This window comes from Colwellia sp. 1_MG-2023 (genome assembly GCF_030546755.1).
GTDB lineage: Bacteria > Pseudomonadota > Gammaproteobacteria > Enterobacterales > Alteromonadaceae > Thalassotalea_H.
Map to the genome: position 1 here is coordinate 230,686 of NZ_JAUOPE010000001.1, position 57,671 is coordinate 288,356.

The window sequence follows — 57,671 nt, forward strand, 5'->3', positions numbered from 1 at the left end:
AATACAACATTAAAAATAAGACTGTTTATTTTAATGCTATCGAGTTTATTAAAAATTATTGTTATTTTTAACGGTGCTGACATCACATTATTAATAAAAGTTCATGGTGGAGCATATGCATTTATTGCCCTCAGTTACTTATGGTTTTACCGAGTAAAAAATGCGCATTTAATACTAAAAAAGCAAGTGAATTCGCATGCTATTTTTGCACTTTTTCATCGAGGAAAATGGTTACTATTATCTGGTATTGCCGCAGTGATATATTTGAAAATAGATCAGGTCATGCTTGGTCAATATTATAATAATAAAGAAGTTGGAATTTATGCTGCAGCGGCAAGGTTATCTGAATTTTGGTATGTATTTCCCGTATTAATTGCCAATGCATTTAATCGACAATTACACGATAAATTTAAACAGAGCCATAAAGACTTCACTCTATTTTTACAATCAATATTAGCGGTACTAATTGTCAGTGCAGTTATTATTAGCATACTCACATACGTACTTTCTCCAATTGTCTTACTCTGGATTTATGGCGAAGAGTTTATTAAGAGTGCTGCTATTTTAAATATTCATATTTTCGCCACACTTTTTATTTTTCAAAGAGCTATTTTCAGCAAATGGTTAATTATAAAAGGACTGTATAAATACAGTTTGCTCACCCATGGTGTTGGCGCAATTAGTAATGTCATACTCAATATATACTTTATTCCTAAATGGGGAGGCATTGGTGCTGCATGGGCAACGTTAATTTCATATGTCTTTGCGAGTTTTATTAGTTTGTTTTTTTCAAAAGCGACACGCCCTTTTGCTTTTATAATGTTACAAGCAACATTTGTTCAAACTTTTAAGTTAAGATCTTCCATTAAACTAATTAAAAACTCGCAAAAACCGAGCCAGTTAATATGAGTGAAAAACTGAAACGAATATTATATAGACAGTTACCAACCATATTTAAATTGTGGCTTCAAAGACTCCAGTTATTTTTAAAAGCTCCCAAATTGGCATTGTTATTTTCAAATAAAAATATAAATATTGAACGTACAATAATCGTTATTTCTTTCCCTCGAAGCGGCTCAAGTTGGATAGGCTCTATACTTGGCGCAGCTGATGAAACCTTATATTTACGTGAACCTGTAACGACGCCTTATTTATTAGAAAAACGTGTTAGAGTGTCGGTTTTTGATCCTGAAATAACAACAGATCATAACCAATATTATTGTCACATAAATAATGCTTTAAAAGGGAATGCACCAAAACTATCTTCTATTTATGCTTATCCCAAAAAATGGAAGAAAAGCAACAAAGGAAAAACATTAATAATCAAAGAAGTGAACCCTTTGGTGATTAATGAATTCCAAAAAACTGAAAACAAAATCATTTATTTACTTCGCCACCCTTATTCAATCGCGAAAAGCTACAGTGCTTTGCATTGGAAAAAAACTGATTTATTTACCAGCAAATTTCAAATGTCGGAGTTGCAGTTAATACAAACCTTGTGTCCTACGATACTCAATGAAAACTTTTATTTTCAAATGGGTTATTTACAGGGTTGGATAGAAGCAAAAAGTAAGGTAACACTCGACTTACAAAGCATAATAATTAGATATGAAGATTTATGTAAAGCACCACAGAATAGTTTTGAACAACTCTTCAAACAGTTAAATATTCATTATAATGAAACGATAAAAAACAAAATAACACAAAGTTTATCTGCTGATTCAAATGCTGCAGTTGGAGAATTTAGCTTACAAAGAAATAAAGAGTCAGTCGCTTATGTTAAAGTTAAAAAAGCAGATGAAGATAATTACATTGAAGTAATGAAGGCATATTCGCAAGCAATAGCTGATACCAATAAACAAAATAATACAGATATAACGAGTGCATATGTGGTCAATTGCTCACTCATAAAATGGATAGATTAGGTAACGTCACCCCATGAAAAAAACGCTTTCAACGATGATAAATTATCTCACACAACGGCTTGGTTATGAATTTTCTATCCACCGTATTAATCCAAATAATACGTCACAAAAACCTGTGGTATTTGTTCATATTCCTAAGTGCGGTGGAGTGTCAGTAGATAGAGCATTAAGAGAGCAATTAGCCTTACCTGGCGAAAGAAAAATAAAACGTACACCGTTAATTGACACCAGTTTATTTAATTTTGAAAAAGAAATTGTCACTTTAGCAGACAAGTGCGATTTCAGTGAATTTCATGCTAAGCAAATCCAAGATATTTTGATTTATCATTTAAACTTGAATTGGCAGTATGTTAGCGGACATTTCAATGTCACAGGTAAAATTCTTGAAGAATTCTCCGATAGTTACCATTTTGTAACGATATTGCGTGATCCCGTTGACCGTTTAATATCCAACTATATTTTCAACAAGCTCACCAATACTTTCGCCATCATGCCACCTAGTATTGCTACTAAGCCTATGACTAAAGATGAATTATGGCTAGAGGCAGATCAAATATTAAATAGCCGTAGAGGCTGGCATATGGCGAATACCATGACCATGTTTTTAACGGGTCGTTATCCAAAAGATGAAAAAGATGCTAAATCTATGCAAAATGAAGTGCTTGAGAATTTATCTAAGTTTAGTGTGGTTGGCACACTAGATGATATGCCAAGCTTTGAGCAACGACTTAACAGAGTAGCAGATAAGTCTTTTCAAATAGGCAAGCACAACACCACTAAAGGGTTAGAAAATAGTGATGCTGAATTTACACGAAAGAGCCTAGTCGAATATTTTGCACAAGAGAAAGTAACAAAAATATTAAATAAGCTCTGTTCTGAAGAACTTGATACATATCAAAAAGCTAAAAAGGCTTATAATCAATAAGTTTCAATTTCAAGGCGTTAAAATAGTTACTTAGTAGTGTTAAAATCCATTGAATTCACTAGTCGTTTATATTCACTCAATATTTCTTTTTCCGCTGCAATATTTCCACTCACCGAAAGTGTAAACAAACTTTGCTTATTTTCAGACATTACCGCTATGTTATATATGACTTGTTCATTACCATCTTTATCACCGTGAAATATATATTCTTTAGATATATTTCTTCCTTTAAATACTGCATCATCATTTCCAACCAAAGTGAATTTAATTTCTTTATATTTTTCTTTTAACAAACCATTTAAAGCTGAGTCAAAGAATTTTTGCCACTCGTCTATTTTCCCTGTGTATTTAGTACCGGATAATTTTTGGCAAATAACGTTTGTTGCAATCCGGTAAATATCAAAGTTGCCGTATGATAGGAATTGCTCTAAATCTAAAGAGACTTGTGACGATAAGTTAATGTTCTGCACTTTTTTAATGATTGGCTCTTTTAACGCTAATTTAATATTACAGTTATTAGCTTTCGCTGTTGAGATGTTAACCCACGATAATAAAATAAGTATTATTAATATACTGCTTTTCAAAACTTAATACCTTTAATGATTACTTGAATAATTTTATATCAAATTTTAGACACAAAAAAGCCTAGCAAATGCTAGGCTTTTACAAGGTTAAGATAATCTAAAGATTATTTAATACCTTTTTGAGCTGTGTTAGAAATCTCAGTACGACCTGAATCATCAGTAGTAAATGCATAAGCAGTTACATCTTTATTATCAGCATCAACATTGAATGTAACACTTAACTTAGCAGAACCTTCGATGCCAAATAAAGTTTTTAGCATACCTTGAGAAACTTTAGTAACAGAGTTAGCTGGTAAATCCATACCTAAATCCATTGCTGGATAAGTAACTGAAGCACCTTCAGAATCTACAGTAGTTACTGCTGAAACAATTACATCAACCGCTGAAGACGAAGTGTTTGAGAAGTGAACAGAAGATGAAGTACCTTCATAACCAACAGGTAAATAAGGAATAGTGATGATTGTTGCATCAACTTCCCACTCACCAGCTGCATCAGTATCCATAGCTAATTGCTTAGTATTGGTTGCTGAACCAGTATCAGCATCAACAGAAACAGATGCAGTAAATTCTGAAGCTTTAATAACACCAGCATCGTTATCTAACACTAAAGTCAGCTCACCAGCAATACCATCAGCAACAGCAGTATCCGTTACTGTAAAGCTAATAGATTTTTTGTCAGCTGCAACAGCAACGGCACCAATTACATCATCAGCTGAATCAGATGTTAATACTGGAGCAGTACCACCAGTCAACGTTGCTGCTGAGAAGTCACCAGCTACTGTAACTGTAGCTTGAACTAAAGTATCATTTGCAGCAGAAGCTAAAGTTTGATCATCACCAAGAGTAATAACTAAAGAATCATCATCACTGTTTGCTGCATTACCACCAGAGATAAATGTTTTTTGAGCTTCACGCTCAATAACACCATTTAACTTAGTTTTAACCGATGCAGTGTATTGATCAGCTGTAACAATTAACAAACCTGTGTTATCACCAGTTGTATCTTTAGCATCACCAGTTAAACCTGATTTAGCTGAGTAAGTAACAGTCGTTTCTGATGCTTTAGTTTTATCAAAGTCTGCACCACGAACTTGAACTTCAAATGAAGAGTCTTTAGTTACCGGGTCACCAGTCGCAACTTCAACTATAACAGTTGTTACACCTGAAGTGGTAGTTACTGAAACTGGACGTAATTTATATGTACCAGAACCATAAACCAAACCTAACTGAGTATCAGCACCAGTTGTGGTTGCATCACCATTACCATCTACAGCAACAGAAGCTATACCAGTAACACCTTTACCAAATACTAAAGTAATTTGATCGCCTGCTTCTAGTTGCTCACGTACAATAACACGTAAAGAACTAGTTGCTGCAGCACCAGCTGCAACTTCAAGGCCTTGTGCAGAATGCTTAGTTACTGCATCTGTCAAATCAGCGGCTTGTGAAGTAGCACATACAGCAGTAATTGCTGAAGCTACCAAAGCTTTTTTGAATAAATTCATTATTTTCTTTCTCCTAGTTTCATGAAACCAGCACACCAATAATGAGTCAATGTGCCAATATTTTTTCTTGCTTGGCTAGGCGCCTAGCCAAACCAATGCAAATTTAATGATAAAGCTCACCTGATGTCAAGTAAATAGGTTTTATTTTACTATATTTGTTGATTTTACAACCAATTAATACATCAACAAGGCTATTTACTACTCTTTTGAGCTTTATTTAACTTATTTGAAGCTTATTTTATATCAAAAAATAATTAGAGTCTTATAAAAACTTTATAAGAATTCATTTATTATTGTTTTTCTTGGGTAACACCCAAAAAATATAACTGTAAAAATAAACTTGGCTAAAACTAACCTGTATTTTTTTGATTTTCAAGTACTAATAATTGTTTTATTTAAATAATTTATCAAAGATCATTACTTTTTAAATAAATTAAAATGTAATGTGTTTTAAACCTTCTTTAAAGCTTTCTTGAATTCTACTCCAATCATCAATATTTGAAACTATTTTTGGGGTTACTAAAATAACTAATTCCGTTTTATCAGTACTGTCAGAATCAGACCTAAATAAATGACCTAATAAAGGTAAAGAACCAAAAAATGGAATAGAAGTAGCACTAGTACTTTTATTTTCACTTATCAAACCACCAAGCATGACTGTTTGTCCATCACCAGCAACCACTTCAGTAGATAATTTGCGTTCAAAAATAGAAGGAGAGCCACTGATATCAATACCGTCTGGAGATACATTCGAAATATTTTGTTCAATAGACATGATAACAGTGCCTTGTGCATTCACCGTTGGTGTTACAACTAAATCAATGCCTGTTTTACGGTATTGAATAGTTGTGGTTTGACGTTCACCATTGATAGGATCCGAAGTTGTGCTGCCGACCGTTGGAATATCATCACCAACGCTAATTGAAGCTGGCACACCGTCACGCACTAATATAGTAGGTCGTGACAATACGTTAATTAAACCATTACTTTGTTTTAAATTAACACTAATATTACTATCTAACCCTACAATTGAGTAACTAAAGCCATTTTTGCTACTAAAATTAAAGTTTTCAGTGTTACTACTGTTATCACCACTTGATATTGCATACTCAACCCCTTTTGCAAAAGAGCCAGTTAATTTAACTTCAGCAATAACCACCTCTAACATAACTTGCTTAGGCATTACATCTAATTTACGAATAATCGGTTGCAATTCTTTATAATGTTTTCCTGTAGAATAAAAAATTAAGGCATTAGCTCTTTCATCAACGACTAAACGTAAATGATCACCTTCTATTGTTTCTACAGTGTTGGCATTAGTAGCAGCTTGGTTATTATTAGCAGTGCTGTTAGTTCCTTGTGTAGCGTTAGTGCTTTTTCGGTTAGGCACATAATCACTTTTTAATAACGGCGCTAAGCTTTGTCCTAAATCAGAAGCTCTAGCGTACTTAGGGTGGTAAAGATAAAAGCTTTGCTCTGACCCTGTTGCTGGTTTATCAAGTTGCTTTGTCCAGTATTCTACTCTATCAATAATTTCATCAGCTGAGGCAAACACAACAACTTTACCTAAATGCTCTAACTGAATAAAGTCAACACTAGAGGAAATTCCTCGAGCACCACCTACAGAAACTCCTTCTTTAGCTAATAATTGAGTAATTTTTTCAACAAATGTGTCTGAGTCAATATATTCAAAACCTAATAATGCCATTGCTTTATTATGAATTGACTGGCTATCGAGGAGTTCGATTAATGATAAAGCACGTAATATTTGTTCTCTCTTTCCATTTAAGGTCACTAAACCTTGTGCTGGGTCTATTGCAACATTGGCATTAACTAATGAAGCAATAGTGCTTCTTAATCCTGTAGATGTACCATATTTAACAGGTACTAGTTGAATAATGTCACTTGATACATTAGGAACATCTTTTGCTTTAGCTCCAAAACCAAACGCCATATTTGATTTATCATTCTGAGGGCTTAACGAATGTATAAAAAATATGTCATCATTTAAAGCAACCCCTGTTTTATGCTGTTCAAGTACTTGTTGAACAAGTTGAAAAAGGCGACGTGCTGAGACTTTTTCTTTTAGAGCTAATGTAATTGGAGTTTTATTATCTTTAATTTTAGACTCAAGAATATAGGATACATTTAATAAATCACCGAAAACATAATGTAAAAAATCAGCCAGCGGTAGTTCATTTACTGATACTTGGAAATTTTCTTTGTTATCAAACTGGTTTGACAAATCGATATTTAGTTGTAATTGTTGCCTTTGTTCATCTAACTTATTGATTCTTGTAAACTCTGAAGACTCATTCAAGCTTGTTACAACTTGCTCATCTTGGGTGTTGTTTTTTCTTTCTTTATTATTGAGATAAGAATTTTTTAATGAAACCTTTTTAGCTTCGACAGTACTGTTCGGTGACATAACTGTATTACTACAACCTACAATTAGTATAGGAATAATTACTGATAAAAAAGTCCGCTTGACTATACGTTTATTTATGAAAAATTGTTGCTTATTATTAATTATCATCATTTTTTCTTTCAAATAGGTTAAATTCAATATTATTATTATTTAAGATAAAGTTAATTTTAGTTACATCGATAGAAAGCAATTCAGCACCATTAGCTAACTTATCCCCTGCATACATTTGCTTTATATTACCATTTTCCAACTTTAATAATACGAAAGGTTTTGTTGAATCAAAAAACACCCCATGGAAATAAATCTTTTCATTCCCAACTGTGAGCTCGTTAGCACTATTTTTTTGAATTTTTACTGAAGGTTGGTTAACCTTTTTATTATCAATAGCTATCTGTTGCCAATACTTTTCAGCTTCGGTTAATTCATCATTCAAACCTTTTGGTTGATATAATTCATTAATAACTGTTCCTAGTTTAGGATTGGTACTTTTATCTTTTTGAGAAAAAGAGAAAAAAAACATTAATGATAGAGAAATACTACTTAAAATAACTATTAGCTTTGTCACTGTTCAGTCCCTCCTTCATTACTTATATATTGAAAAAAGTTAATGGATAATTTGGCGTTAATTGGTGCAAGTGTATTATCATTCAACGCTGAAGAATTATATGAATACTTTTTAATAATAATTAAAGGAGAGTTACTTTCAATTTCACGGGTAACTGACATCAGGCAATTTAAATCTCCTTTGTACCTTAATTCAACAGCCCAAATAGATAATTTATCACTTAATTTTTCATTTCCCCGAAATATAATCCGTTCGAAATCACAACCAGATTGCGTAATAATACTTTTAATTATTTTTTGAATGGATAATTTAATAGTATCTACATTGTTATCAAGATAGGCATATTTAGGAATTAAAGATTCATTTTCTGCTAATATTTCATTTGCCCCTGTAATATTATCTTTATTTTTAATTAACCTTTCAGTTTTCTCTAACCTTCTCTCTAATAGCCTCAAGTTTTCTAATTGTTCATCTTGCAAAGAAAACAAAGGAACAACAATAAAATTCAAAACCAATAACGCAGCTAGCAATAATATATAATGTTTATAACGAGATAAGTCTTCCATTACATATCACCTTTTATATCAATATTTAAAACAAAGACATCATTACCGAGTGATTTACGAACCCCACCTTGAAGACCAACAGTATTTACAAATTTATATTTCCCTATTTCATCTAGTATGTATATCGCATCTTCTGCTGTCCCTCTGATAACAGCAATATTATCTTTATTATAAAATTGATTAACCTTCATACCGAGCTTCAGTAAGTGATGTAATACCTCCCAGTCATGGTGCGTTTTTCTAACACCACTTAGTTCATTTGAAAATAAATCAAATTCCTTGGTCAACATATCTTGCTTTTGTTTCTGAGCAATAATAGATAACACACTTTCATCACCTTGTTCTATCATTGAGACAGTGGTACTTTTACTCAGCCAAAGATATGAATTATTGATGATTAAAAATACCAATACAGATAGAATTGGAACCCAATACAAAACGTGCAACTTACTATAATCAAACCAATTTTTAAAACTAAATAAGCAAGTATCCCTAAAACTACTTAAGTTTTTATTTAAGAGGTTAGAAATTATAAATTTTGGAAACTCTACTTCAGAAATGCTTAATGAAGTTATAGATTGAGGAAAACCTACACTCAACTTGTATGTACCTATTGAGTTTACTATGCCTTTTGCATAGGTAGATTTTTGACGGTCATTTATATTACTAAAAAATAACTTACCAGCCAAGGTGTCTATATCAAGTAATTGTTCACAAGCATCTTGTGCAAATAACTCAGATTCTGGAATAAAAATTTTACTTTCACCTAACCTCTCAAATAATTTTTTTTGGAAAATAATTTCTTTTACATCAAAGCCATCTATATCTTTATTTACAAAAACTTGAAAAATTCTATCTGAACTTTTATTAGTTTCTTTTTTTAAAGCTAATATTTTATCTAATTCTTTTTTAGTAACGGAAGCATAAGATTGCCATTTTTCACTATAGTGGCATTTAGCAATAATAATAACTTTAGGGACTGACTTTGAGAAATCTTTAAGTTTATCACCTTCAATTTTATATAGTTTATTAGAGTAATAACCTAACTGACCGATAATCCAGCTTTTTAATGATGGATATTTATTGATAAAATTCAAATTCACTATTTATTCCATTCTATATTCGAAAGTGTTATTGGTCTTTTATTGGCATTAGGACGCAATATTACCTGAAAATTTTTGTTAAGTTGATTACTTTCTGATTCAATCAAAATTTTTACCCTGATCACTCGACCAGTTGATAAAGTAATGTTATCTCCTGCATCAATACCTGTTATACGATAAAAGCTATGAGCATTTAACTGATTTTCTTCTCTTAAAGTTTTTAGCTGACTGAAAGCAAGTTCATTATTAACAAATGCTTCTAATAACTTTAGTGGTGAATTTAATGGATTAAATTGTGAAAGAAGCTCGAGTGAGTAATATTTATTCCATTGCTCTTTTGATAAAACCTTCGCTTCTTTGATGTTATTAACTTCATCCATGCTTTGTAAGTAACTGTTTCTAGGTTCAGGCAGATTGAGTTTATTATAATAATCACTTTCAGCACCATTCAAATGCTTTAAATCGTCTTTGTCTTTCCAGTCTTTTAATGAATCCAAAAATGTGCGCACGCTATCATCTTTATTACCAAGTAGCTCAAATAAACGGGTCGACAATTTATTATTCATGTAGTTCAAACTTAATAAACCATTCAAGTCTTGCAATGTAATACTCACTTGCTCATTTAATTTGAAGGTTTCACCATGAAAATTCCATTTTTTGACTAATTCATTATCGCTCTCAATGTTTTTGTAGCGCTTATGAGTAAGTAAAGTATGCAAAAGTTCAGCTTCTACAGATTCGAGAATTAAATCTAGTTTTTGGTTATTTTGAATTAGTTGAGCTACTTTAACTTGGTTACGTACAGACTGATTAATAAAAATACCTAACATTGATAATATAATGGCAATAATCAGCACTTGTATAAGCGCAATACCTTTTTGCTTATTAATAAATAAGTTAAGCATTAAGCGTCATTCCTGAAATTAGCAATTAAGGTATAAATGGTATTATTAGGTAAGTCGATATTAAATGAGCTTTGACTGTTTTCTTTTGCTAAATTTAAATGAATACTAATGGGAAGTACTCTAATTTTTTCTAATTCATGCAACTTATATTGTTTACGTAATTCTCGTTTAACGACATTTTCAGCAATATTAGCTTGCTCAAGTGCATCAGCAAATGATGTCCACCCATAGAAAGACCATTCAATAGCATTATACTCTTCAAATAATACAGTCTCTTTTTGCCAGTCGATTATATTTTCAAGTTCTGATAAATGAAAAAGAGGTTGATTCAACAAATTATTTTCTCGATAAATTAATCGATCTTTTTCTGCTTCTCTGATCACTTCAAGTTCAACCAAAGCAGTACCAGATGAAAACAATGGGGAGTTTGAAATAAAACGAATTGTTGATTTAGTTCCAACAAAATAGATACTTTCTTTATTGTTATTATTTTTAACAACATAACTTACTGCAGAAATAAAAAGTTTATTTAAAGCATCTATGCCAATACCTTGTTCAGTGCCCTGCCAAAAAATATCCACGCGTTTCTGCCATTTTTGACTATAAAGGCTGTAAGCATAATAACCAGAAAAGAGCACCATCATTAACAGTGACGTAGCAAGCATTAACTCAATTAATGTAAAGCCTTTATTTTTTTTAAGTGATGTCAATACCGTTACCATGTAACCACCTTAAAACTGAATGGTTGTCGTGGGCTTTGTTTTGATTGAACATTAACACTTACATTAAATAAACTAAACTGGTTACGAGGAGGCTCTGCGTCGGATAATTCCATTGCTCTTGAGTTAAACTTTTCTCGAGTTGCTTGCCATTGAAAATAAATACCATTGATGGTTAGCTCACCAACATGTTCAGATAATTTTCTGTTTTCAGCGAGCTTTCTAAGGTCAGATTTAATGGCTTGTACTGCAACGATACTAGCTTGAGAAACCCTTGCATTTTCAGTAATTTTATTCGCCGATAAACTGGAAGAATTATATAGCTCTGCCGTCAATGCAAGCGCAGTAAATAATATAACTGATGCTATCAATACTTCTATTAATGTAAAACCGTTACTTTGCTTTAATTTCATCGAATACTGCTTTCAAAGGAAATTGTTTAATGTTGCCATTGAAAAACACGCCAAAAGAATCAGGCGAAATGATTCCTTTACTAGAAATTACATAATCTTGTGCAACAAAAGTAAGTTGTTCAAAGAGTAAAACTGAGTTTTCAATTGTTGTGTTATCTAATTCAGCATCGATTTGTTCATTGATCATTAATTTATTTTCTTGTAAGCGAAGATAAATTGGGCCTTGGCCATAATATGATTGATAGGAGAGTTTTTTAAAGAGTTGAGACACCTTTTCTAACTCAACTATTCTTTCTTGCTGTGCGATATTTTTTTGAACAACACCACCAGTTAAAGTTAACAAGGTTGCAACTATGGCCATTACGACCATAAGTTCTATTAATGAAAAACCTCCATTATTTTCCGGTTTTTTTTTAAAACGGAACATCATTAATAGACACCATGCTCATCAACATAGAAATAACTATACCACCGACAAATCCGCCCATAAAAACTAACATAAGCGGTTCTAACAAGGTTGTTAGCTTTTTAATAACCGCATCTAAATCAGTCCGGCTTCTGCTTGCAACTTCATTAAACACACGTGGTAATGTGCCCGTTTCTTCTCCAACTTTTATAATAGATAAGAAAAACTCTGGGAATATTTGTGTTTTAGATAAAACAAAACTTAACTGTTTACCTGACTTTAACTGACCAAGCGCTTGTTTTGCTTCTCGCTTTAAGTCTTCATGCTTCAAGGTGTTAGAAGTAAGATCAAAGGTAGTATCGAGTTGAAGGCCTGCTTCTAGCATCATCGCCATTGAAGATGCAAAGCGTATTCTTTCAGAAGTCAGAATGATTTTTCCAATCCCAGGAATTTTTGCCGCTGTTACATAGCACCAATTTCTAAATCCAGCTTGTTTATACGCGTAACTTACAGCAAAAATAGCCGCGATAATTCCACCGATTATAAAGTGTTCATAAGCAACAAAAAAGTTACTCACCCCAATAATCATCTGTGTATACCAAGGAGCCAAGGTGATATCAGTGAAAATTCCTGACATTTTCGGAACAATAAACGTTAAGACAAAGTATACTGCCGCTAAACATACAAACATAATTACGCTTGGATACGTAAGTGCTTGTGAAATTTGAGCCTTAAGTTCTTTACGAAACTTTAAATCATCCGCTAATTTTTTTAATACTTCAGGTAAGTTTCCTGATGTTTCACCAATTTCTAATAAACTTATATAAAGTGGATCGAATAGTTCTTCATGTTCGCTAAATGCGGCACTTAATGAAGATCCTTTTTTTAGAGAAGCAGATATTTTAAATAAGAGTTTATTTAATGCTGGTTGGGAATTAGTTTGTTGTATTATTTCAATACCTTTATCAACTCGCACACCGCTTTCAAGTAACAAAGATAATTGCGAAGTAAAAAACTCTAGCTCATCTAAACTGATACCTCGTTGAAAGTAATCTTTTAAAGATTTTTTATTCGATAATTCTATTAACTCAATAACATGAATGCCATCAGCTTGCAGTTTTTTTTGCGCATCAGCATTATTCAACGCTGTGATATTACCCTGATGCCGACTACCTTCAGTATCAATGCCTTTAAATTGAAAGTCCATTAGCCAGCAACTCGCAACACTTCATCAATAGTTGTTACGCCTAGTAAAGCTTTATAAAACCCATCTTCTAAGAGGTTTCTTCGCTGTAAGGCATCATTATGAGCTTGCGCTTGACGAATAAATTGATCATTTTTTGGGATTTGTTTGATCTCGTCATCGCAACGCAAATATTCATTGATCGCTATTCTACCTTTATAACCAGAATGATTACATTGATCACAACCAACCGCTTCTAGTAAAGTTATAGAATCAAGTGACGCTTTCTCTTTTACTTTTTGTAAAGGATAATTGATAAATAATTCATCTATATTTTCTGCAGGTTTAGCACAATGTGTACAAACTTTACGCGCTAAACGCTGAGCCACTATAGATACAAGCGCTGCATTTAATAAAAACTCATCCACTCCTAAATCAAGTAAACGAGTATAAGCACTTGCGGCATCATTAGTATGAACAGTTGAAAAAACTAAATGCCCTGTTAACGCTGATTGTAATGCAATTCGCGCAGTTTCTGCATCCCTAATTTCACCCACCATGATGATATCAGGATCTTGTCGAACAATAGAACGAAGACCTGCAGCAAAATCGAAACCAATTTCAGGATTAACATGAACTTGGTTAATTCCTTCTAGTTGGTATTCCACAGGGTCTTCAAGCGTAATAATTTTAACATTTTCACTATTGAGTTCATTCAAAAATGTATAAAGAGTCGTTGTTTTACCTGAACCAGTAGGCCCTGTTAAAAGAATAACACCGGTGGTTTTTGCTAAATCTTGCTGAATTAGTAATTGAGTGTCGCTTGCTAACCCTAATACAGACATGTCGTATCGAATAGCGTCTTTTTTCAAAAAACGTAAAACGATACTTTCGCTTTCATTTAATGGTAATGCCGAAACACGTATATCGAGTTCTTGATTCGCAATGCGCATTTCAATTTTACCATCTTGCGGGCGTCTCTTTTCAGCGATATCCATACCCGATAAAATTTTCAATCGAGTGATAATTGGCATTTGCATTTTAGTGGCAAGATTTTCTACCGTATGTAAAACACCATCAATACGATATCTCACTCGATATTTGTTGCTATATGGTTCAAGGTGCATGTCTGATGCACCGCGAGCAAGCGCTTTGGTGATCAAAGTATTTAATAAGTTAACAGTAGGAGCCTCCACTGCTAATTCCCTTAATCTAGCTTCCTCGTCACCACTTAGTTCATCTTCATCAGGTAAGTTATCTGTTAAGGCTTGTATTTGGTAAAAATATGCCTGTAAATCTGATTCTTTTGCCAATTCAAATTCAACATCCAAATTATTATTTTGGATGTATTCAGTTAACTCTAAATCTAATGGATCTTTGGCAGCTATGTATCTTTTATTCCCTTCTTTAGTAGAAAGCAATAATGCATTTTTAGCCTTAAAAAAGCTTAACTCTTCAGAAGGCAATTCTTCCACCTTCCAACCTTGCCATTGGCTTGCATCAAAAATAGGTAAGCCTAATACTTTTGAAAATAAAGGGATTAGGTCATCTTCAGTAAGGCAGCCCATATTTACTAATATCTGCTCTAAACGGCCGCCATTCCGACTCTGGAATCTTTTTCCTTTATCTAAATCTGACTGAGTAACCTGAAATTCAGTTAGTAATTCATTTTCTAATGAAATCATTGATGGATAATATCTTCATTTTCGTCAGTACCACCAACTTTACCATCAAGACCGTAGGACATTATTGAAAATGGCATGCCATTTTCTCCTGGTGTTTGGTAAACATATGGCTGACCCCACGGATCTAGAGGAATGGCTTTTGGTAAATATGGTCCGTCCCAATTGGGGTTTGTACTAGCTCTTAATTCTTCTAATGAGTTTGGAACTGTACCAATATCTAAGCGATATGTGTCAATAGCCGTTTCAAACATTTGCATCTGTGCAACAGCTGTTTTCTTTTTTGATGAACTTACTTTAGAGAATAATTTTGGTGCAACTAATGAGCCGAGAAGTCCAAGAATGATCAAAACGATCATTAACTCCATTAAGCTAAAGCCTTTATATTTTTTCATAATTATTTGGTTTACTATCTAATTAATATACGAGTTGAAAGTATATTAACGTTTGGCGCCTAGATTAGGCAATGAAAAACTTATAAATCAATTGTTATAAATTATTTTATTGCTCGGATAAACTTCCAAGCATGTTGTATAGCATATGAATAAGCGATAAAAGCAAGTAGATAAAGCGATAATAGTATCCATTCAGCTATCATAAATACTTCCCCTAAAATGCCCACTATCGCAAAAGAAATCGCTAAAGCACTTATCGCCCATAATGACTGACGAGATGACAAGCCTAAACGCATACAAATATGATGAAGGTGTCCGTTATCAGCTTTAAAAGGAGAATCCCCTTTACGTATACGACGAATCATGATGGCAAACATATCCATTAATGGAATGGCAATTATCCATAGTGCGGTTACAGGTCTAAATGATGCTTCGGATATGTCGGTGTTTTGTGTACTTAACGCAAGCAACCAAATAACGGTTAATCCCATAAACATACTACCCGCATCGCCCATAAATATTTTTTTACCGCGTGGATTACGCGTACTAACGTTATAAAATAAGTAAGGAATAATAGCGACTACTAAAATAAGTGGTAGCAAAATATCGGCTGTTTGATCATTTATCAGTGTTAAAATTGCTACAGATGAAATAGTAACAATACTCATCGACCCTGCTAAACCATCTATACCATCAATCATATTAAAGGCATTAATAGCGGCAACACAAGCAAGCATAGTAAAGATCATACCAAAATTACCTAGCTCTATTTGCCCTGTAGCAAAAAGGTTACCAAAATCATGAATATAGATACCAGCACCAAACACCATGATAGTGGCAACAATGCCTTGGAAAATCATCCGTGGCGCAACTTTTAAATCGTAAATATCATCCATCGTCCCTATAAACACTAATAGAGCTGATGAAATAAAATATAAATTGAGTAGTTTACTTTGGTCAATGAAAAGAGTTGAGGCAATTAATACCCCAGTATATATCGAGATCCCACCAATTAACGGTATTGCACCATCATGCTTTTTCCTTGCATTTGGTAAATCCACTAAACCAATCTGAGGTGCAAGTGGTAATAAAATTTTAATAGTAGAAATTGAAACAACAAAAGCGACTAACAGTGCACTTAGAGTAAATAGCATTAGATAACCCTGTTTATTAGCCATAAAATTCCTTTTCTGGCTAATGTTTTATATTTTTTTAATATAACAAATAAAAAGCGCGCTAATTATAGTATTCAATGAGCCGCTAATCTAGACTTTTACGAAAATATTACTAATTAAATAGGCATAAATGTAAATTATTATGCCTTTACCCGTTATTGTTATCATTCGAGTGTAATATTTACTCAAGTTTAGCTTACTTAATAATGCAAGCGTTATAAACCTGAGATTGCTGCTACGGCCACGGCTGCTTGATAAACAATTTGTGTTGCTGCCTGCCATAATGACAAGTCTTCCATGTAATAAGAATCTAATGGAACAACAACCGTATCACCTGGTTTTAAGCTATTGTCATTAGATTCAAACCAATTACTATCATTAGGAATTTCTACTGCACCATTAGCTTTTATGACATAAATCCGGTCTTCATCAGCTTGTTTTTTATTGCCACCACTTAAATCTACGTAATCAAAAGCGGTTAATCCTGGCTTATATATATGAGAAGAGGCAACTTGTACTTGCCCTACAACGTTAATTGAATTCTGTTTAGAAGGGATATACAACACATCTCCATCTTCCAAAGTGACATCAACATCAGCATTTGAAGTAATTAGCGGTAAGTCAACGACCAATCTACCAATAGGTTTTATGTTTGTTAGATCAGCAAGTAATTGACTAGTTTGTTTATAATCAAAGTTAGCAGAGCCTTCACGTTGCGATAAGTTTTTCGAGGCAATTTCCATTCTTAAACTTTCAGAGACTTTTACCAGGTTTTTTAATTCAAGCTGTTTTAATTTTTCACGAGTAAATAAAGACGCTTCTATATAGGCAAACTCAGTAAAACCACCAACTCGCTCAATTAATTGCCCTAATGTTTCGCCACGTTTAATGGTGTATTTTCCAGGGAATTTAAATTCACCTTTTAGTTCTACATTATGGTTTTCCTGCCAAGAAGGAATGTGATGTACATTAATACGGTCTTTACTTTCTAATAAATGATTATCATGTTCACTACCATTTAACGCGGCTGATAATTTAAAATTTATCGACGTTTTATCAGCTTTATCATCAACAATAATGTTTCGTGTAATCTCAGACTTCATTAGATAAGCTGATTCTTTCAGGCCACCTGAAGCTTTTATTAAATCACTCACTCGGCCATTTTTAGATAATGGATAAAGCCCAGGATATTTTACCGCACCATCAACTTCGACTAACTGTATCGGTTGCCCTGAAGCCGCTTGACGTTTTAATTGTTCGATAATAGGCGCTAATAATCGTTTACGTGAGAAAAAACCTAGCTCTCGAATTTCTAATTCTTTATTGGTATCTCCAGCAAATTCTTCAATTGATTGATAAGTCTGTTTTAACGTTTCTTGTGCTTGACCAACTTCATCTAGAACTTTAACCGAAGTGCTTGAATCTTCATCACTGTAATGCTCCCAAAATTTTCTAGATTCATATTGCTCTTGAGCATTTTCTTTTTCTAAATCAAAGAGTTCAGTTTTTGTTAAGGCAAAATCATCTAATGAATCAATATTTGAGGCAATAGTTTCAATATTTGAAAAGACAACAATTTTATCTCTTGGCTGCAATTCCAGGTTTTCTTTTGATTCAATATCACTCAAAGCATCGAACAAGCTAAATTGCAGCACCTCAATATTTCTGCCAATGTCTTTCTCACGAATAACTAAACTGTATGTTAAATCAGCATCATCTTCTAAATATGCATGTATATTTGGGATCAGATCAGAAATTTTTTGATTCTCTTTCCATTGATAACGACCTGGACGGGCAACCGCTCCAATAACCGTTATAGAATCTTCATAGAGATCTGATGTTTTCATCACTCGGATCACATCTCCCGATTTTACAGTGCCATTTAGCGAGTTTTTGTCAGTTAAATCAACACTTTGAACAACTCTTTGATTTTCTTCATTAAATCTTTCTACGATGGTAGAAGCGGGATATGCCGATGGTAATAATCCACCTGCCATAGATAAGGCAGATTTAAACGTATCATGATCTGAAAGTTCATAGATTGCTGGACGAGTAACTTCACCTTCAATGGTGATTCTATCTCCTACAGGGTTAATAAAAACAACATCACCTGACTTTAAAGTTAAATCGTTGGATGAATCGCCTTTAATTAATAAGTCATATAAGTCTAATGTTGTGATTAATTTTCCTGCTCTTTTTAATTGAATGTTTCTTAAAGAACCAATGTCATTGATGCCACCTGCAGCAAAGATTGCGTGAGTAATACTCGACAATGAGTTCATCACATAAGGGCCAGGTTTAAATGCTTCCCCTAATACAAAAACTCTAATTGAGCGTAAATCACTCAAGGTAATTATCGTATCTACCCCTAATATCTTATTATTTATTTGACTTGCTAAGTATTTTTTAACTTCTAAGAAAGACATTCCCATAACCGAATAGGCACCCAATTCAGGTATGATAATTTGTCCCTCTCGATTGATTTCTAATTCGTAATTGTTATTTTCTTTACCAAAAACTTGTACCGTTAATACGTCACCAGGACCAATAAGATAAGACTCTGGCACTGCGATATCAATTGTTGGTGCAAAGGTTAAAGGCGCATTGGCAAAAACATCGTAGCCGAAAGGTTGAGGCCCCTTTTCTTCATCTTCCTCGGTATCAGGTGAAAATTGGTTATCAAAAATTGGATTGCCAAATTCATCGAATTGAGTGCCTCTTGGATAATATTGCTGCAATGTCGCTTCTTGTTCAGTGTTGTTATTTTGATTGGTCGACATTTGACTTTGTAGAGCAGAAAAATTAATCCCCATGCTTTGTGCTAATGATTTTTGCTGGGCTGGTGATAATTTTTTAAATTGCTCAAGCTGCTGAGGTGTAATATTGCTTGGCATTTGTGCCGCGTGCATTTTACCAACCAACATAACACTCAAACAAAGAGCTAAAAACAAACTAAAAATCTTATTTACTTTAATCATTTATCACGCCAAAAGTTACTTAACTTATAAAAGGTACTATTTATTACTAAATTAATTTAATAACAAAATATTAATCAATTTCTTCAAACTCATCCATGAAAGCTTCTAAATCTTCTTCGCTTTCATCAACTTCAATAGGTGGGTTACCATCATACACTTTATACTTCATATTTTGAAAGTAAGCGTTTTTAACAAACTCATATGAGTCAACAGAATCGTTTATCAATTGCTCTTGGTCTGCTAATGCAGCTCTTTGCTCAAGGCCAATAACACCGACTCTTAATAAATTAGGCCAAAAATCGATAATTGCTAGTGGCCAGTAATATCGGTCGACGTAATCACCCACTTCTTCTCTAACTGATGTGGGTCCCATTGCAGGTACCACTAAATAAGGTCCATCTCCAACGCCATACACACCAAGCACTTCACCAAACTCTTCTTGTTCTCTTGTCCAGCCAAAATCACTTGCAGGATCAAAAATCCCCAATAAGCCGATTGTTGAGTTTAAAACGAATCGCCCGGTATTTTTCGCCGCTGCTGAAAATTTCCCTTGCAATAGATTATTAATGATTGACGAGGGTTCATTTAAGTTCATTGCCATATTAAATAAACCTGTACGAACATCTTCATTGACGTATTCTACATAAGCTTGCGAGGTTGGTTTTAAAACGTATTTATCAGCATAGTCCCAGGTAAAGTCCCAAAATGGTCTATTAATTGATTCAAGCGGATCTAAAGGCGCCGTAGAGCTGTTTTCAACCTTTGGAGTCGATGAACACCCCGTTAGTACGAGTAAAAACAAAGCAGCAAAAAGCTTGAGTGTAGTTGATATATTTTTTAAAAAGGCAAAAGACAAAACAATCTTTCCTTGCTTCAATATTGTACGTCTAAAATTTGGAGTGGAGTTTATCATGCAAGTACGCTATTCGGTACTTTTTGATGTTTAAAAATCGTGAAAATGTTGATAAAAATTGTAAAATTATTTATTTTTTCGTTTGTGCATCGCGATTAAGATTTCGGCTTCTGCATGTGGTAAATCACATTCACGAACAAGTTCATCGACATCAGCACCCAATTTCACCATTTTTTGTGCACGACTATAAAGTTTATCTTCTGGTTGTTGTTGCTGAATTTGCTCTATAACGTCATTCGTTTGGGAAAGTTTTTCTTGCAGTACTTTTATACGATGTTCAAGTTGTTGACTGATCTGCTGATGCTCTAACTGCCATGCTTGCAAGGCTGAATCTTTTTCCTCCCGTTTTATTTGCTGCTGTTCACTTGCTGCTTTTAGCTCGCTAATAATAAATTCATAGCTCTCAATTTGCACTTCAAGTGCGTTAAAACGGGCATCGTTTTTTTTATTATTGAATAAAATGAGTATGTATAAAATTAGTGCTATTGCAATAAACACAAGACTATAAGTCATTAAAACATCCATAGAAGCAACTTCTTTCAACATACTCATTTCGAAGGCTTTGCACTGAAAAGTACAAAACCTAATCAGTTAGAATTGTTTTAATTCATCCCATTCGTCATCAGATAATAATTTATTCAAATCAACTAAGATGAGTAGTTCACCTTCCCTGTTTGATACACCTTGAATGAATTTTGCGCTTTCATCATTACCAACATTCGGCGCGATATCAATTTCTGATGCTCTTAGATAAACCACTTCTGCAACGCTGTCTACCAGTATGCCTATAACTTGCTTTTCTGCTTCAATAATAACTATACGGGTATTATCGGTAACTTCTGAAGATTCGAGACCAAATCGAGAACGGGTATCAATTACAGTAACAACATTACCACGTAAATTAATGATCCCTAATACATACAATGGCGCCCCCGGAACAGGAGCTATTTCGGTATAACGCAATACTTCTTGTACCTGCATTACATTAATACCATATGTTTCACTGTCTAATTTAAATGTTACCCATTGTAATACTTCATCATTGGTATCAACATTATCATTTGCACTGCGTCTTTCGTCAGACATACCGCTTGCCTCTTAAAGTTATTCACTTTTATACTAGATTATTATTAATATAGTCTATCGTTCAACTTTTTAATATTAATTCTATAAATATTAATGTGTTGACTGATTTATATTTGCACCTTCTTCGAGCATATGGATTAATGCGTCAACATCTAACAAGGCGCACATCCGCTCTTTCACTAAACCGGCTAGCCAAGGCCTCTTCGTTGCCCCCTCTAACCACTTTACATCCTCGTGTTCTAAAGTAACCGTATCAATTAAATTTTCGGCCATCAATCCCCAATGACTATTATTTAACATGATAATATATTGATAGTTTAGCGAATCTTTTAGCGTTTGGTTACATTTTTCCGGCATTACCCATAATGCGGTATCTACCACATTGATTTTTTCTTCACGATGAAGCATAACCCCTTTAAACCAATCAGGTTTGCCCATTAAGCTGTTAATTTTATCAACGTTATGAATGCCGCCAAGTTCAATAAGCGGTACTGCAACTATTAGCCCCGCAACATCAAAAAACATCGCCTGAAAACTACCTTTTCGATAGTTTTTATCAGGGTCAATTTTAAATTCTGCCAAACTCTTTTTCGTTTGGATCTGAGTTTCTGCTTCAACTTCCGCTTTAACTTCAACCTCTGGTACCACTTTATCTGCTATTTTTGCCTGTGGTGGTTCAATCACTTTATTTTCAGATTTAACCGAGGTGATCACATCAAGTTTCGAGTTATCTATGGTTTTAGCTACACTAGCTTGTTGCAATAATTTATCGAGCTTTTCTTTTTCTAGCGATTGAGTAATCGCTTCACTTTCAGGCTTGATAGAAAGCTCTTCATCCTCTGTCATTAATTCTGACAGATAGTTTTGCATTAATTTTTGGCTCGCAGCTAATGACTTCTTCATAAATAATTAGCTCATTCTTTTTTGAAGTTTAATTAAATAGTCTAGCAGATTTTTATACGCTAATACGCCACGACTTGACGGTGAAAAATCTGAAGGAACGCGTTGAATATTGCTTGCGTTTCTAAAGTTGGTGTCTATTGGCACAACGCCATTCCAAACAGCTTCGCCATATAAATCTTGTAATTTTTTATAAGCAAGTAAAGATGCTTTAGTTCTTTTGTCAAACATGGTTGGAATAATGGTATATATAAAGGGTTTTTGTTGCTCACCTTGCATTATTTCCATAGTTTTCATCATTCTATCTAGGCCTTTCAGAGCAAGAAATTCCGTTTGCACTGGAACAATTATTCTATCGGATGCAACCAGTGCATTTACCATCAAAACCCCTAAAACAGGCGGACAATCCATTAATACATAATCGTATTCATCTGATAATTTTTGAATGGCTTTTTTAAGAACTAGTCCCATGCCCCCTTTCGCACCTAAAGATCTATCTAACGTTGCTAACCCCATAGTAGCTGGCAAGATATCAATATTTTTGTATGCGGTTGGGCAAAGCGTTTGCATGATTTGTTCTTTCGTCGACACTTGTACAAATAAATCATAAACACTTAGTTCAAGATCTTCTGATTCAATACCAAAATAATAACTAAGGGATGCATGTGGATCAGTATCAACTAATAAAACTTTTTTGCCACGTTCGGCTAATAAACCACCTAACGAGATCGTTGAAGTAGTCTTACCGACACCACCTTTTTGATTTGCTACTGTCCAAACAACCAAAAGTTCACCTATTAAGTTATTAAATTAAAAATCAAAGCTATCGATAATTTATTTCTTTTAAAATAGCTTTAGAAAACTCAAGTAAAGGTAATTCAAGCGATGAAATCCCTGCATTTGCTACAGCTTGTGGCATGCCATATACAACACATGTTTCTTCATTCTGAGACCAAATAACAGATCCTTTGCTTTTTAACATTCTTGAGCCATCTCGGCCATCAGAACCCATGCCCGTTAATATTATAGCTAAAACATTATCGGAAAATATTTTTGAAGTAGAACCAAAAGTTATATCAACACTTGGTTTAAAAGCTATTCGAGCAGAATCATCTTCTAAAATTTTAATTCTAGGATTCGTCTCTTTTCCCTCAAGTACCATCTGCTTACCACCTGGTGCTAAGTATGCGCAACCGGCTTTAAGGATATCTCCATCTTCAGCTTCTTTTACCGTGATTTTACATAAAGAGTTCAACCGAGTAGCAAACGCTTTGGTAAAAGCGGCTGGCATATGTTGAACCATAATAATTGGCAAAGGAAAATCACTCGGCAATTGAGTTAATATTTTTTGTAAAGCGACAGGACCGCCAGTTGAAGTACCTATCGCTAGTAACTTATAAGCTTTACCCGAAGCTTTACTAAAAGAACTTGTTCGACTTATAGGTTTTTTAATGTCATTTATCGTATTAGTTGAGGTTGCACTTCTAATACTTTTAACCGGTGGTGTTTCTTTTTTGAAAGAAGAACGTGTTGCCCTCCCACCTTTCTTGCTCGCTAACTCTAAAACTCTTTGCTTTAATACGCTGCCAGCATCTCCCGATGTTTTAGCAATTTCATTAAACTTTTTAGGTAAAAAGTCTAATGCTCCGGCGTCTAACGCTTCTAGAGTCGCTTTAGCTCCTTGATGTGTTAAAGATGAAAACATTAAAATAGCGGTAGGCGAATTTGCCATAATTTGCTTAACGGCTTCAATACCATTAAGCAAAGGCATTTCAATGTCCATGGTAATGACATCAGGCTTTAACTCTTTTGCTTTTTTAACCGCTTCCAAGCCATTCACTGCAACATCAATGACCGTTAAGTTTCTGTCACTATTGAGAATATCACTTACTCGACGGCGGAAAAAACTGGAGTCGTCAACAACCAAAACCTTATAGGCCATTTATCATCTCTTTAAACGTGCTTTATTAGCAATTATGAACGCAATTTTTTATTTACGATGGATTTTTTTGCGTAATACTTCAGCATGCTTGGAACATCGATAATGAGCGCGATACCACCATCACTTGTAATCGTTGCCCCTGCCATACCAGGAGTGCCATGTAAAAGTCTATCTAAAGGTTTAATTACAACCTCTTCTTGGCCAATTAAACTGTCTACAACAAAACCAATCTGCTGTGCGCCTAATTGAACAATAACAACATGACCTTTATCTTTAGGTTTATCATCACAGCCTTTAACTAACCATTGATCTAAATAAAATAAAGGAATCGCTTTCTCTCGAACAATGATAGTTAATTGACCATCAACCAAATTGGTATTGGTTAAGTCTAAATGGAATATTTCATTTACGCCGGCTAACGGCAAGGCAAACGTTTGCTCACCAACAATCACCATTAAAGTTGGTAAAATAGCCAATGTTAATGGTACTTTTATTTCTAAAACGGTACCAACACCCATCTCAGAATCAATATTTACCGTGCCATTGAGTTGGGTGATTTTAGTTTTCACCACATCCATACCAACACCACGTCCAGATACTTCTGAAATTTCTGTTTTCGTAGAAAAACCTGGGGCAAAAATTAAATTAAACGCATCAGAGTCAGACATGCGATTCGCAGCATCAGCATCTAAAACGCCTCTTTCAATAGCTATTTCTTTTAACTTCTCGGCATTCATACCTGCGCCGTCATCTCTTATCGTTAATAAGATATGATCACCTTCTTGAGAAGCAGACAAGACCACAGTACCTTCTCTTGGTTTACCCGTGGCTTCCCTTTTATCAGGTTCTTCAATACCATGATCAACTGAGTTTCTAACTAAATGCACAAGCGGATCAGCTAAAGCCTCAACGAGGTTTTTATCTAAATCTGTTTCTTCACCTTCAAGAATTAATTTAATTTCTTTATTTAAACTTCTCGCTAAGTCACGTACAACTCGAGGGAAACGACCAAAAACTTTCTTAATTGGCTGCATACGAGTTTTCATTACAGCACCTTGCAGGTCTGTAGTGACAGCATCTAAATTAGACACTGCTTTAGTTAATTCTTCATCTTCTTTCGTCATGCCCAAACTAGTTAAGCGATTTCTCACTAATACTAACTCACCAACCATATTCATAATTTGATCTAAACGTTGTGTATCAACACGAACGGTTGTTTCGCCTTGTGATGCTGTTGGCGCCGGTTTTTTATCTGTTGCTTTTTTGGCTGGTGCTTTTGGAGCAGCGGGTTTTGCTGCAGGAGTTGGAGCAGGTTTTGCTGCAGCTACTGGTTTCTCAACTGGCTTGGGAGCTGGAGCTTTAGTCGTATTTTGTGGTGCTTTTCCTTGACCATGTAATTCATCAAGTAAACTTTCAAATTCATCATCATCAATTTCATTTGATGACTTCGTAGCATTAGACGACGTTGAAGCCGCATTACTCTCAATATCTGGAGAAAAAGCGCCTTGACCATGAAGTTCATCAAGTAAACTTTCAAATTCATCATCTGAAATTTCATTGCTATCGCTTGACGTTACAACGGGTTTTGCCGGAGTAGAACCACCATGTAATTCATCCAACAAACGTTCAAATTCATCTTCACTCATTTCATCATTTGAGGAAGATTCCGCAGCGGTTGGAGTTTCAACGTCAACAACTGGCTCTGGTTCACTAGCTACTTCAGGTTCGGCTCCTTCAGGAGTACTTAAACGGTGTAATTCAGCAAGTAATTCTGCTTCAGCTGCAACTAAAGGTTCTCTCGCTTGAACTAAAGCAAACATATCGTTAATCGTATCTAATGCTTGTAAAATAACATCCATTAGTTCCGAGCTTACTGAGCGTTGACCGTTACGCAGCAAATCGAAAATATTCTCAGCACCATGACAAACATCAACAAGTTCTGTTAACGCTAAAAACCCTGCACCACCTTTAACTGTGTGAAATCCTCTAAAAATCGCATTCAGTAAATCGGCATTGTCTGGATCATTTTCTAGTTCTACAAGTTGCTCAGATAAACTTTCAAGTATTTCACCAGCTTCGATTAAAAAATCCTGAAGAATTTCTTCATCTGCTTCATAAGACATCCAGCAACTCCTATTAAAAACCTAAACTAGATAAAAGATCATCAACGTCGTCTTGGTCTGCGACAACATCATCTCGTTCTTTTGTATTAACAATTGGGCCTTCCACTAAGTTTTCACCTACTTTAGGCTTCGCGATTTCGCCAGCCTGATCAGAAGTAATACCAAATGCTGTTAACATATTAATTAAACTATCTTCAACTTCTCTTACTAAGTCGATTACTTTACGTATCACTTGCCCAGTTAAATCTTGGAAATCTTGAGCCATGAGTACGTCAGTCATTAAAGCGTGCATATGTGCTGTATCACGGTCGGTAGTCTTTAGTAAGCCATCTATATCTTTACATAAGACTTTAAACTCTGTTACCGACAAATCATTATTCATTAATTTATCCCAGAGAGGATTAACCGCTTTCACTTGCGCTTGAATATTATCAACAACAGGGAATATTGACTCTACAGCATCCATGGTTTTGTTTGCTGCTTCTTCTGTGCGAGTTATAACATAATTAAGTCGTTCTTTCGCATCAGGAATATCAGCATTAGCAAGGTCATTCAAACGAGAATCAACTTGAAAGTTCATGAGTGAATCATGAAGTTGACGTGTTAACTTACCTATTTCAGCAAATAATTCTGTATTAATAGGATTCTGAATTTCAGCTATTAAATCATCAGCTTTATCTTGCTGCTCTGTTTCTAAGTATTCAACAAGCAGCTTAGCTTGTTCCAAAGAAACATGGACACCATTATCTTTACTCATGCAACATCCTTACCTGACAGAGAGTGCCATTTATCCTAAGCGTTCAAAAATTTTATCAAGCTTAGTTTTTAACGTTGCTGCAGTAAATGGTTTAACAATATAGCCATTTACACCCGCTTGGGCTGCCATAACTATCTGTTCTTTTTTAGCTTCTGCAGTTACCATTAATACGGGAATGTGCAATAACTTCTCATCAGCTCGAATCGCTTTAAGTAGGTCAATGCCTTGCATACCTGGCATATTCCAGTCGGTTACCACAAAATCAAATTCACCTTCTTTAAGCATAGGTAATGCAGTACTACCATCATCAGCTTCTTGAATGTTAGTGAACCCTAAATCACGTAATAAATTTTTAACTATACGTCTCATTGTTGAAAAGTCGTCAACAACAAGAACTTTCATATTTTTATCCAAGGCACCCTCCAGGGAGATCATTCAAAATTTTTAAAACCTAAAACTATAAGTATACATTGTACTTAACTTTGCCAAGATTGCATACGTGCTTTTAATCGATGCAATGCTTGACTATGAATTTGACTTACTCTTGATTCACTTACATCGAGAACTTGGCCAATTTCGCGTAAATTCAATTCTTCATCGTAGTATAGTGACAGTACTAAAGCTTCTCGCTCGGGTAAAGTAGTAATGCATTCGGCTAACGCTTTTTTAAAGATAATTTGTTCAATGTCCTCATAAGGGTCATTACTGTTTTTATCTTCAAAAGATTGAATAACATCTTCACTTACACCAAGGTCATCAATACCTATTATTTTACCTGAACTGACCTCACTAAGAATATGATGGTACTCATTTAGCGAAATATCAAGTTTTTCAGCAACTTCAATATCAGTAACATCACGTCCAAGTTCAGCTTCTAATGCTTTAATTGCCTCACTGACCATACGACTATTTTTATGTACTGAGCGTGGAGTCCAATCACCACGGCGTATTTCATCTAACATGGCGCCACGAATTCGAATGCCAGCAAATGTTTCAAAGCTCGCACCTTTAGTAGCATCAAAATTATTTGCAGCTTCAAGTAAACCAATCATACCAGATTGAATAAGGTCATCGACAATGACACTTGCGGGGAGTCTTGCCAATAAATGATAGGCAATACGTTTGACTAAAACGGTGTGCTGTTCAAGCAACGCGCTTTTATCTATTTGAACATTATAAGTATTAGCTTTTACCAAAATAGTCCGCTCTTTTGACTAAGTTCTGAAAAATATTAACTTTCTAATAACTGCTCGATGAAAAACTCCAGATGGCCTGATGGATGGTGAGGGATTGGCCATTTGATAATTTTACTTGCTAATGCTTTAAAAGCTCTAGCTGCAGGAGAGTCTGGGAACGCTTCAACAATTGCTTGCTGTTTTCTTACTGATTTACGAATATTTTCATCGAAAGGGATAACGCCTACTAAATCTAATGCTACATCTAAAAATCTGTCAGACACTTTAGATAGTTTTGCAAAAAGCTGTTGTCCTTCTTTTGAACTTCTAACCATATTGGCGACAACTTTGAATTTAAATACATCGTGGTCACGGCTTAGTAATTTCATTAACGCGTAACAATCAGTAATAGAGGTTGGCTCATCACACACCACTAACAAGACGTCTTGGGCCGCGCGAGTAAAACTTAACACCATATCAGATATACCCGCAGCGGTATCAACGACAAGTACGTCAAATTGTGTGCGCATATCACTAAAGGCACGAATTAAACCCGCATGCTCAGATGGCGTTAAATCGACCATTGATTGAGTACCCGACGTAGCAGGAATTATATTGATGCCAGCAGGGCCTTTAATAATAATATCATCAAGTTCACATTCACCTGATAACACATGAGAGAGGTTACGTTGAACTCTTAAACCAAGCATAACATCAACATTGGCAAGGCCTAAATCGGCATCTAAAACTAAAACTCGTTTCCCCAATTGCGCCATTGCAATTGAAGTATTTAATGAGACATTGGTTTTGCCTACGCCACCTTTACCACCAGAAACTGCTATGACTTTTATTTGATTATTTTCTTGCATTTTTCGTAAGCCACTCGCCTGATCTATCATTAATTTTTATCTCTAATTGCTCAATATATTCTTCGATAATATTTACATACTAACCGCATGACTTGCTGGCATAGGCCGCCAGGTATTTTGGCAGTTTACTTTTGTTGCTAGTCTATCTGCAAGCGTAACTAATTTTTCAGCATTTGCAACTTTAATATCTTCAGGAACTCTTTGTCCATCAGTAAGATAACCTATTGCTAAACCATTTTGAATAGAAGTTGCAATGATTTCGCCAATACTAAGACTTTCATCAAGTTTAGTATAAATTGCCCCCGCTAATGGTACTTTTTTAAACCGTTCAACATTTTCTTGCATCACACGTTGCTGAGTATTTGCGGCAAGCACTAAATAATTACGAATTCTAACACGAGAATTTGCCATTAGCGTGGTTAAATGTTCAGAAAGACGCATATCTCGTTGCCCCATTCCTGCGGTATCAATTAATACTAATTTTTTATCTGAATATTGCTCTAACAGAGTATCTAACGCTTTTGCATCTTTAGCTAGCTTTACTTGACAACCAATGATACGTCCATAAGTTGAAAGCTGCTCAAAACCTGCAATTCGATAGCTATCTGTAGAGATCATTGCCACTTTATCCGCACCATGAATTTGAGCAAAGCGTGCCGCTAATTTCGCAATGGTTGTGGTTTTTCCAACACCGGTAGGCCCAACAAGCGAAACCACTCCACCACGATGAATAATATCATTATTGGTGGTATTTAATTGTTGAGATAATAATTGTTTAGCAGTTTCCCAAGCTTGTTCTTCATTATTGTGAACAGGAATGGCACTTGCGATTTGATCGGCTACTTGTTCGTTCAGACCAATATTCAATAGTCGGTTCACCATTAATGCTTTGCATGGATCTTTCTTTGCCATGTCTTGCCACATTAAGCCAGAAACTTGATGCTCAAGCAGCTCTCTAATTGACGCCATCTCTTTGCGCATCTTTTCCACTTCATCTGAAACACCACTCGCAGCACTATGATTATTAGCTGAAGGACTAATACCCGACGCTTGATGATTTTCTAAGGGTACGCTAGTCGCTTGTTGATCATTTTGAGTAATAGGTTGCTGATTATTTGACATTGCAGACGCCGCAGGTTGATCTGCTTTATGCGATGTGTAAAGCGAACCTTGCTCTAATCTATCAGTGAAGCTTTTTAACTGCTGCTCAATGTCTTGTTGATCTAAATTCGTTTGTTCATTCGCTTGTTGACTAGCTTGCTCACGTTGCACTTTACGTTGTAGCAAGGCAGATAAACTATCACCCCCAGCTGCTGGTGGTTGTTCGTTAGACAAAGGTTGTTTTAAATTGTTACTGGTAGAAAGAGAAACCACGTCATTTTCAATATCTCTTGATTGCACTGATGCCTGAGCAGGAGAACTTTCTTGAGTATTAGTATTTTCGCTCGTTGCTGTAGGGGCTTGCTGACCATAGTCAACCGCCGCCATTAATTCGACACCTTCAGGAATTTTTTTATTTGACATGATAACAGCATCCACACCTAGTTCGTGCTTAATTTGCTCTAAAGCCGTTCTCATATCTTTTGCTACAAAACGTCTAATCTTCACGGAAAACCCCTTACCGAATACTTAACGGCTATTACCTAACTTCGTTATACAGATGATTACTGGCCAATTGAGCTAACAATTTTAATTTGTTTGTCATCCGGTATTTCTTGATACGAAATAACTCTCAAACCAGGGATGGTATATTTTACAAACTTAGCGAGTACCGTTCTTAAAATTCCTGAGGTCAACAATATTGGAGTATCTCCTGCCAATTCTTGTTGCTGTGCTCCATCAGTTAAAGACGTTTGTAATCGTTCTGCTAAGCCTGGTTCAATACCTGCGCCATCGTCACCTGCCATTTGCATTGACTGGTGCAACATCTGTTCCAACTCTGGTGACAAAGTTATGACAGGCACTTCAACTTCAGGCCCAACTAATTCTTGAACAATAAACTTGCGTAGAGTGATCCGCACTGCCGCGGTTAAGACTTCAGGATCTTGACTCTTAGGTCCGTACTCCACTAACGTTTGAATAATGCTGCGCATATCACGAATAGCAACGCCTTCGTTCATTAAGTTTTGTAAAACTTTAACGATAGTACCTAAAGTTAAAATATCTGGGATCAATCCTTCAATTAATTTAGGGTAGTTTTTGCCTAAAATATCTAAGATGTTCTGTACTTCTTCGTGTCCTAATAATTGCGATGCATTATTAGTAAGAATTTGACTTAAATGTGTTGCCAGAACCGTTGCAGAATCTACGACGGTATAACCTAGTGCTTGAGCCTGGTCGCGCTGAGCATGTGTGATCCAAACAGCGTCTAAACCAAACGCGGGATCTTTCGTCGCAATCCCCTCTAGTTTGCCATAAACCTGACCTGGGTTAATTGCTAAATCATGATCATGCCTAATTTCCGCTTCACCAACCGTAACTCCCATTAAGGATATTTGATAAGTATTTGGGTCAAGATCTAAATTATCGCGAATATGTACAGCAGGCACCAGAAAACCAAACTCTTGCGATAGCTTTTTACGTACCCCTTTAATACGGTTTAGTAACTCGCCACCTTGTGATTTATCAACCAGTGGAATTAAGCGATAACCTATCTCTAAACCGACAATATCAACATGATTAACGTCATCCCAGCCTAAGTCTTTTACTTCGGCTTCTTGCTGTTTCGTTTCAATTTGAGCGGCTTCTTTTTGTTTTGCGATATCGATAGCTTTCGCCGCTTTAAATTTACTACTGAAGAAAGCACCACCGGCAATCAATGCAGCAAACATTAAAAACGCTACATGAGGCATACCAGGAACAATCCCCATAATAAACATAACGCTAGCGGCAATATATAACGACTTTTCTTGCCCTAATTGACCACTGACTTGTGATCCCATATCTTCGCTTGTATTTTGACGGGTCACAACAATAGCTGTACCAACAGAAAGCAGTAAGCCGGGTATTTGTGCAACTAAGCCATCCCCAATCGTCAATAACGTATAAATTTCTACGGCACTATCAAAATCTAAATCATGTTGGATCATGCCAATAACTAAACCACCAACAATATTGATAAATAAGATTAAAATACCAGCAATGGCATCCCCTTTAACAAATTTACTCGCACCATCCATTGAACCGTAAAAGTCAGCTTCACTGGTAATTTCAATCCGTCGCTCTCTTGCTTGATCAGCATTAATGAATCCCGCATTTAAATCGGCATCAATGGCCATTTGCTTACCTGGCATCGCATCTAGGGTAAATCGAGCTGTAACTTCTGCAATTCTGCCGGCACCTTTAGTAACTACAACAAAGTTGATGATAATTAATATGATGAAAACCACTAAACCAACGGCGTAATTACCACCAATAACAACTGAACCAAAGGCTTGAATGACCTTACCTGCCGCATCAGGACCTTCATGACCTTCCAGTAACACTACTCGTGTACTAGCGACGTTTAATGCCAATCGTAAAATGGTTGCGATCAATAACACTGCCGGAAAAGAACCGAATTCTAAAGGTTTTAATGTATATACAGTGATCAACAAGACCACCAAAGAAAGTGCAATATTAAAGGAAAAAAGAATATCGAGTAAAAAAGCAGGCATTGGCAATATCACCATACCCAAAGCTGCCATGACTAGTATCGGTGTGCCGAGTCCAGAGAGGAAACTAAACTTTTTTTGTTTTAATTGATTTAAATGAGCGACTAGTTGCATTTAATTTACATGATAATTTTTTGACACATACCATGGCAGAGCAATAGTTATACCAAAAGTCGCTGCAAATTATAATTGCTTATATCGACACTCAAACTTAATACTTAAAATCATCGGGAATGGGTAGGTTTTTCGCTAATGGAATGGGACGCTTAGCTTTGCCACTTTTATGAGCATTTAATTGAAAAATAAACGCCAGCACTTGTGCTACTGCACCAAATAACTCTTCGGGGATATCTTCATTGACTTCCGCGGTGTAATAAAGTGAGCGAGCGAGGGCAGGAGAAGCAATAATTTCAACACCATGTTCTTTGGCAATGGTGCGAATATGTATTGCCATTTCGTCAACCCCTTTTGCGATCAGTTGAGGCGCGCCACCTTGGGCGGCATCATATTTTAATGCGACTGAAAAATGGGTAGGATTTGTGATCACCACATCAGAATTTGGTACTTCTGCCATCATACGACGCTGCGACATTTCATATTGCGTTCGCTTAATTCGTCCTTTATTTTCCGGGCTACCTTCTGAGCTTTTATGTTCATCTTTAATTTCTTGTTTGGTCATTTTAAGTTCTTTATTGTGAGACCATTTTTGATAAGGGGCATCAACAATAACAATGATAATCAAAGATAAACCCAGAGTAAGAAACATCCATAGCAATAGATCAACGGCATGAGAAAAATTAGAAGGGATAGCTTCAATACTGAGTGATAAAATTTGCTCAAATAAGCCTGTTAATAATAAATAGGCCGAGAAAAAAACCACAAAAAATTTCAATAATGACTTAAATAACTCAACATAAGCTTTTAAGCCAAACATTCTTTTAAAACCAGCTATAGGAGACATTCTGCTTGCTTTTGGCATCATAGCTTCCCATGACCAGCTGATCCCACCTAACATAGTATTGCCTACAAATGCGGCAACAATAACAATGGCAAAAATCCAAAGTAAAGGACTAAAAATTAATGCGACATTTTTTCTGACTTCGCCAAATAAAGCATTAACATCCATGATTTCTTCGCGCGATAAACTAAATTGATTTTTCATAATATGCGAAAGGCTTTCTACTAACGCATCACCCATAATCATTAAAGCAATAGCACTACTGACCAACACAAACATAGTCCCTAAATCTTTAGAACGGGCTATTTGACCTTTGCTTCGCGCATCCGCCATTTTTTTTGCGGTTGGTTCTTCGGTTTTTTCACCACTATCTGACTCAGCCATTAAGGCACCTCACAATCAATAAGATAACAGCTAAAATCGAGTGCTCGTTGCCATTGTGCTTCAAAATGCGTTAAAAAATTACCCATAGTCAACCACATAATTAACAAGCCTGAACACATAGTGATTGGAAAGCCGATAGCAAAAATGTTCAGCTGAGGTGCTGCTCTGGTCATAATACCAAAAGAAAAATTAATGAGTAACATTGCAGTTAAAGGTGCCATTGATAAAGAAAGTGCTGTGGCAAACATCCAACCGCCCCATTCAACCACTTCTTTAAATTTCATAGAATTAAATGATTCCATCGGAATAGGCATGGTTTCAAAACTTGCGACCACAAATTGCAAATAAGCTAAATGTCCGTCCATTATCCAAAAAAGCAATGTTGAGAGGATTAAGAAAAACTGCCCTACCGCAGGCACATTCATACCACTTGCCGGATCAACCAAAGAGGCAAAACCTAAACCGGTTTGCATAGCAATAATTTGTCCTGCCATGGTAAAAGTATTCACCACCATAATTGTCACTAAACCAAGCATCACACCGATAATGGTTTGCTCAGCAACTAAGAGCGCCGTTTGCAAAGAAAATAAGGTGCCAATATTTGTTGGCGGGATCGCCGGCATAATTGCAACAGTAATGGCGATTGAAAGATATACCTTAATATTACGTGGGATGGATTTAGCACCAAAGCCCATCATAGACATAATTAACGCAGACACGCGAGATAAAGGAAGTAGAAAATCTGCGAGATACTGATTAATAACTGCTTCTGAAAATTCCATCAGCTATTATCTCTGATCAACTAACAACACTAGGAATGCTAGTGATTAATCGAATAGAGTAATCCATTAACTTTTGTACCAACCAATGCCCACCAATAATGAGTGCTAATAATGTGACAATCAGTCGAGGTAAAAAACTTAATGTTTGTTCGTTAATTGAGGTTGCAGCTTGAAAAACAGCAACAATTAAACCAACAATTAAACTTGGTACTATTACCGCACTAACCAGAACAATCACAAGAAAAAGTGCATCACGAAGAATATCAACAAAGACCTCTGGACTCATTACGTGACTCCCATACCATAACTAGTGGCGAGAGTACCTATCACCAAGTTCCACCCATCAATTAGCACAAACAGCATTAGTTTAAAAGGTAATGAAACTATCATTGGAGATAACATCATCATACCCATCGCCATTAAAATACTGGCTACGACTAAATCGATGATTAAAAAAGGAATAAATAGCATAAACCCGATTTGAAATGCCGTTTTTAACTCACTGATAACAAAAGCAGGAATAATAACGGTCATCGGTAAATCAGTTGGCTTATCAACACTCGTAATTCCTGCCATTTGCGCTAAGGTATCTAAGTCTTTCAAACGAGTTTGTTCAAGCATAAATGCGCGAAGTGGCACTTTGGCTGAATCTAATGCTTGAACGGAAGTCATTTGCTCAGCTAAATAAGGCTGAATAGCCGTTTCATTAATTTTATTATAAACAGGTGTCATAATAAAAAGCGTCATAAATAACGTTAGGCCAATAATAACTTGATTTGAAGGTGTTTGTTGTAAACCAAATGCTTGACGTAAAATTGACATCACGACAATAATACGAGTGAAAGATGTCATCATAATTACAGCCGCGGGAATAAACCCCAAAGCTGTCATAAAAATAAGTATTTGTAGGGTAACCGAATATTCTTGTGAACCGTCAGGATTCGTCGTTAATTTCAATGCTGACATAGATAAATCATCGGCTGCAAATGCAGATGAAGCAAACATAAAACAAGCAATAACAATAAAGTAAACCAGATAGATAGGCGTAATTTTTTTGCCGGTAACGCTTCTTGGTAAAACTTTATTTAACATAATGATGATTAGCCTTAATTTCTAGACATTCGACGATGAATTATTTTCTGCTGGTTTATTTGTCACACTTTCATTTGTGGCGGATGCATCAACAGCGGAAACATTTGATTTTTTAGCCATAAAACGATCAAACGTTCGGCTTAAATGAGGGGAAAGTGGACGACTAACTTCTAGTGGTTTGTCTAATGTTTTAATTAAACTAATTTGTTGACCACTGACACCTAATAATAATTGGTCATCAGCAATTTGAACCACCACTAATTTCTCTTTATGCCCTAACGGTAGGCTTGAAATAACCTGCATGCCAGATACAGATTTATTGGCAAGATTAAACTTCTTTAATATCCAAGCGCTAACAATAATGACCGCCAAAACCATGAGCAAAGAAGCAATCATACTCATGGCATCTAAATTTGGATTAGCGTGTTTACCCACTTCAACGGTTTCTTCTTGAGCAAAAATATTTATCGAAGTAACCATCAATAATGAGCACATTAAGTTGATATTAAAACCTTTAATCACATTCCCCTTTACAAATAACCGCATAAGATAATTGGATAAATCACATCTATTTAAGCTTTTTAATTCGCTCAATTTGGCTAATAACATCCGTTAACCGAATACCAAATTTATCATTCACTACAACCACTTCACCATGAGCGATTAACGTACCATTAACCATGACGTCTAATGCTTCACCCGCGACTCGATCTAACTCAACCACAGAGCCTTGATTTAATTGTAATAAATTACGAATGCTAATATGACTTCTACCTACTTCCATCGAAATAGTAACAGGAATATCGAGTATCGCATCTAATTTACGTTTCTCGTCGCCGGTAATAGGAACATCTTCGTCCTGAAGTTCATCCAGTTCAACTGGCTCAGCTTCAGCATCGGCTTGTTCATCCATCGCTTCATCCCACATGCTTAGATCTTCGTTTTCTTCATCACTCATGCTTTTGCCTCTTTCTAATACTCTAAATCATCTTCTAACAGATGTAATTCGGCGTCACTGTCTAATCGTTTACCACCTTTCGTTAAGATAGTAAGTTCATTTTTAACCGACTCAGGACGTTTAATTTTTTCTTTGATTTGTAATGCAACATTGTCACGGCTTCTGCCAAGTTTCGCTCTAAAGCTTGGTAGGTCTTCTATTAAGACAGTAATATGTTCTGGCATTTCAATTGGAATAATATCACCAGCTTCAAGACTCATCACTTTAGTAAGCGGGATATCCACTTCTAAGAATTTTGTTGAAAGTTGAACTGGCACATCTAAAATTTCATCACGTAGCGCTTTAGACCAACGCATATCCGTGTCTTCTTTATCACTTTGCACACCAGCATCAAGTAATTCACGTATCGGCTCTAACATTGAATATGGCAAAGCCACATGGAAATCACCGCCACCACCATCTAGTTCAATATGAAATGAGCTGATCACCACCACTTCAGTTGGGCTGACAATATTTGCCATTGAAGGGTTTACCTCAGAATCAAGGTACTCAAAAGAAACGTCCATTACAGGCGACCATGCTTCTTTATAGTCCTCAAAAATAAGTTTTAATAACATTTGAATAATACGACGTTCTGTTGGTGTAAATTCACGGCCTTCAATTTTGGCATGATAACGACCGTCACCACCAAAAAAGTTATCCACTAATATAAACACTAACCGAGCTTCCATCGTGATAAGACCTGTGCCTTTTAGCGGTCTAAATCGCACCATATTCAAACTGGTAGGTACAAATAAGGTGTGAACATATTCACCGAATTTGATCATTTGAATACCATTGATAGAAACTTCTGCCGTTCTGCGCATCATATTAAATAAACTAATTCGCATATGACGAGCAAAACGCTCATTAACCATTTCAAGCGTAGGCATTCGACCGCGCACAATACGATCTTGTGAAGAAAAGTCATAGTCACTGGTACCTTGCTCTTCAGCAAAGTCCTCTACTACTTCTTCTTCTTCAACTTCATCAACACCATGTAAAAGCGCGTCAATTTCGTCTTGCGATAATAAGTCACTCACTTGATAGTCTCTTTATTAGCTCATATAAAACGATTAAGCACTTGTTACGTGCCGTTACTCAATAGGATTTTTGCACTACTGCATTACAAAACCAGTAAATAATACTTTTTCAACAATGTTGCTTCCCGCAACGTCCGTCATAATTTTGTGCACTTCAGCTAAAGACTTTTGTTTTAACGATGTTTTACCAGCACTTGTCGCTAAATCATCAGCATTTGATTGAGAAAATACAGCCAATAAAGTACTTTCAATTAATGGCACATGTTTTTTCGCGGCTTCCTCATTATCAGCGCCGCGCACTAACAATTGCACTCTAATTTCAACAAATCTGTCTCGTGCCGCGCCGGGAACATTAAACCTAAAAGGTCTTGGCATTGGCACATACAAAGCAGTACCGGCACTCGCACCTGTTGTCGGCGCTGCACTACTGCCATCCGCTGATGCTTCAGCGCCACCAGAGTTGAGTGCTGCGTCTAATTCAGCTTGACTCACTTCAGGCTCACCACCTAAAAACATAAAGGCTCCGCCGCCAATGGCTAAAATAGCAACGACGGCACCAATAATAATTATTTTTTTCTTTTTGCCAGAATTGTCTAATTCTAAATCTTTTTCTTTTGCTTCATCTGCCATGAACAATCCTTAACGTTTTAACAGTTTATATACTCAACTATATCCTTGATTAAGCTAAGTGAAAACGCTTTTCTGTAATTATGCATAGTAATCTACGCCACTTGCTGAAGCTTTATACAAATTAGCCCCAGATAAGACTATTTGATCATTCTCCGACTCTTGACTGTCAAGTCCATGCTGGCTGTTTTGTTGAGCAGCATCGCCGCCTTCATCTGCTTGTTGGTTTCGTTGCTCAATATTCGCATCGCCTACATCAACACCACTTTGCGCTAACATATCTTTAAGTTTATCAATATTTTGTTCTAAAGCTTCTTTAGCTTGTTGATTTTGTACAACAAAATTTACCGCTGCTTGCTCATTTTGCAAGTTTAATTTCACGTGCATACTGCCAAGTTCAGGTGGATCGAGTCTGATCTCAAATTGTTTAATCTTTTGATTAATCATCACCATTACTTTTTCTTTTACAGCATCAACAAAATCTTTCCGGTTAATTGAAATCGTTTCTGCTTGAATATTGATCGCAGTTTTAGCCGATTGAACAGAAATAGAATCAGCCGCCGCTTTTACAAGGTTACTTTGTATGGCTTGCTCTTCGGCATAATTCAAGCTTTGTTGATTTAATACCTGATGACTTGCTGCTTCAGAAACTGTTGTTTGCAAAGCGCTTTTTTCTGTGGCATTTATCACTAATTTTTCACTAAACTCAATCTCTTGCTCAGTATTAGCCGATACTTTTTGATGCTCTTTGAGTAAGTCAGCTTCACCTTTACCTAAATTTTGCTCTTGATTTTGTTGGCCTTGTTGCTGACCTTGTGAATAATTTAATTGAGAATTATCTGATGATAAACGGCTATTAACGGTGGCTTGATGGATAACCCGTTCTGTAGATTGTTCATTTTTAGCGGTATTTTTTATTTCTTCAGCACTCATTTCCACGACTTTCGGATCAATGGCGCTCATTGTTTGTGTCTGTTTTTTCGCTATTTCAGCGCTTTCAGCATTTAATTTTATCGATTGGGTGTTTTCTTTCGACAAGCTAGCTAAGATCGAGTTTTTATCTGTTGGTGAATCAATATCTGTTTCATTTGTCAGGTTTTCTTCATCAACAATACCAACAAGATTGTTTGTCACAGTCGACGATGAAACCGCAACATGTGTCTCTTTGGCTTTTAATTTTTCATCAACAGTAATTTCAATAGCGTCTGAATCAAGTGGTTTATCAACTAAAATAGCTGCTTTCACTGATTTCGCCGTAGCGGTTAAATCAGTGATAAGTTTTTCGTTGATATTCCCTTCTGCTGCTAGTGACTTTATCTTTTTAAGCGGATCGTTTATGTCAACGGCTTGTTTAGTGACTTCATCATTACCAACCTCAGATTGAGTTGTCGCAATTTTATCACTGTCTTTGACATCTTTAGTTGCTAATTCTGCTGTTTGTTGTGCGATGTTTTCTTGTGCTTTACTTGATTGTTTAGCAGCTTGGCTATTAATGGCAACCACTTTTTCAGCAAGGATACTTTCTTTATTTTCACCCTTTACTTTGACGTCAACATGTTCTGTTGACACTTCATCAGAAGCCAAAATAAATGAGAGTAACTTTTGAGCAACATCATCATTAGATGCTAGTTGAACCTTTTCGCTGCTTTCAACTGTAGACTGATTACTCTCAGTTTCTGCATCACTGTGCTCCTGCTTGCTATTCGCGTTAACAGCGTTATCAGTGTCTTGTGTTTTACCCGCTTCATGCGCAACCGTAGCATCATTTTCATCTAATAATTCTTTATCAGCATCCGTCTCCGTGTTTTTCATTTCCGGTTTACTTCTGCCGGCCTTTTCATGATGAGATTCAAGCTGTTCCGCTTTGCCACTGCGCTGCGAACTATTGCCGCTTTCATGATTTTGCTGTTTAGCCATAACATCAGAAAAGCGTGCTGAACTGGCTTCATCATTCGATGAGCTTTTTGCTGAAACTGCTGATGTATCAACACTTTTAGCTAAATCAATTGCTAACATATTAACCTGTGACATAAATCAACCTTTGAAAAGTTATCGGAAAAATTATTTAATTTTTGTCTGCTCTGGTAGTTTAAAGCAAAACTTGTTCCAACTTACTTTCGAACCATTAAGGACGCTTTCTAATAAATTGTTGTAATGCGATTTCATCAAACATTTGCTGCTCTTGTTTATTCGCTTTCACTTGCATAACTTTTAATTTTTTTGCTTTTAAATGTTCAACCGCTTGTACTTTTTGCCGTTGAGCTAACCACTGTGTTTTTCTTTGAGCAACTAACGACTTTGCTTGTGCTATAGCAATTTCAACTTGTTCAGCGGCATTATCAAGCTTGGCAACAAAGGCATGAAAATGTCGATAAGTCGCACTGTCTATACCTTCCATAGAACGTTGGTTTAGGCGTTTCATATATTCCAAACGATAATCACCGACACTCTGCAAACGCATTAAGTTATCTTGATAATCATGTTCAGCAAGTTGTAATTGCTGCGCTGCTTTTTTTTCTTTGTCACTTTCAAATTTATACAAAGTATCAAGCTGCTTCATTGACATAGTTAACCTAACCTTTTTATATCGTTAATAACCGAATGCACAATCCACTATATTGGTCTATTGATTCGGTACTTGTTGATTATTTGCATGAGCTTGTGCTGCAGACAGTATTTCTTGTAACTGCGTTAAACTTTGATCATAAGGGATCACATCAGTCATCTTTTGTTGTAAGAAAAAACGTATTACTGGCAATAGTTGAATGGCCTGATCAATACGAGGATCGCTACCTTTACTATAAGCACCAATTGCAATCAAATCTTTATTCTGCTGATAAAGCGAGTACACTTGCTTTAATTGCTGAGCAAGCTCTTGATGTTCAGGACTAGTGACCATTGGCATAACACGACTAATTGACCCTTCAATATCAACCGCAGGGTAATGTCCTGAATCGGCTAATTCACGCGATAAAACGATATGTCCGTCTAAAATTGCACGAGCTGCATCCGCGATAGGATCTTGTAGATCATCACCTTCAGTTAACACAGTAAAAAAAGCCGTTATTGCACCTTGGCCTTCACCACCATTTCCTGCCCGCTCAACTAATTGCGGTAACTTTGAAAAAACTGATGGCGGATAGCCTTTAGTTGCTGGTGGCTCGCCAACGGCTAATGCAATTTCACGTTGCGCTTGAGCATAACGAGTAATTGAGTCTATCAAAAGTAAAACATTGAGCCCTTGATCACGAAAATATTCACTAATTTGTACGGCTGTTTCACAACCTTTTAGGCGCATTAGCGGTGAGTTATCCGCAGGGGCAGCAACAACGACAGAGCGTGATCGGCCCTCTTCACCTAAAATTTCTTCAATGAACTCTTTCACTTCTCGGCCACGTTCTCCAACTAGTCCAACAACAATCACATCGGCCGTTGTTCCGCGCGTCATCATGCCAAGTAAAACACTTTTACCAACCCCAGAGCCTGCAAACAATCCCATACGTTGACCTTGGCCAACGGTAATAAAACTATTGATTGCTCTTACGCCAACATCGAGTGGCTCTGTTATCGCTCGACGAGAAAGCGGGTTAATCGGTGCATTGCTTTGTTGATAATTATCAGCGGCTTTAATAGGCCCTTTACCATCTAGTGGCTTACCAACGCCGTCGATGACTCGACCTAATAAATCCATGGATAAAGGTAAACGAGTTTTCTTAGATAAAGGCACAACCCTAGCCCCAGGTAAAACACCTTGAAGACTTTGCTCGGGCATTAAATAGGTAATGTCATTAGCAAAACCAACAATTTCTGCGATTAAATCACCTTGGGCAGTTTCTACTAAACATTGACTACCAACAGCCGCTTTAACACCGACAGCTTCAAGCGTTAATCCAACAACACGAACTAATCGCCCTGCCACTGATACTTTATGCGGATGGATAAATTTCTGGCTATTTTCTAGCCGTTGATTGAGCCGTTGAACATCTATCATGAATAGTTTTTTGACACTTTAAGGCTAATTTACTGATGTAATGCTTCTTGCAAAAACGATTCCAATACTTCTTTTATGCGAGATTTAATCGACAGGTCAATATTTGAGGTGCTGTTTTCTATTTGACAACTGCCTTGAGATAATTGTGGCGCCGCCACTAAACGCCAACCTTGTTTCTCAATATGTTCAGGGGTAAATTCTTGTTCAATAAGGGTTATATCATCTGGATGAAGTAGTATTTGTGTTTGCGCATCTTGACTCGGTAATGCTTTCATACCTTCTCCAAGCGCAGATAAAATAATAGCAGGATTAGTTTTAGCTTCTTGTAATGTTATCGCTTCAGTAAGCTGTACCACTAACTGTAGTAATTGTTGTTCGACATTTTTTTCTACAACCGTTAATGGTTGATGTAGTTGTTCAGTCAATAACGACCATTTCTCAGTCAATGCTTTAATTACAGCTTGGCCCTCTTCTAAACCATTAGCCATACCTTCTTCATGACCTTGAGTTAAGCCTTCTTCATGACCCGATTTTTTTCCTTCATCAAAGCCGGTTGAGAAGCCTTCTTCTTTACCTTGATTAAAGCCTTCTTCATAGGCTGCTTGTCTAATTTCTTCAATTTCTTCAGCCGTTAGTGGCTGTATTTCTTCTTCAGTTTCTTCTGGTGGTTCATAACGCCATGCCGGCTTTTTTCCTAAAGCATTGGTTTTGATCGACGATTCATCGATTTCTACTTCAACAGACGGCAGTGGCCAAACATCAAGATCATCACCACCTTCTACTTTTAGCAGTTCATCAGCACTTTGGTTATTAGAAAAATTTTTCATTAATTATTTAACTACCTATAAGAATTCATCACCGCCGCCAGCACCGCCTAGCATAATTTCACCTGCGTCAGATAATCGACGTGCTACCGATAAAATTTCTTTCTGTGCCGCTTCAACTTCACTAATACGCACAGGTCCCATAGCTTCTAAATCATCCGCCATCATTTCAGCAGCACGTTTAGACATATTCGACATAATCTTATCTTTCAAGGCATCGTCAGCACCTTTAATTGCTTTCATTAACGCATCTTGTTGAACATCACGTAAGATAGCTTGAATTCCACGGTCATCAACATCTGCAAGGTTTTCAAAGACAAACATTAAGTCTTGAATTTGTTGACTCATTTCTTCGTCATGCTCGCGAATAGAATCCATTAACATACCTTCAACATTGGTATCTAAGTAGTTCATAATATCTGCAGCAGCTTTTAAGCCACCCATTTTCGCAGCTTGTGCACCCGCTTGACCCGCGAATTGTTTCTCCATAATTTCGTTCAATTCTTGTAGTGCAGCCGGTTGTACTTCTTCTAAATTAGCAATTCGCATCATTAAATCTAAACGTGTTTTTTCAGCAAATTGACTCATAATTTCCGCTGATTGCTCAGGCTCTAAGTAAGACAACACAATGGTTTGAATTTGAGGATGCTCATTTCGAATGATATTGGCAACTTGTTTAGAATCCATCCATTTCAAGGAATCTAGACCTTTTGCACCACCACCCATAACAATTTGATCAATTAAATTACCCGCTTTGTCTTCACCAAGTGCCGCGGTTAATGCTTTACGAACAAAGTCATCGCTATTAAAACCTATGGTACTGAAGTTTTGAATTTCATTGATAAAGAGTTTATGTACCGCGGTAATTTTTTCTTGGGTAAAATCTTCCATCGCCGCCATAACAGTACCCACTTGCTGTACTTGTTTAGGCTCAAGATGTTTTAAGATTTGCGCGGCATCTTCCTCTGAAAGACTCAATAATAAAATTGCAGCCTTTTCAGAGCCTTCTAATTTATCAACATCAAAACCAGCCGGTATTGGTGCTAATTCTTGGGTTTCATCACTCATCTTCCATCAACCAACTTTTAACTACTTGAGAGGATAATTCAGGCTCATTTGCTACTAAAGCTCGAACTGCTTTTAATACATCTTCATCACGATGTAAATCAGGTAATTGTAGGCTACCGTCTGGGGCAAATCCAACCGCGCCTGCATCGAAATCTGTTGTTAACATATCCATGGTTTCATCACCTAAATCAATATGTGAATCAAGTGATTTATCACCATAGTCTGACGGCGTTTGGTCAGGGTAAATTAAACGTTTCAACATAGGACGAACTACCGCTAATATCAAAATGATAATAACTAAAGCACCCATGCCTAATTTTAACATTTTAAAGAACCAAGGTTCTTGATAAAACGGAATGACCTCTGGCGCGTCAATATCTGCACGAGAGAAAGGTAACGTGACAACTTCTAGCGCATCACCGCGTTGTAAATCAAAGCCAATACTTCCTTGAAGTAAACGTCGAATGTTAGCAAGTTCTTGTACTGAACGCGGTACTTGCGTTGTAGTCGGTTGAGCATCTTCAACACCTTCTGCTGGAGGTACGGTTGATGTTAAATAATCAAGAGCAACTGAGACACTAATGCGGCGAATAATACCGGTTTGTTGTTTGGTATAGCTGACCGCTTCATCGAGTTCATAATTTTTTGTCGATTCTAAATGCTTACGACTTGGCATCGCTTTTTGTGCATTACCACCCGAAGCATTTTCAGGAATATTTGAGTCAAGTGGCGGCTGATTGGTTAATGCCCCAGGAATGCCACCTAAAACGCCACCTAAGGTATTATCTTCAACTTTCATTTCACTGCGCAGCGCAGGTAAATCAGAGTTATAACGTCTTTGGGTTTCTTCGGTGTTGGTAAAGTCCATGGCAACGTCAACTTGTGCAGTATAATTACCTAAGCCAACCACTGGGATAAGAATACTGTCAATTTTGTCCATGTATTCTTTTTCACGTTTTTGTTCGATTTCAAATTCTTTTCTTGAACGTGAAGACACTGAATCTTGTGAGCCTGAATTTAATAGTCGACCATTTTGGTCTGTCACTGTTACGCGATTAGGATCTAAGCTTTGTACTGCAGACGCTACAATATCAACAACTGAGTCAACTTCTTCTTCTGATAATAAACGGCCTTTTCGTAAGGTAAGTACGACAGTCGCCGATGGGTTTTTCTCACGTTTTGCAAAAACATTGTCACGTGGTATCGCTAATAACACTCGTGCTCGACTAACTGTTTGTAGCTCTTCAATCGTTCTGGCAAGTTGTTGCTCGCGTGAATGTTTTAATCTTTCTCGTTCTAGGCGTTGACTGACGCCAAATCCCATATCTTGCATCAAGATATCACTGCCTTCATCAGGCTCGTCAGTAAGGCCTTCCCGCGCTAATAATAAACGAATATTTTGGTATTCTTCTGCAGGAACAGAGATAGTGTTACTTTCTTGACGGTATTCAACTTCATTAGCATCAAGAAAGTCCATGGTTTTAATCAGTTGTTCAGTGGGTAATTTGGTTAAGTAACGATATTCCGGTTGATTCGCCCACATGATGACAAATACAGCAATAGCTAAACAAATCGCTAACGCCATAATGAGGGTTAATTGACGTAAAATATCAACATTGCCCATTGCTGAAGCAAAGCCTGACTTTTGCTCATCAATGCTGTTATCTGCATTATCGGCAGCGACTAAATCTGAACCAGAATCAGGTGCTGCTAATGCTGTATTGCTAATATCTGCCACTTCACTTCTCCGCTAACTAAAACTGCGTTACTACGTTGTATTTATTATTTAATATTTTGAAAAATGTCTTAAAACACTATACTTGCATCGACATAATTTCTTTATATGCTTCTACAAATTTATTGCGTATTTGCACGGTAGCATCAAACGCTATACCCGCTTTGGATGCTGTGATCATCGTATCCGCTAACGTAACGCTTCTATCACCCATTTCAAATGCATTGCGTTTTTCTTTAGCTTCTTGTTGTACATCATTGACGGCATTAACGGCTTGTTTAAGCATGCTGCCAAAGTCGCTCGTTGATTGATTAACGGGCGTGATATTGTTTTCAAGATTTGACATACGATTGCCCGTCGCTTCAAGCTGCATACTTTGCATTTGGGCATAAAGTGAATTCGTTTTGATATCCATGTTTTTCTCGCTTGTGTCAATATTTTGTATATTTAACGCTATAACGGGTTACTGCAAACAAGGTGCCAAGAATTTCAAGGAAGGTTATGAGGGATAGAGCAAACAGATAATACTATAACAATCAAAAGGTTAAAATAAAAAAACAAAAATCAACATAGAAGATGAAGTTGACTTAATGTGGATAAGTTTTGTTTGGCATACTCAAAAAACTAACCAGCTGAGAGCTTTCTTAGACGATAAATCGCGCAAAAATCTTACATATTAAACATGCAAAAAACACCAACAACTAAGCGCTGTTGATGTTCATATCATTAGGGCGTGTTATGCCGGTATTTGTATGCCTGAATCTCGCATGCGCGCAATTTTATAACGCAAGGTACGAGGGCTAATACCCAGTCGTTCTGCGACATCTTTTCGACTACCTTGGCAGGCTTGTAAAGTATCAAGAATAATTTGGTGCTCTTGTAACTTTAATTCATTACCTAACTTATCTTCACTGATGGTTTCTGATGGGGTTTCAATCAATACCGGTGTATCAAAATTTTCAATGAGTAAATCACTTGAATCAATTTTTTGCTCACTATGTAAAATTAAGGCTCGTTGTACAACATTGTCGAGTTCTCGCACATTACCAGGCCAATGATAGGCAAGTAATTTACTACGCGCAGCCGAGGTGAAATCAGGGATCGCATCACCATTTTTTTGACATAAACGTTCAACTAAATGTTTAGCAAGCGGAATGATATCGTCTCTTCGATCAGCTAGCGCTAACCAAGTTAATGGAAATACATTTAATCGATAATATAAATCTTCACGAAAAACACCTGCTTTAACCGCTTCTTTTAAATCGCGATTACTGGTAGCGATCACACGCACATCTAAATTGATGGTTTTTCTACCCGCTAAGCGTTCAACTTCGCGCTCTTGCAGTACTCGAAGAATTTTAGCTTGTAGGGCTAAATCCATTTCGGTTATTTCATCCAGTAAAATCGTACCACCTTGGGCTTGTTCAAATTTACCAGGGCACGCTTGTACTGCGCCTGTAAACGCCCCTTTCTCATAACCAAATAAGGTAGCTTCTAGCATATTCTCTGGAATTGCAGCACAATTTATCGCGACAAAAGGTTGCTCATGTCTGGCTGAATTATAATGAACATATTGAGCAAGTACTTCCTTACCTGAGCCACTAGGACCAAGCACCATAACGGAAGCGTCCGTAGTCGCCACTTTTTTAGCTAAAGTTAATAATTCAATGCTTTTTTTATCAGCAACCACAGGTTCAAAAACATCTTGCGTTTGCAGTGGCACATATTGATTGACCATATTTAGCAACACTTCAGGCGCAAAAGGTTTTGCCATGTAGTTACTTGCACCATCTTTAATTGCTTGAACCGCATCATCGATAGTGCCATACGCTGTCATGATCAGCATTGGCATTTTAGGGTATGCAGATTTTATGCTCTTAAGTAAAGATAAACCTGACATTCCGCCCATTTGCACGTCACTAACGACTAGATCAACTGATTGATTCTTCAGTAATAACAATGCGGTTTCACCTGAGTCTGCTTCCACACATTGATAGCCCGCTAAATGTAGTGTATCAACTAATGCTTCGCGCAAACCTTCGTCATCTTCTACCACTAATATTTTACTCTGAGTCATGCGCATTCTCCTGTGGTAAGTTAAATTCACTTTCAGTACTTGCACTGGTTTCCGACAAGTTTTTATTGACTAATAAAGGTAACTTAAGACAAAAATGTGCACCTTCATTAGGTTTACTTAATAAATGAACCGTACCTTGGTGAGCTTGAGCAACCGATTTCACCACGGCTAAGCCTAAACCTGTGCCTTGTACCCTTGAGGTATAAAAAGGCTCAAAAATTTTATCCGCCAATTCGGCACTAATACCCTTGCCATTATCTTTCACACTGATGTAAGCATACTGGTCGTGGCAATAAGACGATATTTGCACTTCTGCATTCGTTTTAATGACTTCTAAGCTATTGTGGATAAGGTTTTGAATCGCACCGGTTAAGGCACTTTTATTACCTAGAATATGACAATCATCAGGGCAAGGTTGAAAAGTAATGTTCGCCTGAGCTTTTTCAATCAAAGCTTCTAATCCTGAAGTAGAATCACTGACTAACTCGTTAATGGATAACGGCTCTACAACTTGTTGTTGACCGCTTTTGGCAAAGAGCAACATATCATTGACTTGTTGCTCTAAGTCTTGCAAACGTGACATAAGCTTATCTTGAAAATTATCACGGTCTTGGTCTTGTAATTTTTTGTTCTTAAGGTTAGCGCCATATAACATTGCTGCCGATAATGGCGTACGAATTTGATGCGCTAATTTAGACACCATTTGTCCTAACGAAGATAAACGTTGTAATTGACTTAACTTATCTTGTAGTAAACGAGTTTCCGTTAAATCAGTGATCATGATCAATTGACCCGGCTGATCTTCTAAAGCAGAAATTTCTAACTTGACACGTCTTCCGTCATTTAATGACACTTCATGCCAATCATCAGCACGTGGTTTAAAAGAACGACGAATAACGTCGAACCACGGGTAACCTAAAATAGGTTCATTTAATAATTTACTGGCAATTTTATTGATTTTAACCACAACGCCATCGCCATCAAGCATGATCATACCGGTAGGCATTGCATCAATAATTTTCTCTAATTGGCTAGACTGTTTTCTAAGATGAGGTAATTCACCTTTATAAGATTCTTTTTGTAAACCTGAAGTAGCGTGCAGGTGCGACTGTTCAATAAACGGAAAGACCGTTTGATGATGCGAACTGCTAGTACCACTGTTTGTAGTTTGATTTGAATAGGCAACGACCATAATGCTTCACTCGGTTTACTAATATCAACCTGATAAAGCAGCTTTCGTGCCACCTAATAATAATCAATTATTTCAATGCGTTATGTGGATATTCTTGAGGGTCAAGAATTTGGCTTTGAGAATTCACTGGCTTGTGCAGCCAGTGAAATTTGAAATTAAATGTCTGTTTTTTGTAACGCATATTTACGCATTTTTTCTACTAAAGTAGTTCTGCGCATGCCTAATAATTCTGCCGAACGTGCCACTACCCAGTCATTTTTATCTAGTGCTTGGGTGATTAATGACACTTCTAAATCCGCTAAGTACTCTTTTAAGTTTAAGCCTTCATTTGGTAAAACATCTACCGTATTACCACGACTTTCTTCGTCATTAAAATCATCCGTGAAGCTATTTTCATCGTCTTCGTCATAATCAAAGCCAGCAAAAAGCTCATTAATCGCTTCTTTTTCTTGCAACTCTTCTGGGTACTCCGGCGTATATTCTTCTACATCAATATGACGATATTTATTGGGTAGTTCACTGACATTCACCACTTGCTCTGCGTACATAATGATCATACGTTCGATTAAATTTGATAGCTCTCGGACATTACCAGACCAGGCGTGCTCTTGCAGCGAAGCTATTGCTTGCTCAGTGAAACGAACGGTTTGACCTTGGTCATGTTCAAAACGCGTAATTAACTCTTTCAGTAATAACGGAATATCTTCTTTGCGATCGCGAAGTGCAGGCGTTTCTATTGGAAAAACATTTAAACGATAATACAAGTCTTCTCTAAATCCACCTTCTTTGATCATTTGTTCAAGGTTTTGATGAGTTGCAGCAATAACCCGAACATCGGCTTTGATACTCTTAGCGCCGCCCACTCTTTCAAAAGTACGCTCTTGCAAAACACGCAATAATTTTACTTGCATCGGCTGCGGCATATCACCTATTTCATCAAGAAATAATGTGCCACCCTCTGCCAGTTCAAAACGGCCTTTTCTGGTAGAAATGGCGCCAGTAAATGCCCCTTTTTCATGGCCAAATAATTCACTTTCTAATAAATCAGGTGGAATAGCACCACAGTTTACGGGCACAAATGGCGCTTTATTGCGATTTGAAAGGTTATGAATATTACGCGCAACAACCTCTTTTCCTGTACCTGACTCACCTAAAATTAACACATTGGCATGAGTTTCCGCGACCTGCTCGATTAAAAATCGTACTTGTTGCATTGGCTCACTTGAACCCACTAATGAGCGAAATAACGGGCTATTACCTGAGTTTTTACCGTGTTTATGAGGCAGTTTATTATGGTATTGATGGCAATGGTGAACCATTTCAGTGAGCTGTGCATAATTTAATGGGGTTGTTAATTCACCAATAATATTTACACAACCTTTAACGTCGCCTTGATCAATAACATCATGAGTAATAAATGGGCAAGTTGGGTTATTTTTTACAAAATCAGCTAGTGTACTCGCAGCCGCTCCACAAAGAATAACCATTAACGTATTACTTTGCTGCTGATAAATATCAACAACTTCATCTTCTGCGCAAGTTTTATAATGCTCGCCAACAAAAGATAACACCGTTGCTATTTGCTGACGTCTCGCGACATCATTATCAACGACAATAATATGTTTTTGTCCATGCATAATGCTTTGATAACCAATTAGTTTTAACTTAATACTTAGATTGTAACGAGCCATTTAAATTTATCAACAAACTTTTGACGCTTTTCCTTTTTAAAGTCATTAAATTGACTTATCGCTCTTTACAATGACAAGGGTATTAATAATGTTTGAGACTACCATCACTTAACCATTATTTTATTTACTCGTGCAAGCTTTTAAATAATTGGTTCGAATTATGCTTTAAAGCTCTTTATATACACATGCATGACAATTAATTGTCATGCTTAGATCAGATATAAAGCGAGTTCGATATGTTTGTAATGACAGGTTATGCAAAATGTACCCTTGAAAATCATGAAAAATTTGAAAAAGGTAATAGGCACAATATCGGCCTTTTTACGCTTGACAATGATCACCAAAACAACATCAGTCAAATAAAACAATTTATTCAAAATTTAGGCTGGGACTCAGTAGAGTTTTTTCTCACAGAAGAAATTAAAGATAGCACAAGCATTAAACACGAAGTTGTGAAACAAGGAATGGCAAGAGCATATAAAAATGGTCAGTCATTAATTGTCGATGATACACCTATACATTTACACTAAGTTTCACTGAATAATGGATAGTTGAATACCAATATTCATGTTAATTAAACATTAAGCTTAACAATAATATACAGTTAGCTAAAAAACGGTTGTCTCTATTTAAAGATAAGCACATAATTTACTTAATACTATGTGGCTAACACTTCATACACTTGATAATGTAATTTAAAAAGTGATGCTTAACTAGATAACCAATCGTTTCATGAAAATGAATGAGGTAATAATGACCAAATCAATGTTCGATAATAAAAGTATTTTAATCACAGGTGGCACTGGCTCATTTGGGAAAAAATACGTAGAAACGTTACTGAAAAGTCATAACCCTAAAAAAATTATCATTTATTCAAGAGATGAACTTAAACAATTTGAAATGCAACAAGTGTTTAACCATCCTTGTATGCGTTATTTTATTGGCGATGTTAGAGACAAAGAACGATTAATTAGAGCCATGCGAGGTGTCGACTTTGTTATTCATGCCGCAGCAATGAAACAAGTTCCTGCTGCAGAATACAATCCGATGGAATGTGTTAAAACCAATATTAATGGCGCAGAGAACGTCATTGATGCAGCTTTAGATAATAATGTTGAAAAAGTCATTGCCTTATCAACCGATAAAGCAGCTAATCCCATCAATTTATATGGCGCTACTAAATTAGCCTCAGATAAAATTTTCATTGCTGCTAATAATATTGCAGGTGGGCATAAAACCTCATTTGCCGTGGTTCGTTACGGTAATGTTGTAGGATCTCGTGGCTCTGTAGTACCTTTCTTCCAAAAAATGATAGATGAAGGTTCGGATCATTTACCTATCACACATTGTGATATGACTCGGTTTTGGATCACCCTACAGCAAGGTGTTGATTTTGTTTTAAAGAACTTTTATCGCATGTACGGCGGTGAAATATTTGTCCCGAAAATCCCTTCAATTAAAATTACTGACTTAGCGACAGCTATGGCGCCAAACTTGGAACAAAAAATTGTCGGGATCCGTCCAGGAGAGAAATTGCATGAGGTCATGTGTCCTGGCGAAATATGTTACAACACATACGAATTTTCAGATCATTTTGTTATTTCTCCGGCAATTCGTTTTTTTAGCCGAGAAAATGACTTCTCTAGCAATGCATTAAATGAGTCCGGTAAACTTGTTCCTGAAGGTTATGAATATGACTCGCTGAGCAACCCAGATTATCTAACCGTTGAAGAAATTGCCCAATTTAATCAACAGGCTTGTTTATGATCCCCTATGGTAAGCAAAATATTTCTCAAGAAGATATCAATGCGGTTATAGAAGTATTGCAATCAGACTGGTTGACACAAGGCCCCAAAATTCCTGCTTTTGAACAAGCAGTTGCAAGTTACTGTAACAGCAATAATGCTGTAGCCGTTAGCAGTGCTACAGCTGCATTACATATTGCTTGTTTAGCCCTAAATGTTGGCAAAGGAGATATTGTTTGGACCACACCAATTACTTTTGTTGCATCTGCAAATTGTGCGCTTTATTGTCAAGCCACTATCGATTTTGTCGATATTGATAAAGATAGTGGCATCATGTCAATTGAAGCCTTAACCGTAAAACTAGAAGAAGCGGCACTAAATAATAGGTTACCTAAAGTCGTGATCCCTGTTCATTTAGCAGGTCAATCATGTGATATGCAAGCCATTAAAGCGCTCTCAGTTCAGTATAAATTTCGAATTATTGAAGATGCTTCTCACGCTATCGGTGGCCAATATAAGAATAACCCCATAGGTAGTTGTCAATTCAGTGATATTGCTGTTTTTAGTTTTCATCCTGTAAAAATAATGACAAGTGCAGAAGGTGGAATGGCCTTAACAAATGATGCTGAGTTAGCTGAAAAGATGCAATTACTAAGAAGCCATGGCATTACTTCTGATCAAAATAAAATGACAGAACACAGTCATGGTCCTTGGTATTATCAACAAATTGATCTTGGCTTTAATTATAGAATGACTGATATACAAGCGGCATTAGGGCTTAGCCAATTAGAAAAAGTTGATGAATTTGTCAAAAAACGTAATCAACTAGCACAACAATATGATCTTGCCTTTGAACAGACAAATATCACCCCGTTAAAACAGAATAGTCAGTGTTACTCTGCGTACCATTTATATGTAATTCAACTACATGAACAAAACAGTGCTAAACATAAAACATTTATCGAACAACTAAGAGCCAATAAAATATTTACGCAAGTACATTATATTCCTGTCCATTTTCAGCCTTACTATCAAGAATTAGGTTTTAAATTAGGTGATTTTCCAGCAGCTGAAACATATTATCAACGTGCACTTTCTTTACCTTTGTATCCAGGTTTAACAGAGAGTGAACAACAATATGTAATTGATAAGGTAAAATCATTACTATGAGGCTTGCTCTAGGGACAGTTCAATTTGGTCTTGACTATGGTATCAACAACATAGAGGGAAAAACGTCGACCAAAGAATGTCACAATATATTATCTTTAGCTAAAAAGTCAGGCATTTCTACCCTTGATACATCTTGTAGTTATGGCAATGCTGAATCGGTCATAGGTAATTATCCTAAGGTAGCCGATCAGTTTCAAATTATCACTAAAACACCGGCTTTTGCAGAAGCAACTATTACCTCACAACACATCCGTTTATTGTCGGCATCCCTAGCACGTTCCGCTGCTTTGCTTAATTCTCCAATACTTGATGGTGTACTTGTCCATCAATGTGATGACTTATTTAAACCCGGTGGTGAAACAATATATCAAGCACTTCAACATCAAAAGGCGTTAGGTAAAATAAAGAAAATTGGTGTGTCTGTGTACCATAAAAAGCAAATTGAACAAGTAATCAATCATTTTGATATCGATATTATTCAACTCCCTATTAATATTTTCGACCAACGATTATTACACAATGGTACTTTAATTAAATTAGCAGAACGAAATATTGAAGTACATGCCCGTTCAGTTTTCTTACAAGGACTGTTTTTTACTGAACCTGAAACTTTACCTGACTTTTTTAATTCAGCAAAAAAGCCGTTATTCGCATTAAAAAAACATGCTGAACAACAAGGAACTTCTATCGCTGAATTAGCTTTAGGATTTATTAAAAGTATCCCGCAAATAAAAGAAGTCGTTTGTGGTGTAAACACACAATTACAACTTCAAGAGCTTATTAAAGCATTTAACACTAAGGTAGAGCTGAGCAATATCAGTAAATTTTCACTCGCTGATGAAAGTATTTTATCACCGGTAAATTGGCCATAACATAGGACGAAAAAAATGGATAATCAAACAAACAAAAAGTTTATTTATGGCGCGTCTTACTTAGGTATTGCTTTAGCTGAATTATTTGATGAACAACATATCGAATATGAATTTATCGATGCTTACGCACCAAGAGATAGAGTCTTAGGTAAGTACATGTTTCGCCCTGAAGAAATAACGGCTAAAGATAAAACTGAGGCAACGATATATATTGCCGTTTTATTACCTCCTTTAGCACCTGATGTTGACGAAGTACTTTATAAAGAGTTATCAAATATGGGGTTTGCAAATTTAATCCCCCCTTTTGAAGTTATGGCTATATTTCCAGAGGCACTAAAAAAGGTTGCTTCAGACGGGTTACTATGGCGTAAACCTGATGATGAAGATTACATAAATCAGCAAGCCTTTGAAACTGTCATTCAATATTTTGATGATGATAGAAGTAAAAACTTATTAGAAAATATCTATAATTTCAGAAAAAACTGTGATGTTAAAAATTACATAAAAACAGATTTTGGTGAAGAGTATTTCCCTGAAAATATAAATTTGTCCGCAGGGTTCAAAGCGCTTCATGTATTGGATTGTGGCGCATTCGATGGTGACACTATTACACAATTTTTCAATAAGTTAGGTAATAGCATAATCTCATATAAAGCATTTGAGCCTGAGTTAGAAAATTATAATCAACTCGTAAAAGTTGCGACCAATGTTAAGAAAAACTATGCGAAAGCAAGCATTAACTGTTTTCCAATGGGGGTGGGTAATACAAATAAAGTTATTCGCTTTTCTTCAGGAGATGGCGCCGCTTCACATATAAGTGATGAGGGTGATTGTGAAATATTTATTGTCAAACTTGACGATAGCTTTGCTTGTTCTGAAGTCAACTTGATCAAAATAGATGTTGAAGGAGCTGATTTAGACGTAATAAACGGCGCCAGTAATATAATCAAGCAGCAAAAACCTAATATCGCCGTATCATGCTATCATCACCCGGCACATATCTGGCAAATTCCTCAAGCTTTAAAAGCATTAAATCCAAATTATCAAATGTACCTTAGACAGCATGGACACCATGGCTTTGAATTAACCCTATACTGTATTGATAAAAGTCGTATAAATAACACATAATTTTAACCCTATAACTTAACAGGTAATACTATGTTTCTTAGAATTACACCTTGGATTGCTGACGCTTCAATTCACTTTTTAAATAATTTATTTAAGTGGTATCCCGATTTAATTAAGCAAAAACTATCTGTTTTAGAATGGGGTGGCGGAAACTCAACGATATATTTCTTACAAAAAAAATGCCAAGTATTAACGATTGAAAGTGATGATGCTTTTATTAGTGATTTATGTTTATTAGCAGAAAAATCAGGATTTTCTGTAAAAGTAACAAACAATATAAAGCAAGCAATGGCTGCCTATGAACACTTTGATCTGACAATATTAAAAGCACAAGATTACAGTGAAATTGGCGATATTATCTTTGAATTCAAGGCTTGGTCAATTGTTGTTAACGACGGTATATCACGAAAACAAGTAATAGAAGCTATTAGCGCAAAAGCAACTCAAGCCATCGTTGTTCTAGATAATGGAGAATATTGCGCCAACTGGGGACGTTTAGCTCGAAGTAGCGGTAAAACTGAAACGGTAAGAGCATTCAGAAAGTTTATTAGAAATCCTAGCTGGCAAAAGGTGTTATTTGAACAAAGTGAAGGACGTTGCGGTCATGGCAGTGCCGATCATACCGGTTGGGAAAGCCCTAATCGCCAAATAACCGGAATACATTGGCAGCAAGATCACCTTTTATCAACGTTAATGGTTACCCAGATAGGTCTACCTTTAGTCAATTTGGCTGGTGAAGATGACGAAGACTTAAATTCGGTTGAAGAACGCTGTCCCTTTGATTGGGAAGAAAACAAATGGGCAATTGAAGAATACCCAGAAACTTTAGATTTAAAACTAACACGTCGATTTGATTAATTACTATTTAATTGGGCTTAACAGGAGAGTCGAAATATTCGAAAACATTAAACTTTTTTATATTTCTACCGATATAAACCTAAGGTATCTGTGTAAAAGAGTAATAAAAGAATGTTTAAACGAACGACGACTCTTGCTCAAGACAATAAATTAGCAAAGCTATTTGAGATTAAAAATACAGTTAAAACATTAATAACTCCTGCAGATTTGAAGCAGGAGTTTTCTCTTCCTCTTCAAACACAGCGCTTTATCAAACAAAGTCGTAAAGATATTATAGACATCACTAAAGGAGAAGATGATCGACTTTTAGTGATTGTCGGACCTTGTTCAATTCATGATCCTATTGCTGCACTTGAATATGCCAAAAAACTACAAGTGCTTCAAAAAGAGTATCAACATGAGTTATTAATGGTAATGCGGGTCTTTTTAGAAAAACCTAGGACAACTATCGGCTGGAAAGGATTAATAAACAACCCCAGTCTAGATGACACATTTAATGTTAATCAAGGCCTTAAAATATCTCGAAAACTTTTAATCGATATTAATCAACTTGGCCTACCTG

56 protein-coding genes (2 of these 56 only partly in view) are annotated in these 57,671 nt (G+C 36.2%); 10 read left to right on the top strand and 46 right to left on the bottom strand.

Going from position 1 to position 57,671, the window contains the following annotated elements:
- The 3 genes from Q4493_RS00920 to Q4493_RS00930 form a co-directional block, all read left to right on the top strand.
- On the top strand, positions 1–909 hold the 3' portion of the coding sequence (locus Q4493_RS00920; RefSeq protein ID WP_303448679.1) for a flippase. The gene continues 420 nt to the left of window position 1, outside the view; the window shows 909 of its 1,329 coding nt (coding positions 421–1,329); its start codon lies off the left edge, out of view; it ends in the stop codon at positions 907–909.
- Positions 910–1,001: 92 nt separating this feature from the next.
- A complete protein-coding gene (locus tag Q4493_RS00925) occupies positions 1,002–1,925 on the top strand; it encodes a sulfotransferase domain-containing protein (RefSeq protein WP_303448681.1) in 924 nt (307 codons plus the stop codon).
- Between the two features lie 13 nt (positions 1,926–1,938).
- Complete coding sequence (locus Q4493_RS00930) at positions 1,939–2,850, top strand: sulfotransferase family 2 domain-containing protein (RefSeq protein ID WP_303448682.1); 912 nt, start codon at positions 1,939–1,941, stop codon at positions 2,848–2,850.
- Between the two features lie 26 nt (positions 2,851–2,876).
- Here Q4493_RS00930 and Q4493_RS00935 read toward each other — a convergent pair whose 3' ends face one another.
- From Q4493_RS00935 to Q4493_RS01160, 46 genes are all read right to left on the bottom strand, one after another.
- On the bottom strand, positions 2,877–3,434 hold the full coding sequence (locus Q4493_RS00935; RefSeq protein ID WP_303448683.1) for a hypothetical protein: 558 nt from the start codon (positions 3,432–3,434) through the stop codon (positions 2,877–2,879).
- Positions 3,435–3,538: 104 nt separating this feature from the next.
- Positions 3,539–4,939, bottom strand: a complete 1,401-nt coding sequence (locus Q4493_RS00940) for a hypothetical protein (protein WP_303448684.1) — start codon at positions 4,937–4,939, stop codon at positions 3,539–3,541.
- Between the two features lie 433 nt (positions 4,940–5,372).
- Positions 5,373–7,367 (bottom strand): secretin N-terminal domain-containing protein, encoded by a 1,995-nt coding sequence (locus Q4493_RS00945; protein WP_303448686.1) that lies wholly within the window; start codon positions 7,365–7,367, stop codon positions 5,373–5,375.
- Between the two features lie 97 nt (positions 7,368–7,464).
- Positions 7,465–7,932: a hypothetical protein gene (locus Q4493_RS00950; RefSeq protein ID WP_303448688.1), complete on the bottom strand. Its 468-nt coding sequence runs from the start codon at positions 7,930–7,932 to the stop codon at positions 7,465–7,467.
- Positions 7,929–8,498 (bottom strand): hypothetical protein, encoded by a 570-nt coding sequence (locus tag Q4493_RS00955; protein ID WP_303448689.1) that lies wholly within the window; start codon positions 8,496–8,498, stop codon positions 7,929–7,931. Before Q4493_RS00955 ends, Q4493_RS00950 begins: the two co-directional genes overlap by 4 nt.
- Positions 8,498–9,601 (bottom strand): hypothetical protein, encoded by a 1,104-nt coding sequence (locus tag Q4493_RS00960; protein WP_303448691.1) that lies wholly within the window; start codon positions 9,599–9,601, stop codon positions 8,498–8,500. The genes Q4493_RS00955 and Q4493_RS00960 overlap by 1 nt, the downstream gene beginning before the upstream one ends.
- A complete protein-coding gene (locus Q4493_RS00965; RefSeq protein ID WP_303448693.1) occupies positions 9,601–10,506 on the bottom strand; it encodes a type II secretion system protein GspK in 906 nt (301 codons plus the stop codon). Before Q4493_RS00965 ends, Q4493_RS00960 begins: the two co-directional genes overlap by 1 nt.
- Complete coding sequence (locus Q4493_RS00970) at positions 10,506–11,228, bottom strand: prepilin-type N-terminal cleavage/methylation domain-containing protein (protein ID WP_303448694.1); 723 nt, start codon at positions 11,226–11,228, stop codon at positions 10,506–10,508. Before Q4493_RS00970 ends, Q4493_RS00965 begins: the two co-directional genes overlap by 1 nt.
- The gene (locus tag Q4493_RS00975) at positions 11,222–11,638 is read right to left on the bottom strand and encodes a PilW family protein (RefSeq protein ID WP_303448696.1); all 417 of its coding nucleotides are present in this window, start codon (positions 11,636–11,638) and stop codon (positions 11,222–11,224) included. Before Q4493_RS00975 ends, Q4493_RS00970 begins: the two co-directional genes overlap by 7 nt.
- On the bottom strand, positions 11,619–12,068 hold the full coding sequence (locus tag Q4493_RS00980) for a type II secretion system protein (protein WP_303448697.1): 450 nt from the start codon (positions 12,066–12,068) through the stop codon (positions 11,619–11,621). The genes Q4493_RS00975 and Q4493_RS00980 overlap by 20 nt, the downstream gene beginning before the upstream one ends.
- A complete protein-coding gene (locus Q4493_RS00985) occupies positions 12,052–13,251 on the bottom strand; it encodes a type II secretion system F family protein (protein ID WP_303448698.1) in 1,200 nt (399 codons plus the stop codon). Before Q4493_RS00985 ends, Q4493_RS00980 begins: the two co-directional genes overlap by 17 nt.
- Positions 13,251–14,912, bottom strand: coding sequence for a GspE/PulE family protein (locus tag Q4493_RS00990; protein ID WP_303448699.1), 1,662 nt, complete (start codon positions 14,910–14,912; stop codon positions 13,251–13,253). Before Q4493_RS00990 ends, Q4493_RS00985 begins: the two co-directional genes overlap by 1 nt.
- Positions 14,909–15,304: a type II secretion system major pseudopilin GspG gene (gspG, locus tag Q4493_RS00995; RefSeq protein ID WP_303448702.1), complete on the bottom strand. Its 396-nt coding sequence runs from the start codon at positions 15,302–15,304 to the stop codon at positions 14,909–14,911. Before gspG ends, Q4493_RS00990 begins: the two co-directional genes overlap by 4 nt.
- A 101-nt stretch (positions 15,305–15,405) precedes the next feature.
- The gene (gene wecA, locus Q4493_RS01000) at positions 15,406–16,482 is read right to left on the bottom strand and encodes a UDP-N-acetylglucosamine--undecaprenyl-phosphate N-acetylglucosaminephosphotransferase (protein ID WP_303448703.1); all 1,077 of its coding nucleotides are present in this window, start codon (positions 16,480–16,482) and stop codon (positions 15,406–15,408) included.
- 212 nt (positions 16,483–16,694) lie between these two features.
- Positions 16,695–19,457 (bottom strand): SLBB domain-containing protein, encoded by a 2,763-nt coding sequence (locus Q4493_RS01005; protein WP_303448705.1) that lies wholly within the window; start codon positions 19,455–19,457, stop codon positions 16,695–16,697.
- Positions 19,458–19,527: 70 nt separating this feature from the next.
- Positions 19,528–20,313, bottom strand: coding sequence for a VacJ family lipoprotein (locus Q4493_RS01010; RefSeq protein WP_303448706.1), 786 nt, complete (start codon positions 20,311–20,313; stop codon positions 19,528–19,530).
- A 123-nt stretch (positions 20,314–20,436) separates the two neighbouring features.
- Complete coding sequence (locus Q4493_RS01015) at positions 20,437–20,916, bottom strand: DUF2802 domain-containing protein (protein ID WP_303448708.1); 480 nt, start codon at positions 20,914–20,916, stop codon at positions 20,437–20,439.
- Between the two features lie 45 nt (positions 20,917–20,961).
- Positions 20,962–21,456 (bottom strand): chemotaxis protein CheW, encoded by a 495-nt coding sequence (locus Q4493_RS01020; protein ID WP_303448709.1) that lies wholly within the window; start codon positions 21,454–21,456, stop codon positions 20,962–20,964.
- A gap of 90 nt (positions 21,457–21,546) precedes the next feature.
- Complete coding sequence (locus Q4493_RS01025) at positions 21,547–22,359, bottom strand: chemotaxis protein CheW (protein WP_303448711.1); 813 nt, start codon at positions 22,357–22,359, stop codon at positions 21,547–21,549.
- Between the two features lie 6 nt (positions 22,360–22,365).
- Positions 22,366–23,142 (bottom strand): ParA family protein, encoded by a 777-nt coding sequence (locus Q4493_RS01030; RefSeq protein ID WP_303448712.1) that lies wholly within the window; start codon positions 23,140–23,142, stop codon positions 22,366–22,368.
- Between the two features lie 37 nt (positions 23,143–23,179).
- Positions 23,180–24,298 (bottom strand): chemotaxis response regulator protein-glutamate methylesterase, encoded by a 1,119-nt coding sequence (locus Q4493_RS01035; protein ID WP_303448713.1) that lies wholly within the window; start codon positions 24,296–24,298, stop codon positions 23,180–23,182.
- A gap of 32 nt (positions 24,299–24,330) precedes the next feature.
- Complete coding sequence (locus Q4493_RS01040) at positions 24,331–26,421, bottom strand: chemotaxis protein CheA (RefSeq protein WP_303448715.1); 2,091 nt, start codon at positions 26,419–26,421, stop codon at positions 24,331–24,333.
- A gap of 13 nt (positions 26,422–26,434) precedes the next feature.
- Positions 26,435–27,178, bottom strand: a complete 744-nt coding sequence (locus tag Q4493_RS01045; RefSeq protein WP_303448717.1) for a protein phosphatase CheZ — start codon at positions 27,176–27,178, stop codon at positions 26,435–26,437.
- Positions 27,179–27,208: 30 nt separating this feature from the next.
- Positions 27,209–27,592 carry a chemotaxis response regulator CheY gene (cheY, locus tag Q4493_RS01050; protein WP_303448718.1) on the bottom strand — a complete coding sequence of 128 codons (384 nt, stop codon included), beginning with the start codon at positions 27,590–27,592 and terminating at the stop codon, positions 27,209–27,211.
- A gap of 62 nt (positions 27,593–27,654) precedes the next feature.
- Positions 27,655–28,374, bottom strand: coding sequence for an RNA polymerase sigma factor FliA (locus tag Q4493_RS01055; RefSeq protein WP_303448719.1), 720 nt, complete (start codon positions 28,372–28,374; stop codon positions 27,655–27,657).
- Between the two features lie 35 nt (positions 28,375–28,409).
- Positions 28,410–29,252: a MinD/ParA family protein gene (locus Q4493_RS01060; protein ID WP_303448720.1), complete on the bottom strand. Its 843-nt coding sequence runs from the start codon at positions 29,250–29,252 to the stop codon at positions 28,410–28,412.
- 42 nt (positions 29,253–29,294) lie between these two features.
- On the bottom strand, positions 29,295–30,830 hold the full coding sequence (flhF, locus tag Q4493_RS01065) for a flagellar biosynthesis protein FlhF (protein ID WP_303448722.1): 1,536 nt from the start codon (positions 30,828–30,830) through the stop codon (positions 29,295–29,297).
- 56 nt (positions 30,831–30,886) lie between these two features.
- Positions 30,887–32,989, bottom strand: coding sequence for a flagellar biosynthesis protein FlhA (flhA, locus tag Q4493_RS01070; protein ID WP_303448723.1), 2,103 nt, complete (start codon positions 32,987–32,989; stop codon positions 30,887–30,889).
- Positions 32,990–33,086: 97 nt separating this feature from the next.
- Entirely contained in the window at positions 33,087–34,217 is a 1,131-nt protein-coding gene (flhB, locus tag Q4493_RS01075; protein ID WP_303448724.1) for a flagellar biosynthesis protein FlhB, read from the bottom strand.
- Positions 34,217–34,999, bottom strand: a complete 783-nt coding sequence (gene fliR / locus Q4493_RS01080) for a flagellar biosynthetic protein FliR (RefSeq protein WP_303448727.1) — start codon at positions 34,997–34,999, stop codon at positions 34,217–34,219. Before fliR ends, flhB begins: the two co-directional genes overlap by 1 nt.
- A gap of 16 nt (positions 35,000–35,015) precedes the next feature.
- Positions 35,016–35,285, bottom strand: coding sequence for a flagellar biosynthesis protein FliQ (gene fliQ, locus Q4493_RS01085; RefSeq protein ID WP_303448728.1), 270 nt, complete (start codon positions 35,283–35,285; stop codon positions 35,016–35,018).
- A complete protein-coding gene (gene fliP, locus Q4493_RS01090) occupies positions 35,285–36,004 on the bottom strand; it encodes a flagellar type III secretion system pore protein FliP (protein ID WP_303449082.1) in 720 nt (239 codons plus the stop codon). The genes fliQ and fliP overlap by 1 nt, the downstream gene beginning before the upstream one ends.
- A 108-nt stretch (positions 36,005–36,112) precedes the next feature.
- A complete protein-coding gene (fliO, locus tag Q4493_RS01095) occupies positions 36,113–36,613 on the bottom strand; it encodes a flagellar biosynthetic protein FliO (RefSeq protein ID WP_303448730.1) in 501 nt (166 codons plus the stop codon).
- A gap of 46 nt (positions 36,614–36,659) precedes the next feature.
- Complete coding sequence (gene fliN / locus Q4493_RS01100) at positions 36,660–37,049, bottom strand: flagellar motor switch protein FliN (RefSeq protein ID WP_303448731.1); 390 nt, start codon at positions 37,047–37,049, stop codon at positions 36,660–36,662.
- Between the two features lie 14 nt (positions 37,050–37,063).
- The gene (gene fliM / locus Q4493_RS01105) at positions 37,064–38,131 is read right to left on the bottom strand and encodes a flagellar motor switch protein FliM (RefSeq protein WP_303448733.1); all 1,068 of its coding nucleotides are present in this window, start codon (positions 38,129–38,131) and stop codon (positions 37,064–37,066) included.
- A 75-nt stretch (positions 38,132–38,206) separates the two neighbouring features.
- Positions 38,207–38,761, bottom strand: coding sequence for a flagellar basal body-associated protein FliL (gene fliL / locus Q4493_RS01110; protein ID WP_303448735.1), 555 nt, complete (start codon positions 38,759–38,761; stop codon positions 38,207–38,209).
- Between the two features lie 78 nt (positions 38,762–38,839).
- Positions 38,840–40,789 (bottom strand): flagellar hook-length control protein FliK, encoded by a 1,950-nt coding sequence (locus tag Q4493_RS01115; protein WP_303448736.1) that lies wholly within the window; start codon positions 40,787–40,789, stop codon positions 38,840–38,842.
- A gap of 94 nt (positions 40,790–40,883) precedes the next feature.
- The gene (gene fliJ, locus Q4493_RS01120) at positions 40,884–41,324 is read right to left on the bottom strand and encodes a flagellar export protein FliJ (protein ID WP_303448737.1); all 441 of its coding nucleotides are present in this window, start codon (positions 41,322–41,324) and stop codon (positions 40,884–40,886) included.
- Between the two features lie 57 nt (positions 41,325–41,381).
- Complete coding sequence (fliI, locus tag Q4493_RS01125; protein ID WP_303448738.1) at positions 41,382–42,749, bottom strand: flagellar protein export ATPase FliI; 1,368 nt, start codon at positions 42,747–42,749, stop codon at positions 41,382–41,384.
- A 29-nt stretch (positions 42,750–42,778) separates the two neighbouring features.
- Positions 42,779–43,576 (bottom strand): flagellar assembly protein FliH, encoded by a 798-nt coding sequence (fliH, locus tag Q4493_RS01130; protein ID WP_303448740.1) that lies wholly within the window; start codon positions 43,574–43,576, stop codon positions 42,779–42,781.
- A gap of 15 nt (positions 43,577–43,591) precedes the next feature.
- Positions 43,592–44,641, bottom strand: coding sequence for a flagellar motor switch protein FliG (gene fliG, locus Q4493_RS01135; RefSeq protein WP_303448743.1), 1,050 nt, complete (start codon positions 44,639–44,641; stop codon positions 43,592–43,594).
- Positions 44,634–46,298, bottom strand: coding sequence for a flagellar basal-body MS-ring/collar protein FliF (gene fliF, locus Q4493_RS01140; RefSeq protein WP_303449084.1), 1,665 nt, complete (start codon positions 46,296–46,298; stop codon positions 44,634–44,636). The genes fliG and fliF overlap by 8 nt, the downstream gene beginning before the upstream one ends.
- 157 nt (positions 46,299–46,455) lie before the next feature.
- Entirely contained in the window at positions 46,456–46,791 is a 336-nt protein-coding gene (gene fliE / locus Q4493_RS01145) for a flagellar hook-basal body complex protein FliE (protein ID WP_303448745.1), read from the bottom strand.
- 321 nt (positions 46,792–47,112) lie between these two features.
- Positions 47,113–48,453, bottom strand: coding sequence for a sigma-54 dependent transcriptional regulator (locus Q4493_RS01150; RefSeq protein ID WP_303448747.1), 1,341 nt, complete (start codon positions 48,451–48,453; stop codon positions 47,113–47,115).
- A complete protein-coding gene (locus tag Q4493_RS01155; RefSeq protein ID WP_303448749.1) occupies positions 48,440–49,645 on the bottom strand; it encodes a PAS domain-containing sensor histidine kinase in 1,206 nt (401 codons plus the stop codon). The genes Q4493_RS01150 and Q4493_RS01155 overlap by 14 nt, the downstream gene beginning before the upstream one ends.
- A 155-nt stretch (positions 49,646–49,800) precedes the next feature.
- Positions 49,801–51,282: a sigma-54 dependent transcriptional regulator gene (locus Q4493_RS01160; protein WP_303449086.1), complete on the bottom strand. Its 1,482-nt coding sequence runs from the start codon at positions 51,280–51,282 to the stop codon at positions 49,801–49,803.
- Positions 51,283–51,572: 290 nt separating this feature from the next.
- Between Q4493_RS01160 and Q4493_RS01165 the strand changes: the two genes are divergently transcribed.
- The 7 genes from Q4493_RS01165 to Q4493_RS01195 all read left to right on the top strand — a co-directional run.
- A complete protein-coding gene (locus Q4493_RS01165) occupies positions 51,573–51,866 on the top strand; it encodes a hypothetical protein (protein ID WP_303448750.1) in 294 nt (97 codons plus the stop codon).
- Between the two features lie 235 nt (positions 51,867–52,101).
- Complete coding sequence (pseB, locus tag Q4493_RS01170; protein ID WP_303449088.1) at positions 52,102–53,103, top strand: UDP-N-acetylglucosamine 4,6-dehydratase (inverting); 1,002 nt, start codon at positions 52,102–52,104, stop codon at positions 53,101–53,103.
- On the top strand, positions 53,100–54,251 hold the full coding sequence (gene pseC / locus Q4493_RS01175) for a UDP-4-amino-4,6-dideoxy-N-acetyl-beta-L-altrosamine transaminase (RefSeq protein WP_303448751.1): 1,152 nt from the start codon (positions 53,100–53,102) through the stop codon (positions 54,249–54,251). Before pseB ends, pseC begins: the two co-directional genes overlap by 4 nt.
- Complete coding sequence (locus tag Q4493_RS01180) at positions 54,248–55,123, top strand: aldo/keto reductase (RefSeq protein WP_303448753.1); 876 nt, start codon at positions 54,248–54,250, stop codon at positions 55,121–55,123. The genes pseC and Q4493_RS01180 overlap by 4 nt, the downstream gene beginning before the upstream one ends.
- Before the next feature lie 15 nt (positions 55,124–55,138).
- A complete protein-coding gene (locus Q4493_RS01185) occupies positions 55,139–56,251 on the top strand; it encodes an FkbM family methyltransferase (protein WP_303448755.1) in 1,113 nt (370 codons plus the stop codon).
- A 30-nt stretch (positions 56,252–56,281) separates the two neighbouring features.
- Positions 56,282–57,109 carry a hypothetical protein gene (locus Q4493_RS01190; protein ID WP_303448757.1) on the top strand — a complete coding sequence of 276 codons (828 nt, stop codon included), beginning with the start codon at positions 56,282–56,284 and terminating at the stop codon, positions 57,107–57,109.
- Between the two features lie 111 nt (positions 57,110–57,220).
- Positions 57,221–57,671, top strand: the beginning of a protein-coding gene (locus tag Q4493_RS01195) for a 3-deoxy-7-phosphoheptulonate synthase (protein WP_303448759.1). Its footprint extends 659 nt past the window's final position; 451 of the gene's 1,110 nt are visible here — the first part of the coding sequence; its start codon is at positions 57,221–57,223; its stop codon lies off the right edge, out of view.

What these genes read in the sequence shown, in the direction of transcription:
- Q4493_RS00930 (WP_303448682.1), top strand. Translation starts at nt 1,939, where the DNA reads ATGAAAAAAACGCTTTCAACGATGATAAATTATCTCACACAACGGCTT.
- Q4493_RS00940 (WP_303448684.1), bottom strand. Translation starts at nt 4,939, where the DNA reads ATGAATTTATTCAAAAAAGCTTTGGTAGCTTCAGCAATTACTGCTGTA.
- Q4493_RS00945 (WP_303448686.1), bottom strand. Translation starts at nt 7,367, where the DNA reads ATGTCACCGAACAGTACTGTCGAAGCTAAAAAGGTTTCATTAAAAAAT.
- Q4493_RS00955 (WP_303448689.1), bottom strand. Translation starts at nt 8,498, where the DNA reads ATGGAAGACTTATCTCGTTATAAACATTATATATTATTGCTAGCTGCG.
- Q4493_RS00965 (WP_303448693.1), bottom strand. Translation starts at nt 10,506, where the DNA reads ATGCTTAACTTATTTATTAATAAGCAAAAAGGTATTGCGCTTATACAA.
- Q4493_RS00970 (WP_303448694.1), bottom strand. Translation starts at nt 11,228, where the DNA reads ATGGTAACGGTATTGACATCACTTAAAAAAAATAAAGGCTTTACATTA.
- Q4493_RS00975 (WP_303448696.1), bottom strand. Translation starts at nt 11,638, where the DNA reads ATGAAATTAAAGCAAAGTAACGGTTTTACATTAATAGAAGTATTGATA.
- Q4493_RS00980 (WP_303448697.1), bottom strand. Translation starts at nt 12,068, where the DNA reads ATGATGTTCCGTTTTAAAAAAAAACCGGAAAATAATGGAGGTTTTTCA.
- Q4493_RS00985 (WP_303448698.1), bottom strand. Translation starts at nt 13,251, where the DNA reads ATGGACTTTCAATTTAAAGGCATTGATACTGAAGGTAGTCGGCATCAG.
- Q4493_RS00990 (WP_303448699.1), bottom strand. Translation starts at nt 14,912, where the DNA reads ATGATTTCATTAGAAAATGAATTACTAACTGAATTTCAGGTTACTCAG.
- gspG (WP_303448702.1), bottom strand. Translation starts at nt 15,304, where the DNA reads ATGAAAAAATATAAAGGCTTTAGCTTAATGGAGTTAATGATCGTTTTG.
- wecA (WP_303448703.1), bottom strand. Translation starts at nt 16,482, where the DNA reads ATGGCTAATAAACAGGGTTATCTAATGCTATTTACTCTAAGTGCACTG.
- Q4493_RS01005 (WP_303448705.1), bottom strand. Translation starts at nt 19,457, where the DNA reads ATGATTAAAGTAAATAAGATTTTTAGTTTGTTTTTAGCTCTTTGTTTG.
- Q4493_RS01015 (WP_303448708.1), bottom strand. Translation starts at nt 20,916, where the DNA reads ATGTTGAAAGAAGTTGCTTCTATGGATGTTTTAATGACTTATAGTCTT.
- Q4493_RS01020 (WP_303448709.1), bottom strand. Translation starts at nt 21,456, where the DNA reads ATGTCTGACGAAAGACGCAGTGCAAATGATAATGTTGATACCAATGAT.
- Q4493_RS01025 (WP_303448711.1), bottom strand. Translation starts at nt 22,359, where the DNA reads ATGAAGAAGTCATTAGCTGCGAGCCAAAAATTAATGCAAAACTATCTG.
- Q4493_RS01035 (WP_303448713.1), bottom strand. Translation starts at nt 24,298, where the DNA reads ATGGCCTATAAGGTTTTGGTTGTTGACGACTCCAGTTTTTTCCGCCGT.
- Q4493_RS01040 (WP_303448715.1), bottom strand. Translation starts at nt 26,421, where the DNA reads ATGTCTTATGAAGCAGATGAAGAAATTCTTCAGGATTTTTTAATCGAA.
- Q4493_RS01045 (WP_303448717.1), bottom strand. Translation starts at nt 27,178, where the DNA reads ATGAGTAAAGATAATGGTGTCCATGTTTCTTTGGAACAAGCTAAGCTG.
- Q4493_RS01060 (WP_303448720.1), bottom strand. Translation starts at nt 29,252, where the DNA reads ATGATAGATCAGGCGAGTGGCTTACGAAAAATGCAAGAAAATAATCAA.
- flhA (WP_303448723.1), bottom strand. Translation starts at nt 32,989, where the DNA reads ATGCAACTAGTCGCTCATTTAAATCAATTAAAACAAAAAAAGTTTAGT.
- flhB (WP_303448724.1), bottom strand. Translation starts at nt 34,217, where the DNA reads ATGGCTGAGTCAGATAGTGGTGAAAAAACCGAAGAACCAACCGCAAAA.
- fliR (WP_303448727.1), bottom strand. Translation starts at nt 34,999, where the DNA reads ATGGAATTTTCAGAAGCAGTTATTAATCAGTATCTCGCAGATTTTCTA.
- fliQ (WP_303448728.1), bottom strand. Translation starts at nt 35,285, where the DNA reads ATGAGTCCAGAGGTCTTTGTTGATATTCTTCGTGATGCACTTTTTCTT.
- fliP (WP_303449082.1), bottom strand. Translation starts at nt 36,004, where the DNA reads ATGTTTGCTTCATCTGCATTTGCAGCCGATGATTTATCTATGTCAGCA.
- fliN (WP_303448731.1), bottom strand. Translation starts at nt 37,049, where the DNA reads ATGAGTGATGAAGAAAACGAAGATCTAAGCATGTGGGATGAAGCGATG.
- fliL (WP_303448735.1), bottom strand. Translation starts at nt 38,761, where the DNA reads ATGGCAGATGAAGCAAAAGAAAAAGATTTAGAATTAGACAATTCTGGC.
- Q4493_RS01115 (WP_303448736.1), bottom strand. Translation starts at nt 40,789, where the DNA reads ATGTCACAGGTTAATATGTTAGCAATTGATTTAGCTAAAAGTGTTGAT.
- fliJ (WP_303448737.1), bottom strand. Translation starts at nt 41,324, where the DNA reads ATGTCAATGAAGCAGCTTGATACTTTGTATAAATTTGAAAGTGACAAA.
- fliI (WP_303448738.1), bottom strand. Translation starts at nt 42,749, where the DNA reads ATGATAGATGTTCAACGGCTCAATCAACGGCTAGAAAATAGCCAGAAA.
- fliH (WP_303448740.1), bottom strand. Translation starts at nt 43,576, where the DNA reads ATGAAAAATTTTTCTAATAACCAAAGTGCTGATGAACTGCTAAAAGTA.
- fliG (WP_303448743.1), bottom strand. Translation starts at nt 44,641, where the DNA reads ATGAGTGATGAAACCCAAGAATTAGCACCAATACCGGCTGGTTTTGAT.
- fliE (WP_303448745.1), bottom strand. Translation starts at nt 46,791, where the DNA reads ATGGATATCAAAACGAATTCACTTTATGCCCAAATGCAAAGTATGCAG.
- Q4493_RS01150 (WP_303448747.1), bottom strand. Translation starts at nt 48,453, where the DNA reads ATGACTCAGAGTAAAATATTAGTGGTAGAAGATGACGAAGGTTTGCGC.
- Q4493_RS01155 (WP_303448749.1), bottom strand. Translation starts at nt 49,645, where the DNA reads ATGGTCGTTGCCTATTCAAATCAAACTACAAACAGTGGTACTAGCAGT.
- Q4493_RS01160 (WP_303449086.1), bottom strand. Translation starts at nt 51,282, where the DNA reads ATGCATGGACAAAAACATATTATTGTCGTTGATAATGATGTCGCGAGA.
- Q4493_RS01165 (WP_303448750.1), top strand. Translation starts at nt 51,573, where the DNA reads ATGTTTGTAATGACAGGTTATGCAAAATGTACCCTTGAAAATCATGAA.
- pseB (WP_303449088.1), top strand. Translation starts at nt 52,102, where the DNA reads ATGTTCGATAATAAAAGTATTTTAATCACAGGTGGCACTGGCTCATTT.
- pseC (WP_303448751.1), top strand. Translation starts at nt 53,100, where the DNA reads ATGATCCCCTATGGTAAGCAAAATATTTCTCAAGAAGATATCAATGCG.
- Q4493_RS01180 (WP_303448753.1), top strand. Translation starts at nt 54,248, where the DNA reads ATGAGGCTTGCTCTAGGGACAGTTCAATTTGGTCTTGACTATGGTATC.
- Q4493_RS01185 (WP_303448755.1), top strand. Translation starts at nt 55,139, where the DNA reads ATGGATAATCAAACAAACAAAAAGTTTATTTATGGCGCGTCTTACTTA.
- Q4493_RS01190 (WP_303448757.1), top strand. Translation starts at nt 56,282, where the DNA reads ATGTTTCTTAGAATTACACCTTGGATTGCTGACGCTTCAATTCACTTT.